Origin of the sequence: Providencia sp. PROV032, from assembly GCF_028484875.1 — a bacterium.
GTDB classification, from domain to species: Bacteria; Pseudomonadota; Gammaproteobacteria; order Enterobacterales; family Enterobacteriaceae; genus Providencia; species Providencia rettgeri_E.
Map to the genome: position 1 here is coordinate 115,344 of NZ_JAMPSX010000005.1, position 57,671 is coordinate 173,014.

Genomic DNA, 57,671 nt, shown 5'->3' on the forward strand with positions numbered 1-57,671 from the left:
GCCAACTTGCTAAAACTTGTTCACGTTGTTGGGTAAATTGGTTTATTTCAACGCGGCTTGGCAACGATTGTAATGCTAAGTGATGGAGTTCATTACGCATCGTGACATACGCTTGAGTTAAAGCATTCGCCTCATCTTCAGGCATGAAACCATATTGCGCCATTAGTTCGAAAATACGCACATTATCAGACCAACGTGTTAACACATTGTTTTCTGAAGCGAAACGCAACACTAAGTATTGCGCGATAAATTCAATATCAGTGATCCCACCTGGATCAGCTTTTAAGTCGAACACATTGGCTTGATGGCTTCCTAAGTGCTGATGCATTTTTAACCGCATATCGCGCACTTGCTGCTGCAGAGTTTGAGGTTCTCTTGGCATACACAAAGTTTCGTGGCGAGTGTGTATAAATTTCCGTTGTAAATCCTCATCACCAAACACCATTCGGGCTCGAATTAGCGCCTGATGTTCCCATGTCCAAGCATCGTTTTTTTGGTAGTCATCAAATGATTGTATTGTACTGACTAACATTCCTGACTCACCGGAAGGCCTAAGTCGCGCATCAACTTCATACAACACACCAGAAGGGGTTCGAGTACTAAACAAATGGATAATGCGCTGAGCGACACGCAAATAAAATTGGCGAGCATCAATGGAACGTTCGCCATTGGTGACGACATCTAAAGGACAATCGAAGAGAAAAACGAGGTCTAAATCCGAACTATAACCCAATTCCCAGCCACCTAGCTTTCCATAACCTAACACCGCAAAACCATATTGTTTTTTATCATTTAGTTCTAGATGTGAGGGCTCTCCGTAGCGTTTTGCCATTTTTTGCCACGCTTGGTGTACCACTGCATCAATAATCGCTTCAGCAAGGTAAGTCAGATGGTCACTGACCTTCATTACAGGTAAAACCCCCGAAATGTCTTCGGCGGCGATGCGCAACAATTGGGCTTGTTTAAATTGACGTAAGGCTTCAAGTTGCTGCTCTTCGTCATCTTCAGGAACCCGCATTAAATATTGGCGCAGTTCACCGCGGTAAGCCGTTAGTGGTAGCGGCTGGTATAATGATTGAGGGTCGAGCAATTCATCTAATAACAATGGGTGGCGAGCTAGCTGCTCCGCTATCATAGGTGACGCTGCACACAAGCGAATAACGTGAGTTAAAACCTCGTCAAATTCGAGCATTAACTCGAGATAAGTTGTACGGCTAACAATGCTCAATAACAGGGGGGTGATACGCTCAATGACTTGGCCTGCATCATCACGTTCACCGACTTTTGCCAATAATTTAGGCATTAATTCATCAAGAACATCTCGCCCCCGAGGGCCAATGGTGCGTTTATTAAGATCATGACGGAACATCACTATGCCGTGAATAATGCGTTGGGCAATATCTTCATTTTTAGAGGGTAAGTAAGTGGCTAATTCTTCTTTCGATAATTCACTTTGCCATAGCGTGATATAAATTTCATCGAATGCATCAGTGTTCTCACTATCATCTTCCTTGCCTATTTGCTCAGTGAATATTTGATGCACCGCGGCCATTTTCTGGCTCAAAACCAGATAAAATGCGGGCCAATCCGCAAAGCTCATTCCCCACGCTAAGCGCGTTTGGTTTAAACTATCGTCAGGGAGTGTTTGTGTCTGTTGGTCATCGATACTTTGCAGTAAATTTTCGACTCTACGCAAGAAAAGGTAGCCATCTTGCAGGATATTCACTTGTTCTTCCGTTAATAATGCAAGTTCTCGGATCCCTTGTAATGTTGAAAATAAGGATTGCGACTGTAAAACAGGTTCTCGCCCCCCTCGAATTAACTGAAAAACCTGTGAAACAAATTCAACTTCACGAATACCTCCAGCCCCTAATTTGATATTATTTACCAAACCACGACGCCGGACTTCCCGCTCAATCATATTTTTCATGTTGCGCAAAGATTGGATCACGCTAAAGTCGATATAGCGACGATAAACGAAAGGACGCAAAAGCTGTCGCAAACACGCCTCATAATGCAGGCTATCAGCCCCCATAATGCGAGCTTTCACCATCGCATAACGTTCCCAATCACGCCCTTGTTCTTGGTAATAGTCTTCAAGTGCGGAAAAACTAAAAACTAACGGCCCGCTATCACCAAATGGCCGTAAGCGCATATCAACCCGGTAAACAAAACCATTCTCTGTCACTTGATCAAGTACACGGATCAACTTTTGCCCTAAACGCGTAAAAAATTGCGCATTATCTAACTCTTTTCGGCCACCTTGGGTAACCCCGTTTTCTGGATAAACAAAAATTAGGTCAATATCTGATGAAAAATTAAGCTCTCTGCCCCCTAACTTTCCCATCCCTAAAACCAATAGCGGCTGCGGTTTTCCTTCTGCATTACAAGGGGTTCCCCATGACTGACTATATTCTTGATACAACCAATCTCGCGCCGCAACAACCAAGGTCTCCGCCAATATACTGAGCTGATAAATCGTTTCTTTTTGCGTGCTTATTTCTAACACTTGCATCCATGCACAGCGCACTAACATATGGTGGCGAAAGATGCGCAATACTCGCATCAAATGTTCTTCATTGTTAACTAACGACAAACTTTGTGATAACCATGATGCATAACTTTTCCATTCATCAGCTTTCGGTGGCTGAGAACGAATTTCAAGTAAAAACTGTGGGTGTGCGAGTACTTGCTTGAGTGCAAAATCGCTGAAAGACAGCACCTGAATTTCTTGTTCACTTAACGGCAATAACTCGTGAGCCTGCTCCGTAATTCGGTTTAAAACACGTTCACCTTGGCTTTGCAATACGTCAGGAAAAGCATGCATATTATCAATACCTTAATGGGCTTCTTGATAGGTTAAAGCACTTAACCATTGGATAAAGGCTAATTTACATTTTAACCACTGGCTGCTATAGCAAAAATCCTCTGCACTCATGGATTCATCAGCAATGTTTGTGCGTAATTGTTCTAGCGGAGTATCATGAATAAAATGAGGCGCTGAATTTTGGTAATGCACTAAAAATGCCTGAACAAAACGTAAAAACTCACTGAAACCTTGGCGCGCATTACTTCCATTTTCTAACCAGTAAGCTTCATGCTGCTGGCAAAGTAATTGCATATGCATTAATGACTTTTCTAAGGGCAGCTCTTCGTAGTCAAACAGCGAGTCTGGACAAGTTAATGGCTCTTTTGGCAGCGATAGCAAGGAATATCCACGTGCAGCTTTGCTAAGTGATGACAAATGTAATCCGTCGATATCTGCAAATTTCTTCGCTAAATTGAGTACATCAGCAATAAAGCCTTTTTTTAGTTCTAGTTCAAACTCTTGAATAGGCAAATTCTTTGCGCCAGAGGAAATTTCACCTTGGTCAAAAACCACTTCTATTTCGCTATCTTCAAAAGTCACTAACCATTTTTCACGGGTAAAATTGGTGCTAAAGAGGATATTTAATTCAGACTGAAGCTGTGAAACATCAGTGCCTTCTGGCCAAATTTCAGCAGGTAATGCGGCTAAATCAAGCTCAGGTGAATCAATGTCAACATTATATTCAGGCCGTTGGTGTAAGCCGCCTATCGCCTGCCCAGCCGTTTTCATTGTCATTTCATAACGACCATCACAACCGCGGATACGTAAGCCCATATCCCACTGACGTAACTGCTTATTTGCCGTATCAAAGTAGATATTGGTTAACTTCGTTGGTTCGCTGTACTGGTGAGACAATGTTGATAGACACTGTCGTACAGCCTCTATTGCCGAGTGCTTAGCAGCAAGTTTGAGTTCAACCTCTACGTGGCTCATACATATCCTTATTTAATTATTTCACTCCACTCATATTACCCCAATCGAGCTAAGCTGAGAAAAGAAACTGCATAGGAATCAAAAATTCTACCTGTCATATTTCTTTCAGTGAGTTATATTGAAAATAGAGTGAAAATAAGGGTAATTTAGACAGTTAGGATAGTTCTCATTCTCCTTTTGGGTGTGAATACATCTGCGTTTAGGGTTTGCACCCTTACACTTTACTCATTAGTATTCAAATAATATAAAACTCATTCACCATCAAAAGACTGTAAATACCATGCGAAAAATTCCATTATTATTAATTTCAATCATGGGGCTAGGCCTTTCCTTAAATTCATATGCAGCAGAAAAACGTTATGTTTCGGATGATTTATCCACATACGTTCATAGTGGACCAGGCACAAAATATCGTATTGTAGGTACGCTCAATGCCGGGGAAGCGGTTGAACTGCTTTCCACAGATAACAAATTTGCACAAGTTCGCGATGAAAAGGGTAGAACGGTCTGGTTACCTGTAGATCAACTCAGTAATACACCCAGTATGAAAACCCGCATTCCAGAACTTGAAGCGGAAAATCAAAAACTACGTCAGCAACTCGATAATATTGACAACACTTGGAATACACGAACCGCAGATATGCAGCAAAAAGTCGCTGATAATGACAATATTGTCAGCCAGCTGAAAGCTGAGAATGAAAAATTAAAAAACGAGCTAATTAAATCAGGTAAAAAGCTGGAAATTGCTGAAGTCAACTTAGATGATCGCCGTCGTGAATTGATTTTACAATGGTTTATGTATGGTGGTGGCGTTGCCGGTGTTGGCTTAATTTTAGGTTTGATTTTACCGCACATCATTCCACGTCGTAAAAAGCGTAATGATGGTTGGATGTAATTGAGGCCATTCACATGAAAGTCTATCTCGTGGGGGGGGCTGTACGTGACCAACTTCTTGGGCTACCTATTTCAGATAGGGACTATGTGGTGGTTGGCACAACACCCGAGGCAATGCTATCGCAAGGTTTTCAACAAGTTGGAAAGGATTTTCCTGTATTCCTACATCCAAAGACCCATGAAGAATACGCTTTAGCCCGCACAGAACGTAAAACTGGTGCCGGCTATACTGGCTTTAGCTGCTATAGCGCTCCCGATGTTACTATTGAAGATGATTTGCTACGTCGCGATCTAACAATTAACGCGATAGCACAAAGTGGATCAGGTGAAATTATTGACCCATTCCAAGGCGTAAACGATCTCAATAACCGTATTTTACGTCATGTGTCTGACGCATTTTCTGAAGATCCTTTACGGGTCTTACGGGTTGCGCGATTTGCTGCTCGCTACTTTGAACAAGGTTTTACGATTGCGCCTGAAACATTGGCATTAATGCAAAAAATGGCCACAACAGGGGAATTATCTCACCTCACCGCCGAACGCATTTGGACAGAAACCGAAAAAGCGCTGAAATCAAATTCTCCACAGGTGTATTTTGATGTTTTACGCCAATGTGGTGCTTTAGCTGTACTTTTTCCTGAAGTTGATGCGTTATTTGGTGTTCCTGCCCCTGAAAAATGGCACCCTGAAATTGATACCGGTGTCCATACTTTAATGGTAATGAAAATGATTGCCGAGCTATCTAATAATGTAGATATTCGCTTTGCGGCCTTATGCCATGATTTAGGCAAAGCGCTAACACCACTGGATATTTGGCCGAGCCATCCAAACCACGGTGAAGCAGGTATTCCATTAATAGAAACTCTCTGCGCAAGATTAAAAGTACCAACTACGGCTCGTGACTTAGCCCGTCTAGCTGCGCGTTACCATGATAAAATACATATTATCAATAAATTACCAGCTAATGAGCTCATTGCGATTTTTGATGGGCTTGATAGCTGGCGTAAACCAGAACGTATTGAGCAACTCAGTTTAATCAGCGAGGCGGATGCAAGAGGTCGATTAGGCCTTGAACAGCAAGCCTATCCACAGGGACAGTACTTCAGGCAAGCTTTTTCTATAGCACAATCCGTTGAGGTCAAACCCATTATTGAGCAAGGTTTTCAAGGCCCTGAGATCCGGCAAGAACTTACGCGGCAACGTATTGAAGCCGTTGCTAGTTGGCAACAACAAATGTTCTAATGGTCATAACGCTGGCGGCTAAACACCGCCAGTCATCATTTAAGCGCTTTTCACGCCTCTTTCGATAATAACCCCAACTTGTTTGGCTCGCGCCACAGCTCCCGGCTTAGCCACCTTAATTCGAACCCATGGGCTAGCAAATTGAGTCATCAGTAGTTGTGCGACTTCTTCAGCAACACGCTCTACTAACCCAAACTTGTTATTCCCAACATGAGCAAGGATAGCCTGACTAACTTTGGCATAATCTAAGCAATATTCTACATTATCGCTCATAGACGCGCGTTTGTTATTCCATCCCATTTCGATATCGAGCACCAGTTTCTGTTCAATATCTTGTTCCCAGTCATATACACCGATCGTGGTGATGACTGATAATTGCTCAATAAATACGATATCCATCACGTCATTTTCTCATTTATGTACTGAATTGATACCACTTCAGCAAAAATATGCGTATTATCCAAGACTGAAGTGAATTTATGGCCTTAACCGTTTTTGGAGTTAGCTATGAGTGCAACCGCGCTTGGCATGATAATCTTCGCCTATCTTTGTGGCTCAGTTTCGAGTGCGATACTGATCTGCCGTTTGGCGAGACTACCCGACCCCCGTCAACACGGCTCTGGTAACCCTGGTGCAACTAACGTATTACGTGTAGGCGGTAAAGCCGCCGCTGCTGGGGTACTCATTTGTGACGTATTAAAAGGGATGATACCCGTTTGGCTTGCTTATTATTTAAATGTGCAGCCATTCTATCTTGGCTTTGTTGCAATTGCAGCCTGTCTTGGGCATATATATCCTATTTTCTTTCGTTTCAAAGGCGGGAAAGGGGTAGCAACTGCATTTGGTTCAATTGCCGCTATTGGTTGGGATCTTTCTGGTTTAGTCGCAGGGACATGGTTACTGACAGTATTGCTTAGTGGTTATTCATCACTCGGCGCAATTGTCAGCGCCTTACTCGCTCCCTTTTATGTTTGGTGGTTTAAACCTGAATTCACCTTCCCTGTTGCCATGTTGTCTTGTTTAGTGTTAGTCCGCCATCATGGCAATATACAACGCCTTTGGCGCGGCCAAGAAAGCCGTATTTGGCAAAAGCTGAAAAATAAAAAACAAAAAACCAATAAAGAAATAGCCCAAGAAGCCAAAGAGCAAGAACAGGATGACTGATCGTTATCTTTAATTTCCCCTAAGAAGAGCTGATTTCAGCTCTTTTTTTATGCTATTTGCCTTGTTTAAAGTTTCCCAAAAAATCCTATCGATAACAACAGCGTGATATCCCTACTTAAAACTGTACTGGTAGCAATTTGTGCTGCATTACATTTTTGCCATAACTAGCGCACACTTTTAAATAAAAGTTAAATTATTGCAAAATTATTACTAAGGAATATTTAAAAGCTGTCGACTATATAAAAGGAAAACTAAACAATAATAATGGTATTATAATGAGCAGAACCCCTTATATCACTCAAAATGAATATGTATTAGATGAAAATATCACATTGATGACAACTAGCGATCTGCAAGGAAACATTGTTCATGCTAATGATTTCTTTGTCCAAGTTAGTGGTTATGAATTAGATGAATTATTAACACGTCCACACAATATTATCCGCCATCCAGATATGCCCAAAGAAGCTTTTGCCGACATGTGGGCAACTCTTAAAAAAGGAGAACCTTGGACTGGTATTGTCAAAAATCGTCGGAAAAATGGTGACCATTACTGGGTTCGAGCCAATATCACCCCAGTGGAACGCAAAGGGGTTATTACGGGCTATATGTCCATTCGAACTCGTGCAACACGCCAAGAAATTGCGACAGTAGAACCGCTCTATAGCGCAATGAATGAAAATAGAAGTAAACAAAAGATTTTTAAGGGAATTGTACTTTCTAAAAAAATACCGTTTCACTTTTCAACATATTCAACACGTTCACGTATCCGACTCGTCATGAGCCTGTTATTTGTCCTCTGGCTCATCATGGCAAGCACTGTTTTGCAACCAACCGCATCCCTTTTAATCATGAGCATCTGCACATTTATCACATTACTGGTCGGTAATATGATATTTGAAAAAATGCTCGCCACACCATTGGAAAATATTACCCAACAAGCGCTTAGTATTGCACGAGGGAATCGACATAGCGTTAACCATATGCAACGCACAGATGAAATTGGCTTAGTATTACGCGCTATAGGGCAACTTGGACTCGTCTGCCGTTGGCTAATCAAAGATGTCTCCGAGCAAGTTGATAACGTTCGCAAAGGCAGTGAATCTTTAGTCTCCGATTGCGGTGAATTAGAAACGCATACTCAGCAAACTGTCGGTTATATGCAACAAACCGTTGCGACCATGAACCAAATGGCTGTTTCTGTAAAAATGAATGCCGATAATACAATCCAAGTTGATCAGCTTTCTAATACCACTAGCGAAACCGCGGTAAATGGCGGTGCCATGATGGAAGCGGTTGTCGATACCATGAATGAAATTGTCAGTAGTACCAGCAAAATCCATTCCATCACGGATGTGATTAAAGACATCGCATTTCAAACTAATATACTCGCGTTAAATGCTGCTGTAGAAGCCGCACGTGCGGGTGAGCAAGGTAAAGGCTTTGCCGTTGTTGCAAATGAGGTTCGCAGCCTAGCAAGCCGCAGTGCAAGCGCAGTGAATGATATTCGCGAATTAATTAATGATTGTGAGAAAAAAGTCAATTCAGGGAAAAATCAAGTGCATACGGCAGGGGACACCATGAAGGAGATTGTCGACCAAATACAAAATGTCACGCAATTGATTACCCATATTAGCCAAGCGACTTCTGAGCAAGCGGCTGGGATCGCCGATATTACCCAAGCGGTGAGTGAGCTCGAAACCATCACGCAACAAAGCACATTACTGGTAGAGCAAAGCACAGAGACATCAAATATGGTAAAAGCACGTTCAAGCCGACTTGAAGATGCTATCGTTGTTTTACATTAATATTGAGTTGAAAAGCAAAAGGGCTGTCATCCAGCCCTTTTTATCAAACAACATAAACTTATCAACAGTATTATTTTTCTAACGGTGGTAATTCGGCCAGTGGCCAGCGCGGACGAACTGTCACGCCAAGCCCTGTCGTTGACCCACCTTTAAGACGAATAAGCCCCGCTAAAGCAATCATCGCACCGTTATCTGTACAAAACTCAGGGCGCGCATAAAAAACCTCACCGCCACGCTGTTTGAGAACGTCTTCCATTTTTGCTCTAAGTGCGCGGTTAGCACTAACGCCCCCCGCCATCACCAAGCGTTTAAACCCTGTTTGTTCTAAAGCGCGTTTGCATTTAATGGCCAACGTATCTACCACGGCATCTTCAAAGGCTCTCGCAATATCAGCTCGGGTTTGGTCGTCATCCGCATTTTCACGAATGGTATTTGCTGCAAAGGTTTTTAACCCTGAGAAGCTAAAATCAAGCCCTGGCCTGTCTGTCATTGGTCGAGGAAACACAAAACGGCCCGCAGTCCCCTGCTGTGCCATGCGAGATAACACAGGGCCGCCAGGGTAGTCTAAACCTAATAATTTCGCTGTTTTATCAAACGCTTCACCTGCTGCGTCATCGATGGATTCACCAAGTAGCTCATACTCACCAATCCCCGTCACACTGATAAGCTGGGTATGTCCACCAGAAACCAGTAATGCAACGAAAGGAAATTCAGGGCTTTTCTCTTCTAGCATTGGAGCCAATAAATGGCCTTCCATGTGATGAACAGCCACAGCAGGAACATTCCACGCAAAAGCTAACGAACGCCCGACCGTTGCACCGACCATTAAAGCCCCCACCAAACCGGGGCCCGCAGTATAAGCGACGGCGTCGATATCTTGACTTGTCAAATTAGCTTCTTTCAGCGCGGCTTGAATTAACGGCACTGTTTTACGAATATGATCACGCGAGGCCAATTCAGGCACGACACCACCGTAGTCTGCATGAACTTTAATTTGGCTGTATAATTGATTGGCTAATAAGCCTCGCTCATCATCATAGATTGCGATACCCGTCTCATCGCAAGAGGTTTCGATACCTAAAACACGCATTGCACTACCCTTGTTTGTTGCATAACCACAAGTCTATCACTATTTTCGTGCAATCGCGTAATTAATGTTGGCAAAAGGCTGACTTTCCTGACTGTATAGTCTATAATCAGTCCCCTGTAATAAAAAATTTCGTGTGGCTAACTCTCATTATTATCTGGTTTTGTTTGCTTTTTCATCAAATGAACTGCAAATCAGGTAATCTTGTGTGATTCAATTTTATACGGCACTTTACAAACCCGTACTCATTGAAGTAAAATTCCGCACCATTTTAAATGAAGGCTGGTGAATCAGTACCAGCAACAAACCGATTTCTATTGAGGTGAGAGGCACATGCCGGTAATTAAAGTACGTGAAAACGAGCCATTCGACGTTGCACTGCGTCGTTTCAAACGTTCCTGTGAAAAAGCAGGTGTTTTAGCTGAAGTTCGTCGTCGTGAATTCTATGAAAAACCAACGACTGAACGCAAACGCGCTAAAGCATCAGCTGTAAAGCGTCACGCTAAGAAACTGGCTCGCGAAAACGCACGCCGTACTCGTCTGTACTAGTTGTTTGCAGTGAAAACTGCATTCATGACAGACGATAGCTAATACAAAATTTTAGTTTCTCTCGTAGTCACTCAGTTTTTGTAGTAGTAAATAGCTAAGCAGTTAAAGGCCGTGCTTTCCTCAAGGAAGCGCGGCTTATTATCGTTCATCAACAGGCGAAAAAGAGGCTTATGGCTGGACGAATTCCGCGTTCATTTATCAATGATTTGTTAGCAAGAACCGATATCATTGATTTAGTCGATGCAAAAGTCCCGTTAAAAAAACAGGGTAAAAACCATCACGCTTGTTGTCCGTTCCATAATGAAAAAACACCCTCTTTTACCGTAAACGGTGAAAGACAGTTTTATTACTGTTTTGGTTGTGGTGCTCATGGCAATGCTATCGATTTTTTGATGAATTATGACAAACTCGATTTTGTCGAAGCTATTGAAGAATTATCTGCACTGCATGGCCTTGATGTCCCTTATGAAAAAGGAACGGGTTCAAGCCAAATAGAACTTCATCAACGGCAAAATTTGTATCAGTTGATGGAAAAAATTAATCAATTTTACTGTGCTGCCTTAAGTCATTCTTCGGCTAATAAAGCGAAAGATTATTTAAGCCAACGTGGTTTAAGCGCTGAAATTATTGAGCATTTTTCGATTGGTTTCGCCCCTGCGGGCTGGGACAATTTACTCAAAAAATTCGCTGTAAACCCAGAAAGTCGCAAACAGCTTGATGATGCAGGCATGTTGGTGACAAATGATAATGGCCGAATCTATGACCGCTTTAGAGAGCGTGTTATGTTCCCAATTCGGGATAGACGCGGTCGTGTAATTGCCTTCGGTGGCCGAGTATTAGGGGATGCCCTTCCCAAATACTTAAACTCTCCCGAAACTGATATTTTCCATAAAGGCCGTCAATTATTTGGCCTCTATGAAGCAACACAAAATAGTAGTGAATTAGCGAAATTACTCGTAGTTGAAGGCTATATGGACGTTGTTGCTCTCGCTCAGTATGACATCCGCTATGCGGTTGCCTCACTTGGCACATCAACAACCTCAGAACACATTCAGCTACTTTATCGTTCAACAGATACAGTTATTTGTTGTTATGATGGCGACCGCGCAGGCCGAGAAGCGGCTTGGCGGGCACTGGAAACAGCACTTCCCTATCTAACGGATGGTCGCCAATTGCGCTTTATGTTTTTACCCGATGGTGAAGACCCGGATTCATTAGTGCGTAAAGAAGGCAAAGAGACTTTTGAGCAACGCATGAAAGATGCTCAAACCCTTTCCTCCTTTTTATTTGATTCACTTGTTCCTCAGGTGGATTTAAAAACGCAAGAAGGGAAAGCAAAATTTAGTAAATTAGCTATCCCTTTGATTAAACAAATACCTGGTGAAACATTGCGCCTTTATATGGCTCAAGAGCTAGGAAATTTTATTGGTATACCGGATATTTCTCAAGTTCTTGCTATGATTGATAGAGAGAATACAGAACAAGTTAACTATCAGGCGCCCAAATTAAAACCAACCACAATGCGAATACTTATCGCACTGTTGGTACAGAATCCGAACTTTTCGGAACTTGTTCCCTCATTAGAGGGGATCGCCCATATTCAAATGCCGGGGCTTTCTCTATTTCAGGAACTGGTTGATGTTTGCCGTTCTACCCCCGGAATGTCGACTGGGCAGTTGCTAGAGCGTTATCGTGATAATAAATTTTCGAAACAGCTTGAAAAACTCGCAACATGGAACGATATAGAAATAGAGGAGATAGCGGAAAATACCTTTATAGATGCGTTAAACCATCTATTTAATAGCGCACTCGACGAACGTTTTGACTATTTGATAGCAAAAGAACGAACTGAAGGGCTGACCCCAGAAGAGCGCGAAGAAGTCCGCTTAATCACTCTTTCAAGAGTGAAAACATAATCTAACCCAAAACAGAATTAGTATTTTAAACGGCTTAAGTGCCGATAAACACAAGGCAAATGCCTGTAAATGCTACGAGAATAAAGGGCGTAGCGAATAATAAATATTCCCTTTGTATGTTCTTGTTGGCCGAATGTTTCGCCGACCGACACCAATTTAAATACTCAGAAGTGTGGATACCGTCTTATGGAGCAAAACCCGCAGTCGCAGCTTAAGCTACTCGTAACCAAGGGTAAAGAGCAAGGTTACTTAACCTATGCCGAGGTCAATGACCATCTGCCGGAAGATATCGTCGATTCAGACCAAATTGAAGATATCATTCAGATGATTAATGACATGGGCATCCAGGTCATGGAAGAAGCACCTGATGCCGATGATTTAATTTTGGCTGAAAATACTTCCGATACTGATGAAGATGCAGCAGAAGCCGCTGCACAAGTGCTGTCCAGTGTTGAAAGTGAAATCGGCCGCACGACCGACCCTGTCCGCATGTATATGCGTGAAATGGGCACCGTCGAGCTTCTCACACGAGAAGGCGAAATCGACATTGCAAAACGTATCGAGGATGGTATTAATCAGGTTCAGTGCTCTGTTGCTGAATATCCTGAAGCTATTACCTATCTCCTTGAGCAATATGACCGTGTTGAAGCAGGAGAAAGCCGTTTATCTGATTTAATCACCGGCTTTGTTGACCCTAACGCGGAAGAAGATCTCGCACCAACAGCAACTCACGTTGGCTCTGAATTACCACAAGCAGAGCTTGATAAAGACGATGACGAAGACGAAGAAGATGAAGACGCCGATGACAGCGATGACGATAACAGCATCGATCCTGAATTAGCGCGTCAAAAATTCTCTGATCTCCGTGAGCAATATGAAAAAACGCGTCAACATATTAAACAATATGGTCGTAGTGATGCGAAAACGGCTGCCGCTATTGAGCAGCTTTCCGAAGTATTTAAAGAGTTCCGTTTAGTTCCTAAGCAATTTGACTATTTGGTCAATAACATGCGTGAAATGATGGACAGAGTTCGCTTACAAGAGCGTACCATCATGAAACTGTGTGTTGAACAATGTAAGATGCCGAAGAAAAACTTCATTACTTTATTTAGTGGTAATGAGACCAGCGAAACTTGGTTAACTGCTGCAAAAGCAATGAACAAGCCTTGGTCAGAAAAACTACTTGAAGTTGAAGAAGAAATTCTACGTTGCCTGCAAAGACTGCGTCAAATTGAAGAAGAAACGGGTCTGACAATTGAACAAGTTAAAGATATCAACCGTCGTATGTCTATCGGTGAAGCAAAAGCACGCCGTGCGAAGAAAGAGATGGTTGAAGCAAACTTACGTCTGGTTATTTCTATCGCTAAGAAATACACCAACCGTGGCTTGCAGTTCCTTGACCTGATCCAAGAAGGTAATATCGGCCTGATGAAAGCCGTTGATAAGTTTGAATATCGCCGTGGTTATAAGTTCTCAACTTATGCAACTTGGTGGATCCGTCAGGCTATCACGCGTTCAATTGCTGACCAAGCACGTACTATTCGTATCCCGGTTCACATGATTGAAACTATCAATAAACTGAACCGTATCTCTCGCCAAATGCTGCAAGAAATGGGCCGTGAGCCATCGCCAGAAGAACTGGCAGAACGCATGCTAATGCCGGAAGATAAAATTCGTAAAGTCCTGAAGATTGCTAAAGAACCAATCTCTATGGAAACCCCTATCGGTGATGATGAAGATTCACATTTAGGTGATTTTATTGAAGATACGACTTTAGAGCTGCCTTTAGACTCTGCAACGTCAGAAAGCTTACGCTCAGCGACTCACGAGGTGTTAGCTGGCTTAACCGCTCGTGAAGCTAAAGTGTTACGTATGCGTTTTGGTATCGACATGAATACTGACCACACCCTTGAGGAAGTCGGTAAGCAGTTTGATGTTACCCGTGAACGTATCCGTCAGATCGAAGCGAAAGCGTTACGTAAATTACGTCACCCAAGCCGCTCAGAAGTTCTGCGCAGTTTCCTTGACGAATAATTAGTTGATTTATATCTAAAAACACCTGCTCCGGCAGGTGTTTTTTTATGACCACTAAAACCATGAAAAGCTACATAACCCATGTTTCATGCAAATAAACCCAAACACACTTTTCTGCTTCGACCCTGATACATGCAGCAGAAATTCTTAACGACTCAATACCGTTTATTTGCTGTTTTTCTTGATATTGAACCCAGCAATAACCATTGTCTTCGCGCAATGGAATCAGATTAATACACTCTGTAGAAAATGATGTTCTAGCCCCGACATTCTGACTGAATAGCTGAGTCACTTCATTTAACCCAATACAATGGCCCTGAGTTGTAACCATTTTGAAGTGCTCATCGAAACTGGCTAATAGAGGAGCCAAACTTTTATCACCATTTCTCCCCATAAAAACATTCTCAATTAAGACATGTACGTCCACAACGCTTTGCAGCGCTCTTTCCATTGTTTCACTCATTTATTTTTCCTTGATCACTGAAATTAATGAAAGTAACCCGAGTATTGATGCGATAAGAAACGTATATTGATAGCGTAATAAATCACTCGAAAAAGTCGTTAGGCTAAATATAGAAATAAATATGACGGCGCCAACACTAAATGCGACTTGTCGATTAATATTCCACAATACGCTCCCTTGAAGTAAATCTTTGCCTTTGAAGTCCATCAGCGAGCTAATTTGTGCAGTATTGGCGCTCAATCCACCACCCATCCCCATCAATAAATAAGCGATTATTAATAAATAGAGCTGACTTGAAGATGAAACCCAATAAAGCAGAAAAATACCAAGGTTATGTAATGTAATACCAATAATAAATAATTGTTTTTTCCCTATCTGCAAATAAAGGCGTCCACCAGTTAGCATTGATATCACCGCTCCCAATGCATATAGCACCATGAATAACCCTGTTTGTGCCGCACTGAATCCCATGTTCTCTTGTAGATTAAAAATATTGAGTAAATTAACCCCTGTAAAAATACCGGGAACAGCATAGTAAACAATAAAAGCGTTACGCAGATTGGCGTTTTTCAATAACTGAAAATTTAAAATAGGTTCTCGACATTTTTTGGCATATTTAAGATAAATAACAAATACGAGAGCTGAAGTAGCAAAACTCACCAAAGCCAATAATAAATTGTGATAGTCATTATAAAAAGAGAATGATAATAATAAGCTTAATAAACTTAAACTTACCATTATTAGCCCCAAAATATCTGGCTTTTCTCTTATTGTTTTCCCATCATTTTTTATCCAAACCCAGGCAAGTACGGCCGTTAGCAATGAAAAAGGTAAATTAGCATAAAAAACCCAATGCCAAGATAAAGAATCAATAATTAAACCACCAATGGCAGGTGAGAATGCAGGCGCAATTAACGCGACTGTCATAATCAATGTTGATATACGCTGACGATCATTATTTGGAAATAATGCAAAAACGAGTGCCTGACCTACAGGAATTAATAACCCTCCCGCAGCTCCTTGGATAAAACGCCAAAAAATTAAACTATAAATTGAATCACTGCTCCCACTGAACCAAGCTGCAACAGAAAAAAGCAACATGGAATAGCAAAGTAGCTTTTGATTACCTAGCCTGCCTGCTAGCCATAAACTGATGGGCATCACCAGCACTAAACCTAAAATATAGCCATTGGCAACCCAAGCAACTTGAGATTGGCTCGCTGAAAATGACGATGCAATATCAGGTAATGCTATCGCCGACATAAAAATATTAATACAATCAATAAAGAAACCGAGTAAAAATACTGTGGCAATTTTGTATCGATAAGTCATGGACTTCCTCCGGCGGCAAAGAATAGATTTAAGTACTTTCTTTGTCGATATAAGGGAGGTAACATGATTGTTTAATAAAAAAGAACAATTGCCACCATTATGCAAAAAAACCTCAAAAAGATTATCAGCTTTCTACAAGTTGTTGACTCCGGTTCATTCACGAAAGCCGCAGATATTTTAGGGCTAAGCCGCTCTATGGTTAGTGTGGATATCAAACAATTAGAAACTCAGCTCAATGTGAGCTTGCTGACACGAAATACGCGGAATATTGCATTAACAGAAGTGGGAAAACATTTCTATGACGACTTTAAACGTATTCAAAGTCAAATAGATGAAGCTTTCGAAAAAAGCCAAAATTTAGGCACTAATATTGTAGGTTTGCTGCGCTTTTCATCAACGAGTGAGTTTGGCCAACGTTTTATTTTACCACTACTACCTGAATTTTGCCGCCTTTATCCTAAGCTAAGGTTACAGTATTCATTTAACTCATCCTTAGATGACCTTATCACAGAGAAACTCGATTTATCTATTCGGTTAGGTAATTTAAAAAATTCATCCCATAAAATGAAAAAACTGGGTGAATATGAAATTTACTTAGTTGCCACCCCTGAATTTCTAAAAAAACACCCAATCAAACAACTCACTGATTTAGCAAATGTTCCATGGATTAACCATGCGTTATTAAACTGGCAAGATCCGCAATATTTTTTACAGAACGCAAAAAATGAAAAATATTACTTACCTCTAATTAAAAACCAATACGAGTCTAATTCTGCCGCCGTTATTCACCATATGGTGTTAGCCTCATTAGGTATTGCAATATGCCCAGCTTGGATGGTTGATGATGACTTGCGGTATGAACGCTTAGTTCATGTATTACCTGAATACCGTTTGCCGAAACAAAATATTCAATTACTTTACCCAAGTACTTTTGTTTTACCGGCTAAGACCCGTGCTTTTATTGATTACTTAGCAGATAAATTAGCGGTAAAGAAATAAAGATAGGTCGGTTCAATGTTTCTAAAATAGAGATTTCTAATCTACCACAGTATAATAGCCATTTTCCTAATCGGAAATGGCTATTATGCCCTCCATGGCATAATAGTTTGCTTTATTTCTTAGATGCTAAATAATCTTGTAGAGTGCCTTCCGGTTTTTTCTTACAAAACTCAACAATCAGAGGGACTTCAGCAACACTTTGCTCTGTTAGTGAAACATAATCTCCACCTTTAAATTGCGTTTCTTGGTTTGTTACCCATAACGCAATAGGTGCCCAGCTTTGAGGATCTAAATTAATAAATTGCTGACAAGTCATATTCTCAGGTGTAACCGTATTTTTGTCTGCTGCCATTGAGTTAAATGAAATTGTAGATACAGCAAATAATACGCTAGATATAATAACCTTTCTCATTTTGAACTCCATTGGAAATTTTAAATATAGGATTATGTAGCCATCTATTATTAGCATATTATTTATATAAATTATATATTCTAATTTTGATGATTAATTTCATACTGAGTTAAACATTTTAATAATGAACATTAAAAATAATCAGCTATAAATAAAAACAAAATAAGACCATCAATAAATGATTTATTTTATGTGAAATCCACTTATAAAAGTGCCTATAAATATTTAGTTATACTATTTTCACCTCCATCTCTACAATGTCTTTTATTGGCTCATTTATACAAAAGAAATACGGACCAGTTAGATATAAAAATTATATCTAACTGATTAAAAATTTTAATTTTAAATGAGTATCTACGATAATAAAATATGATTTACCATCTTGATACTTATACTTCAAAAAACGCAGGATGACTCTGTTTATAAACTCACCCAAAACACGCCAGTTTCTCGGATCTCTGTAAATTGATTTTGGAATTCGACTAAGTTTTGTTCTGGATTTAATGCGCTAAATCGTTCTGGATGCATAAATTTAGCCATAGCTTCAATGGCAAATATATTCATCGGATTGTTGTAAAAATTATGGTAAATCGCCATAACGCGCTTTTCTTTAACTGCCGTTAATGATGAGATCCCTTGTCTATCCATTAATACTGATAACTGCTTCTGCACGTTAGCTTTATTTGCATTATATCCTAAGCTTACTGCGAGCGAGCGACGATTAAAGTTGTGCCAATCGGCGCCTGTCAGTAAATAATATTCTGGGTTTAATGTAATAATATTCTCAATGGAACTTTCAGCCCCTTTTGCAGGAAAGCTATCTGCAACTAGATTATTTCCACCTGCCAGGGCCGCTAAAGAACCGTAACCTGAACGACCATAAAGTTGACAACAATTATCCGTAAATAACCCTGCATTCGCTTCAATCAAGACAGTTGGAAATGGCTGAGATAATTGGCTTTCAATCGCATCTAATTTTTCGTGGTACAGCTTTGCAAATCGTTCCGCTCTTTCTTGTGTTCCTAATAACTCACCTAATAATAAAATACTTTTTGGCGTGTTTTTCGCGATATCCATTCGAAAATCAATAAAAATGACTTGGATACCAGCTGCTTCAAGTTGCGGTAAAATTTGGCTATCACGCATCGCGCCATAATTAGCCTTATGCATAATTACCACATCAGGCATTAGCTCGATCAGTTTTTCAACTTGGAGGCCGGCTTCACGAGTTTTCTTTAACGTTGGAATTTGGCCTAATTCAGGCAACATACTGAAATAAGCTTGTTTTAAATCTGGTGCGTACTGTGTAAGTGAATCACTCCAACCCGCAATACTGGATATCCCTCTTTTACCCGCAGCAATATCCACGGACAAAATATCACGGCTATCCACCAGAAATAACTTTTCAACGGGAAGATTAACGGTGACTTCACGGCCTTGTAAGTCAGTGATCACCGTCGGCGTTTTTGCCTGTGCCCAAAGACTTAATATGCACAATAATCCTGTGAGAAATAATTTCATGGAAAATCTTTTACCTTAAATTTAAAGAGGTTGCTATGAATAAAGCCACTGTGAAGTGGCTTATTTTTGACTAAAACATCCAACTAGAACGTCACACTGTAATTCAGAGCAAAGGTTCGACCACGGCCTTTATAATCGTACAGGTTTGCAGCACCGTATTTAGGGCTATATAAGCTTTGTGCTCGTTGCCCCCAAATTGTGGAGTAATTTTTATCCAGTAAGTTTTCAACTGCAAAACTGACTTTACCCACTGGCAACATATAACTTCCTAATAAATCAACGGTATTATAGCCATCAAGTTTCTTACCAGCCGCATCCGTTAAATTGAACGTTTGTTGGCTTTGTAAGCGTAGTGCCCAATCATTCGGTTCCCAACCAATATAAGCATTCACTTTTGACGGGCTCGCGAAGTCAACACTCCATTTTTCCCAGCTACCATCCACTTTAGTTTCTGATTTTTGTAGATTGAAATTACTTCCTACACTCCAATCTGAATCAGCAAAGAAGTAATCCACCGCGCCTTCAACCCCATAAATACGGCGTTTATCGGTTTTCATATAGATGCTCATGTCATCTTTATTAATGCCGTAGCTTCTATCAGATAATGAATAATAGGTAGCAACTTGCGTGCGCAGGTTTTCCCCTGTATAGCGCCATCCTAACTCAAAGGAATTAACCTTGATTCCTTTTACCTTGGTATCATTAATGTTAACGCTTTTATTTAGATGATAGTGGCCATTGGCATCTGGAGTCTTCGCATAGTCACCAGTTCCGTAATACTTAGCAATATCAGGAATTTCAAAACCTTGAGAGAAATTAAACCATGTTTGTTGCTCTTCGGTTAGGTTAACCAGCAGCCCTGCGTTAAACAGTAAGTTGTTGTAATCCGTTTTCCCACCCGGTACTGCATCGGCTGATTTACCTTTGCCGTTAGCAATGGCTTCTTGCTGTGCATAACCAATAAAATCATCCACTTTATTTTCTGTGTACTGATAACGCACACCACCGCTTAATGTGAACATTGGCGTAATGTCATAACTACTTTGTAAAAATGTCGCCATATTCGTCGTGGTATAGCTTGGATAGCGGCCAATTTGGAAAGCTTTAGTTAAGTCCATCCCCCCGGATTCTTTCGCTTTATCTAAATCAAAAAACATTTGGTTCGCGCGAAATTGCTCATGCTCTGCATCCACACCATAAGTTAACGTTAATTCATCGATAGGTTGGCTATTGAACGTCAGCTTGGTTCCATAAAAATTGGTTTTTTGATCCGATGAGCTGATACTTGTAACATCTTTGCCAGTCAGAGTTGGGAAGGGATAAAACTTTTGTGATTCATCACGATAATAAACCTGTGCAACAAAATCCTGCCCAAATACATCTGCATTTGAATATTGTAAATTGAGCAAATTACGCTCAGTTCCCGGCAAACGGTCAGAACTTAATTTACTGCTGTTATAAGCTTCACCTTGCCCTTTAACCGCGGAAAAATTTTTTCCTAAATAGAGGCCGTGTTTACCATCAGACTCACTTTTATAATGCTGATAAACAGCTTGAACCTGTTGTTTTTCATCGATTTTGATAGTGCCTGACGCCATCACATCCAAGCGATCAGAAAATTGTAACCCTGTTTGGGTATTATCGATATTAATCGCATTACCTTTACCATCATACCAACCACCATAGCGTTGATAAGCAACAGAAACACGTCCGTGAGCGTTCTCGTTACCACCACTTACTGCTGCGGCAATATTTTCATCGTGATCCTTACCATTGTTAAAGCCTGTTTTTCCACCTAATTGCAGGGAAACTTGTTTTTCTTCTTGGCCTTTTTTCGTCACAATATTAATCAAGCCGCCGCTGCTACCGCCACCATACATCGCCGTAGCACCTGAAATAACTTCGATATGGTTAATATTAAAAGGATCGATGGAATCTAATTGGCGACTATCACTACGAGAAGAGTTAAGGCGTACCCCATCCACCATAACAATCATTGAACGGCCACGCATATTCATGCCATAGTTTGTCCGCCCTTGGCCGCTGACACTCATTCCTGGAATAAGCTGCGCTAAAATATCTTTTAACTCTTTTCCACCTTCAGCTTGCTGTTCAATTTCAGCATTATCAATCACCCATGTGGTTTGTGCCATTTCTGAAACTGATTTATACCCACGCGTAGCGGATACGGTTATGGATTCTTCTTTTTTATCAGCGGCAAATACGGAGAGAGAAAAAAAGGGTAGAAAGCAAGGGGAGATAATAAATAAATGCTTTATTTTCATTAAATTAAACCTTTACATTATTAAAATCGCTGTTATTGATTATAAAAATAAATCACAATATATAATTAAATTACTGTTTATTATTTTATCAAATAATTATTAACAACAGTAACTAAGAATCAAGATAAATATAAGAATTATTATTATTAACATCAAGAAATGAAAGGTTATTCAGTACTAATCACGCATCCTTGCGCAAAGTTTTCCTATTAATTACTTCACACTAACGACAGCGATATAATTCAATTTCCCACGATTTTGCCGAAAATGACGGAACATACGCAAAAATTGGGGGCGATTTTCTTTTTTCAGTGCATTACGGACAATCTTTAGTGCACCGAAAACGCCCTCATCGTAAATCAGCCCTTTTGGGGATAATAATGTCATTGGCCCGGTGTGAGAGAGCACTTGCTGGAAACCCGCTTGTTGAAATAATTCCACCCATTGTGTCTCAGGTAATGGCTGCGCTTTGACATTAATCGCCCGCTGCATTTGAGAAACCACATTTTGTACCGCTTGGGCATCCTTAAATGCAATATCGTGGGTTAATAGACAGCCCCCCGGTTTTAGTACTCGATAATACTCCTGCAATAACTTCGCTTTCGCTTTATCACCGTACATGGTCAGCATGGCTTCATTAATGACCACATCAAAGCTGTTATCTTCAAATGGTAATTTTGATGCATCCGCCATTTGGATTGTTACTAAATCGGTTAATCCTTTATTCGCCACATTTTTTTGTGCCTGAGCGAGCGCCTGCTTATCCATATCAATACCCGTAATATGGCAATGAAATTGGGAGGCTATTTCAATGGCGGTGGTTCCCATATTACAGGCTACTTCAAGGACTTGGCTGTTCTTATGTAACCCTGATTGGCTAAGTAGCCACTCAGTAGCTTCTTTTCCCCCTGGGCGTAGACGTTTTTTCCCCAAGCGCGCTAAAAATTTGTGCCCGGCTTCATGGCTGGTAAATGATTGGTCCATTCGCACCTCCAAGCTAGTGTGTACAAGCCGTTTCAGGCTCACGTAACATAACTAACAACATTTTTGCGGGCTCTAGCGCATCTACCGCATGAGGAATATTAGCGGGCATTCTGACGATTTCCCCCGGTTTAGCCATCACAGGCTTTCCTTCGATGGTGAGTTGTAAACTCCCTTCAACAACCATTACAATAGCGTCAAAAGGGGCGCTGTGTTCAGATAGCGCTTGGCCTTTATCAAAAGCAAATAAGGTGATATTTCCCCCGCCATTCTTCGCTAATACACGGCTAGCAATCCCCTGTTCAGTATAATTAATTAACTGGTTGATAATCAGCGCTTCTGCGGGTGTAATCGTGTTACTGCTTACTGTGTTATTGCTCATCGTTTAATATTCCTTAATTCAATCGTTTTCATTCAGTTATCTAAATAGCGGAATAACCCCTTGGGTCTGCCGGCCTTGATAATCCATTGGCGTAATTGCAACGGGTAATTGGTACAGCTGTGACAGGTTTTTTTCCGTTAAAATGTGTTCAGTTTCACCAAATAAACAGCCACTGCCGTTAAATAACAACAGTGAATAATCAGCGATATGCAGCGCATGTTGCGGGTAATGACTCGTAAACAAGATAGTCATTCCGCGGTGTATGGCTAAGTCACGTAATACGCTGAGCACACTGTCTTGGTTGGCGAGATCCAATGCGGATGTCGGTTCGTCAAGGATCAGGATTTCTGGTTCACTGGCTAATGCTCTCGCAATCATGACCATCTGTTTTTCTCCGCCACTGAGGCAGTTAAAAGGCTGGTCCGCAAACTTGCTTATGCCTAAGTACGCTAAGCACTGCTCTACAATTTGGTGATCTTTTTCATTAGGTGAGGCATACCAAGGCAAATGACGAATACGCCCGAGACTCACCATTGTGCGAACAGAGTAATGAAACAGTGAACCACTAAGCTGTGGAACATAAGCCACCGGTGCATTCAATAAAATATTGCCCGTTGCCCCTTTTTGTAAGCCGAGTAAGAGCTTTAATAAGGTTGTTTTACCACGGCCATTTGGCCCTAAAATCGCACCAATACTGCCTTTTGGTTGCCGAAAACTTAAGTTGGTAAATAACTGGCGTTGGGCAATGTTGAAATTAAGGTGTTCAACTTGGATCATAAATCGGCCACCTTTTTATTTAATGTGTGGATAAGTAACGCAAAAATGGGGGCGCCGATCAGGGCGGTGATCACACTCAATGGAATTTCTGCATTGGTCATACTGCGTGCGAAAGTGTCGACAGCCACCATATAAATCCCACCAATGACGGCACTGGCAGGCAGTAATATTCGGTGGTCATGCCCTACTATTAATCGTGCAATATGGGGAACAATTAGCCCTACCCAGCCAATAGTGCCGGATACCGCTACTGTCGCACTGGTGATCAAAGTAACGCTGAGTAACACCGCCCAACGGGTTCTATTGATTTTCATCCCTAAGGCTTGTGCATTTTCTTCCCCAAGGGACAGCACATTAATACGAAAACGCAGCGCAGAAATAACCAAAACACAGACCAGCACAACCGGAAAAATAATATTGAGCTTGAGGTAAGAGGCGCTAGCAAAACTGCCCATAAGCCAAAAAACAATGGTTTGTAACGTGTTGTTTGGGTCTGCAAAATAGGTAATTAACGAAATTAATGCAGCAAAAAAAGCATTAATAATGACTCCAGCAAGGATCAACATTAATAGCTGGCTACCTTGGCGATTCAAACCCAATAAGAAAACCAGCACGATAGCCAACAACCCACCGATGAAAGCGAATGAAATGGTGATAACTAAAGAGGAAAATAATAAAATGGCTAAAGCCCCGCCGAGTGCGGCGCCTGATGAAACACCAATAATTTGTGGCCCAACTAATGGGTTACGGAAAAGACCCTGCAAAGCCGCCCCCGCAACGGCTAACCCCGCCCCTGCTGTACCGGCTATCAGAACACGGGGTAAACGTACATTCAGCACAACATTTTGTTCTGTACGACTATAGTTCCCCACCATTTCGTTACCAAAAATAGTGTCATAGAGAATATGCCAAACCGCAGAAAACGAAACTGGGTAGCGGCCACAGCTGAGTGCCAAAACAAAAGTCAACAATAGGCAAATAGCGAAAACAAGCCAAAGATATTGGGGCCTACGCATGCGGTTTCCCCATTAAAGAAAGATAGTGTTGGCTGTTTTTGTTCATTTCCATTTGTAATATGTCGTCTATTTGCTCATCCGAAACGTCATAACCATAAAGTTGCTGATATCGCAGGCGAATTTCTTCCCTCAATGGCATTTTCATCGTTTCTGGGTGAAAAATCATCGATAACCATTGCCAGTAGAGTGGGGTTTCTTGGTTTGGTGCATCCCAGATAAAACCACCAATGGGAAGCTTATACACACGCTGGTTTTTCACTGCAGTGACTTCACTTAACATAGGGTTACGATAAACGTCAGCTGGCGATAACCCCTCTTCGAAATTACCCAACAGAATAATGTCAGGATCCCAAACCAGAATTTGCTCAATATTAAGGGTTCTTGGCCCAGTTAGGTCACGATTTAAACTCACCCCTCCCGCCAGAGCAAAATCCGCATTGTTGTGCGATGTTGAACCAAACGTTTGAATGCTTTGATTAAAATGTGAAAGATATAAAACTCGTGGCTGTTCAGATTCAGGAATTTTAGCGGTGGTTGCCGAGAGCGTATCGACAACTTGTTGACGCCACTGGATCATTTTTTGTGCTTTATCATTATGGCCAAGTGTTTGCCCCATTAAACGGATCCACTCTTGCGTATAGCTTTCTTGCCCATAATCGAGTGTTGCGACTGTCAACCCCGCATCTCGCATTGGTGAGATAATGTCATCCCCTCGGTGTCCCCATTGCCATACCAGATCGGGCTCGACATTAAGTAACGCTTCAATATTTGGCGTAAAATTATTCCCCACAACATTTGAATTCACCTGTAAAACTGGCGAAAACATTTGGCTTAGCATGCCATCCCGAGCGGCAACCTTTGCAAAAGGGTGCATTCCGACTAATTTTTCACTGCTTTCATCCATACCAACTAACATCGAAGCGGCAGGGATCGGGATCACGACAATACGTTTTGCAGGGGCTGACAAATGAATTTCATCACCCGACATATCTCTGAAATCAACGGCTTGTGATGCACTTGCGTTGGTCATCCCACCAATAGTTAGAAAAACAGCGGCGAGTCTAAAAGCATTATTTATCATAGGGTTATTCAGCTCTCTGCTAATATCTCAATTGATAATGTGTATGATTATCATTTATACTTAGGCCATTCTAAGACGACGTAAGAGGATGACCTATGACATTTGTCAAAAACGTTTTCCCCCATACACAATCGCTCAATGCCCTAAAATCGTGCTTGCTATTTAATGGGGTGGAAGATGAAAAACTGGCATTGCTGCTGGAAAATTGTGGCCATATTCGCTTTAAAAGCGGTGAAGTTCTGAATCATGAAGGGGAGCCATTCAAACATTGCCCCCTAATGATAAGCGGGCAAATCGAGGTGTACCGCCACACTTATCTGGGCGAGGAAAAAATTTTCGGTTTATTTTGCACAGGGGAAATCGTTGCCATCGCCGCGGTTTTTATGCCGCACAATCGCTATCCGATGAGTTTACGAGCGAAAACCGACGGTGAAGCCTTGCTACTCGATAAACGCGATATTTTACGACTATGCCATGCTTGCCCACAGATTATGGAAAAATTACTCATGCGTTTTAGTAGCAAACTGTATGAAAACATTAACCATATCGATTGGCTAACCTCAAGCTCTGCTGAACAACGATTAGCCGCTTATATCCTTGATTTAAAACACAAGCAATTGACTTCAAATATTATTTTGCCTTTATCACGAGGCCAGCTCGCGGCTAAATTAGGCATACGTTACGAAACACTCAGCCGGTTGGTTTCTGGCTGGCGGCAAAAAGGGTTTATTGATATCGAAAAAGACACTGTGCATATCCATAATGAAAACTACTTAACGCAATTATCTATTTCTGCACAGCGTCCATTTTAGGCATAACGCATTAACCAAGATTAATGCGTTTATTTATTATTAGAAATTATAGGTTACGCCACCATTCACATTAAACCCCATACCGGGGAATAAGGTACTGTCTTTTGCGGTGACAGTTTGGTTAGCAACCGATGTTGTCGCATAACGTTCATCCGTTAAATTATCCATCGACAAATACACAGACCACTGTTCTGTTGGCTTATAACTGCCTTTAAGTCCCAGTACGGCATAATGTTTACGCTTTTGAATATCAAGGTTGTTTTGGTGGTCAACTGCCATATCGGTTGGCGCCCAATGAATATTCGGTCCAACACTCCAGTCCCCAATTTCATATAACACCTCGGCAGCGACAATATTGCGTGGAATACCCGCGATATAGTTGCCATTATATTCTCCGCCCATAAAGCGAAAATCGTTATAAGTCCAAGAAACTCGGTAATTAATATCTCCCGGCCCTGCGCCAACGCGTCCCGCAAGCCCTGCTTCTAAGCCTTGATGGCGCGTTTTCGCGGCATAATTAAACACGCCCACAACAGTCCCCGCACTGTCATAAGTGGTGATATACTCATCTTTAATTTGGCTACGATACAGCGCTAAGTTCCATTTCAACCCATCCGTGACATCCCCTTCCCCTCCAATTTCATAAGTGATGGCTTTTTGTGGTGAAAGTTTCGTCAATTTTCCATTACTGGAGTTAATAATTTCCCAAAATGTCGCTGGTTCTTCACTCGCACTGATATTGGCAAAGTAGCGCTGACTTTCTGTTGGGCGCCAAATAACACCCGCTTTTGGTGTCCAAAATGTCCAACTTTGGTCTAACGACAAATGGCTTTGCCGTTTTTCCACATCACGGCGTGCATGCGTGCCTTTGACATCTAAATTAACTGTCACGGTTGGCGTAATATGTAAATCCACCCCAACACTGCCGTAGAGGTTTTCAGCTCGGCCATCATATTTGCCTATTTTTGTTTTGTCTGCGGGTGTCCCTTTACGATTTTGCATTAATTCGGTTTGTAGGGTCATCTGATCCCAAGCAAGTGCCGTGCGGTAAGTAACGGGTTCAGTCTCAATATTGTAGGTAAATTGCAGTCCTTCACTGTGGCTGCGACTAAAGCGGTAGTATGCGGGGGTGGTAAAATTATCATGGGTACGAATGTGCCAAACTCCTGCGCCAATCGCTTGGTTATCCACTTGCCAGTCAGAGCGGTTAGCCACTCGCAATTGCTCAACATTACGGTGTGGGTCACGCAACCATACCATCGGGTACACATCCGTTGGGTTATTATTTAGTACCTCTTCAGAAACTGGCCCCGCAACGTCAAAGCGAAAGTCTGTCCAGCTCAACCAAGTTCGGTTTTCAAAGTTATCGGTCACATAGCCAAAGTTGCTGCGTAACGTTTTACGTTGGGAAGCGGAGTGCTTGCGATAACCATCAAAATGGTCATAAGTGAAATTAACACGGCCATCAAATACCCCATCGTCAGAAACACCGCCGAAAGCAGTTTGTAACCCTTCACGCCCATGGGAGCCATACTCATAGCGTAGGCGGCCTTGTTCATTTCTGCCTGTGTAAGAAAGCACATCGAGCTCACCACCGAGGCTGTTGCTTTGTGGGTTTAGGCTATTTGCACCACGGCGCACACTCACCATCCGCGCATCACGCATTTCTAAGGTACTGATATGAAAACTGCCATCTGCATCCGTTGCAGGTAAACCATCTTGGAGCAGCAACACACCACGGGCAAGCGGTGCACTTTGCACGCCTGAGCCACGAATATTCAAACGTGGCTGGTCAATTCCCCCAAAGAAATTTTGGATAACCAACCCTGGCTGGTAATCAAGAGCATCTTGTAAAGTCGCAAGGCGAGTCTCTTTTTCGATAACCACTAAATTTGTTCCGCCTGCCACTTTTTCGAGTTTATCTTTTTCTTGCTGTTCACTCGGTACCAAGCGGCTTTGCCCTGTTGAAGACGTGACGATCAGTTTATCTGCTGTTACTGCTGGTGCAGCGAACCCAATTGGTGTCGCCAAAGATCCGATGCCTAAAGTGAGTGCAATACAATGCGCCAATTGGTGCCGTTTTAAACGATAAGACATATATTCACCCCAATAATAGTAATGGTTATCATTTTCATTTGAGGGGTTTAAAATAGAGGATGGGAATTGATATCCCTATGACATTTGTCAAAAATGCCTAGAGTGAACTTCGTTTTCAGGCTAATCACACATGTAATTAGCCAAGTGGCACTTTAATTTACTGTGGGTATCAAAGGATTAATAACCCATTTTATTTCATAGTAGTGTATTCGCAGTCCAAATACGACTACACACTTTTTCTAATAACGCTTTGTTATGGCTAAAAATAACCATTGTTAGTGGTCGCTCTTCGGATAATTTCACTAACAACTGCCAAATCTCTTTTTGCAAATTAGCGTCTAATTGTGCGGTGACCTCATCGGCAATTAAAATTTTTGTTCGCGGGTCAAGGGCTCGCAGTAACGCAATTCGGGCGAGTTCACCACCGGATAACTCACTAGGTCGCCTTTCTAACCAAGTAGGTTTAATTGAAAACTGATCCAGCCAATCTGCATCCGGTTGCCATGCATCAGATAAGCTCGCCCCTACGGTACGGTATGGATTAAAACTTTTTTCAGGGTGCTGAGGGACTAATTGAACAGGACAATAACCCTGCTGAGGTAACGGTTTCCCTTCAAACAAAATGGTTCCTTGGGTTGCATGTTGCCACTGAGCGAGTACTCGGCCTAACGTAGTTTTACCAAAACCACTGGGGGCAGAGATCCCAAGGCGTTCACCGCTAGTCAGTGACATGCTAAAGCCATCCCACAGCCGTCGGCCACCTTGTTCAATGCATAAATTATTTACTTGGAAAATAGGTTCAGTGATACTCATTTACTTGCCATAAATTGGTGTTCAGGTAATGCATTCCACAGCGATTGCAGCCATTTACCACCACCGCCTTGTTGCAGTTTTTGGCTACTTAACACGTCTTCCAGTTCGCCGTTACGTAACAAAGCGATGCGGTCAGCAAAACGCACGGCCATGGACAAATCATGGGTGACCCATAAAACACCTCGGCCATCGTGGCAGAGCGATTTAATGTTTTCGAGTAGCTGCATGGCATGGTCATCATCCAGCCATGATGAAATTTCATCCGCTAAAATATATTGCGCGCGCGAGAGTGTCGCACTACTGGCGAGTACCCGTTTAGCCATTCCACCGGATAACTGGTTTGGGTAGCTATCTACCAATGAGCCTTGCAGATTATATTGCTGTAAATGCCGTGCGACATCGTGCATTTTAATATGCTGCCCACTTAACACAGCGGCACGTTCTAATTGTGGGCCGATACGAATTAACGGATTAAGCGCATTAACCCCTTGAGGGATATAACATAATGCGTTTCCACGATGCTGAGCTTTGTTTTGTTCAGTCAGCTTTTTACCATTAAGGTGAATACCGCCACGACAGCGCATATTATGGGGAAGTAACCCCAAAACACTCTGTAATAACAAGCTCTTACCTTCTCCGCTCCCACCTACCAATGCAACCATCTCACCGGGCTGAATATCCAATGAAATCCCTTGCAGTAACGGCGACCAACGTTTACGCCCTAACCAACGAAATTGCGCGACATCCACGGTGAGATTATCAAGACTCAACATACGGCCCCCTTCAACCATAACTGTTGTAAGGCTTTGGCGAATTGGTCAAATAATAACACTAACCCAACTAAAGCAACGCCAGGGAAGACCACCAGCCACCACGCTCCTGTGCTGAGATAACGCAATGCATCAGACAATAAAATGCCCAGTGAGGGCTCATGGGGCGATAAACCAAAACCTAAAAAACTTAATGCTGCGCTGTGTAATACTGCGTGGGGAAACATTAATAACGTCCCGACCATCCATTGCGGCAAAATCATGGGTAAATAGTGATAGCGCCAGCGATAAAATGCACTGTTACCAATACGTTGAGATAACATAATGTAATCTGACTGGCTAACTCGTTGTAACTCCGAACGTAAAATTAAGGCGAGTTTTGGCCAATGCGTTAGTGCAACCGCCCAAATAACCCCCATTTTTCCGCCTCCCAACGTGAAACAAATCAATACCAGCAATAAAAGATGGGGTAATGCCAACATGGCATCAATAATACCACGTACCATATAGTCCATGGCTTTGCTTATTGAAGATAATCCGGCCATAACAAGCGCAATAAAACCACTGGTAATGGCCGCCATAAGGCCGATTTGCAAGCTGGTTGCCACACCTTGAAAAGTTCTGGCAAATAAATCACGCCCTAAATTATCTGTCCCAAATAGATGTGCCCACGACGGTGGCAATCGCCTATCGAGTAAATTCATTTCAATATCATTGAGGGAGAGACCAAACGCATAGATACTGACGATGACCAATAAAAGCAATGAGAAAGCTAACTTAAGCAAAGCACGATTCGGGTTATATGTCATGACGACCTCATCACTCCCTTATTCACTTTTTTTAGCAAGCTGTCGGCTATCGTATTGCTAAAAAATATTAGCGCAGCACATAACATCACGATCCCCATCAACAAGGGAATATCTCCACGTAACCCTGCATCAATCGTCGCCTGACCTAAGCCTGGATAGGCAAATACTTTTTCTGCTAATAATGCCCCACTCAATAATTCACCAATAGAAGCAAACTGCAAACAAATTGCGGGGGTGATGGCATGCTTTAGGACATGAAAGCCTATCATCGACCAGCCTTTATCTCCTTGAGCTTGTGCATAATGAATAAATTCACTGCTCATCACCTCAACCACTTTGGCACGTGTATGCAATGCGATATTGCCGACGCCTAACATACCCAACGCAATGACAGGTAAAACCAGATGATGAAGTTTTTGTGAAAATGTTGCCGTTTGCTCATCCAAGCCTATCGGCCAAGCACAGCATATCGGCGCCCACTGTAATGTCACCGCAAACAGAGACAACAACAGTAAACCCACCCAAAAAACAGGAATTGAAGCAAGTAAATAGCATAACGTTGAAATAAGTTTGTCTGGCCAGCGGTTTAAATAACGCCCCGCGACCAAACCCAACGCAAAACCAACAACGCCAGAGAACAGCCAAGAGCTAATAAGTAGGGCTAAAGAAGGCACAAGGCGGTCAGCAATCACTTGAATTACTGGGGTGTTATAGAGCATGGAATAGCCCAAATCCCCCTGTAAGACTTGTGAAAACCAGCGCCAGAACTGAACCCACAGTGGCTGATCAAGCCCCCATCGAGCAGCAATGAGCGCATATTGCTCAGGGGGTACGTGCAGTAAGTCATTGCCGATATAGGCTTTTATTGGGTCGATAGGCGAGTAACTCAGCAGGATAAAAATTCCTGCTGCCGTTACGGTTAATAAACAAATAAATCGCAATAAAAGCCCAAGTGCGGTTCGCATTACTGACAGGTCCACGCCCATTCATCGACATTATTTAACACTGACCAAGAGCCGTGAATTTCAGGGGCACTGGTGCCTAAATCAACACAATTATTCAGTAAATAAATATGTTGCAGGTTCATCAACCAAGCCCATGGGGCATCACCTTTAATACCCACCCCCGTGTTACCGTTCCAATCCACTTGTTGCCATAACGGGATCGCTGCGTCTTGGTCAGCTTGCGCTAACGCTTTTTCAATCAATTGATCGACTTCAGCATTTTTATAATAACCCGGGTTGTAAAAGCCAACACCCGCAGCCTTGCTGCTGTAATTATGGACAATCTCCATCGGATCTAAGCTTCCCCAACCAAACAGTGTTGGATTCGCATGCATATTGAGTTCAACGGTTTCCCAGCTCCCCGATTTTAAATCCATTTCGATACCAATGGGTTTTAAACTTGAACGGATTGCCTGAGCAAGGTCTCGACGTGTGGTATCACCACTGGCATACCATAAGGTTAGCTTAGCCACTTTACCGTCTTTTTCCCTTAAGCCATCTTTGTTTAGCTTCCACCCTGCCTCTTCTAAAATGGATTTCGCTTTCTCGAGATCGCCATCTTTAAAAGCGGAGTCTGGGTTATTCCATGGCAGCCCTGCAACACCGGTATAAGCCGGCACTGCAAAGCCCTCCAACACGGATCCCGCCAATAGTTTACGGTCAAGTGCATAGTTAATGGCTTTGCGGACAGCAACATCTGAAGTGATGTCGTTACCAATAGGGTTACCTTGAGCATCTTTCTCACCCGCAGGTGGAATTGGGAAAGAGATACCGCGATTTTCCACACTATAGCGCTCAACCAATTTCATGTTTTTCACATTATTAGCATTCGCTGCTACCGCAGCGGGAATACGGACGATTTCCAGTTGATTGCTTTGTGCCGCAGCAAAGGCCGCATCTTCATCAAGGAAAACAAAGACCATTTTACCAAAATCATTTTTTGGCCCTGCATAATATGGATTTTGCTCAACAATCAGTTGCTGCCCCGGTTGGAATGCGACTAAACGGTAAGGGCCTGCACCAATCGGGTTATGTGCGTAGGTTTTCGCATCATATTTATCGGCACAAACAATTCCTAACGAGCCTAATACATTCACAAAAGTACTTTGTGGGGAAGATAACGTGATTTTTACGGTGAGAGGGTCGATTTCCTCTGCTTTGGTAAAGTTGCCCATGTCCACCTTGCCGCCACTGGCTGCGGCATTGTTATAGGTAAAAACCACATCTTTAGCGGTTAATGGTGAGCCATCGGAAAACTTTAAGCCTTTTTTCAGTTTGAGCGTCCATTGTTTACCATCGGCATTATGTTCATAGCTTTCAAGCATATAGCTATGCCATGAAAGATCCGCTTTTTGTTTCAGTAATGGGCTATGCAACAGTAAATAACTACCGTGGCTCCACCCAAGCATTGGATCAAAACCTTCAGTGGGCTCTGAGCCAATGGCTAAACGTAAGGTTTGTGACTGAACGGGTTCTACCGCTTGTGCTTGCAGTGTAAGCCCCATCAGGCACACGGCTGCAACGATATTTTTAATCATACATCCCTCTATAGACAGGTTTTATTTTTTATTTCAAATCATCAATGTCGTTATTGTCATTGATGCCGCTATCGGTGAGATATTCACTATGTGTAAGGTAGCAAATATGAGTTATATTAAATTTAACGTCCTGATTGCTAGGCGCTATATCAAGAGAACCTCGAATTTAATCAAGAAACGGTAAAAATTGAGCCCCTGTTTGACCTGCCTTAACAATTACCCATCAATTTCTTTGTCAAATTCAATCGGGTTAGAGTGCAAGGACAAATTGGTAATAAAATTCGGGTCGTTCGACTGCCTTGATTGCAACCGAAATTGAGAAGGCGTCATATTATATTTTCGCTTAAAGACATCACAAAAATAAGCATTGCTTCCAAAACCGCAACGGTGACTAATTTGAAAAACAGAATAATTTGAAAAGGTTAAAAAATTCAGCGCCATTCCCATTCGCACATCGAGTAGTAATTGGCGAAAAGACACCCCTTCGCGGCTCAAATGACGGCGTAAAGTGGATGGCGTGGTAAATAACGCTTTCGCGACATCCTCTAAGTGCCATTTTTTTTGCGGTTCTTGAGTGATCAAATGGGTAATCGCTTGATTTTTCGGCTCATCATAATTGAAGCGAAAAAGATTTAGAATATCAATACCATCTTGATATATCGCCATTAAAATAAAATATAGGCTCTGTCTCATTAGCAATGCTTCTTGGGACTCACTCTGTTTTTTTAATGGTAAGCATTGTTTTAATAAACTAAAGTTATCTCTCACGGTTTCTGGGGGAGACACATGGTAAATGGGTTGGTGGCTAGTCAGAGGTGCACCCGACTTCATTAAGGTCTTCAGTAATAAAAATACCGGTTGTAATTCATCTGCCGACATCGACAATGTGTGCAATTCAAGCGGCTGCTTCACGGTATTACACACAATATTGCAAGAAACTTGACTATATTTAGGAATAATTAAGGTGACATCGCTTTCAATTTCAATGGATTGACCGTTGATCACAACATTTCCTTTCGCGCCCGTCAGCATGGCTATCATCGCATTTTCAATATAAAACGCTTTTAACACCATTTGGCTTTCCGAAAGAAAGAATTTATATTCCATAATCTCTATAAACTGCCGTTAATGTCAGAATGACTTCCCAAGAAAAGGGATTGTTGAATCGATATAAAGTCACGTCGTAAAACATCTCAACCCCATATCAGTGCGGCTGAGAATATAGTCCTGTTACGCTGAAATCGCAATATAGATATACGCTCATTTTTTACTGTTATTTTGATGGTTGTTATATTTTCTAAATAAAATGCTGTTTAATTGAAAGGCAATTTTCGATATAAGGTGTAGAATCGCGCGGCAGACACATGCAGCCGATAACGCTGCATAATAATAATGATTTTGGTATTCACTCACACCCTACCCTACTTGCATTAGCTTTTACATCATAAGTACCCAATTTTTGTTAGGGGTATAGCTAAACATGTTCGCGTATTTTTAGTTGACTAAGTTGCAGGAGAAAGTATGTCTGATTTTTCAGGATCAGGCTGGTTAGCTGAAATCTTTTTACGATATGAACTAAAACATGGCGTCACCCGCTTAACGGATAAACAACATATCGGCCCTTTAATGGTTCAGCGGTCATTCTACCCCGAGCAAGGCATTGCACACACGTATTTACTTCATCCACCCGGTGGCGTTGTCGGGGGGGATAAACTTCTTATCAATATTGATGTTCAACCACATGCCCATGCGTTATTGACCACGCCTGGAGCAACAAAATTTTATCGCAGTGCGGGCGGTGTTGCGCGGCAAGTACAAACCTTAACGGTGGCACCTAATGGGTTCTTAGAATGGTTGCCTCAAGAAAACATTTTTTTCCCTGAGGCGCAAGTTCACATAGAGACCCATGTGCGGATCACCAGTTCATCAAAATTTATCGGCTGGGAAATCCAGTGTTTAGGCCGCCCTGTATTAAACGAACAATTCGACAACGGCAATATTCGGGGCCGATTGCAGTTTTATATTGATGACAAGCTCACCTTGGCAGAATCTATCTTTATCGACGGTTCTCAAAAACAATCGGCCGTCATGCGTGAGTTTCCCATGTTCGGCTCTTTATATATCTACCCCGCCAGCGATGAATTGAAAGCTGAACTTCAAGATAGCTTAGCCTGTTTTTTCTCTACCGATGTTAGGCCGCTTGAGTATGGGCTAACTGATGTGGACGGTATTTTAGTTTTGCGGCTATTAGGCTCTCAAACCGAGCCAATAATGGCCTGTTTTGCCCATATTTGGCAGGCAACAAGACAATACTGGTTAGGTTATTGTCCTGAGCCACCGCGTATTTGGGCTACGTAAACGTTTTTTAGGAGCAAAAAATGGAATTAACCCCAAGAGAAAAAGACAAATTATTACTTTTTACGGCAGGTCTCGTCGCAGAAAGACGCTTAGCGCGTGGATTAAAGCTCAATTACCCTGAGGCCGTCGCGCTAATCAGTTGTGCGATTATGGAAGGCGCCCGTGATGGTAAAACGGTTGCCCAGTTAATGAGCGAAGGTCGAACCGTGTTAACAGCAGAGCAGGTCATGGAGGGGGTGCCAGAAATGATCAAAGACATCCAAGTGGAATGTACATTTCCTGATGGCACAAAGTTGGTTTCTATCCACGACCCAATTGTATAGGTGGCAACATGATCCCCGGTGAAATTAAAGTCAATCAAGATTTAGGTGACATCGAACTCAATGCAGGTCGAGAAACCCAAATAATCCTCGTTGCAAATACAGGCGACCGCCCGATACAAATTGGCTCTCACTACCATTTTTACGAAGCAAACGAAGCGCTAAAATTTGCACGTGAAGGCACGCTTGGGTTTCGTTTAAACATCCCAGCGGGAATGGCTGTTCGTTTTGAGCCCGGACAGAGTCGCACTGTTGAGTTAGTCGCATTTAGCGGTAAAAGAGAAATTTACGGTTTCCATGGCAAGATCATGGGAAAATTAGAGAGTGAGAAATAATCATGAAAACCATCTCACGGCAAGCCTATGCGGATATGTTTGGCCCAACAACGGGTGACCGCCTACGCTTAGCAGACACAGAATTATTTTTAGAAATTGAAAAAGATTTTACGACTTATGGTGAAGAGGTCAAATTTGGTGGCGGTAAGGTCATTCGTGACGGTATGGGACAAAGCCAAGTAACCAGCGACCAATGCGTTGATGTGATAATCACCAACGCCATTATTCTCGACCATTGGGGCATTGTTAAAGCCGATATTGGCATTAAAAATGGCCGCATTGCGGGGATTGGTAAAGCCGGCAACCCTGATGTGCAACCGAATGTTGATATCGTGATTGGCCCCGGTACTGAAGTGGTTGCAGGCGAAGGTAAAATTATCACCGCGGGTGGTGTTGATACCCATATTCACTTTATTTGCCCACAACAAGCTGAAGAAGGCTTAGTGTCTGGCGTCACCACCTTTATTGGTGGCGGAACCGGCCCTGTCGCAGGCACCAATGCCACGACCGTCACGCCGGGGATTTGGAATATGTACCGCATGTTACAAGCCGTGGACGAGCTGCCGATTAATGTCGGTTTGTTTGGCAAAGGCTGCGTGAGTAAACCCGAGGCTATCCGCGAACAAATTGAAGCGGGAGCTATCGGATTGAAAATCCACGAAGACTGGGGTGCGACCCCGATGGCCATCCATAACTGCTTGAATGTGGCTGATGAAATGGATGTCCAAGTCGCTATCCACTCCGATACATTAAACGAAGGTGGCTTTTATGAAGAAACTGTAAAAGCTATCGCGGGGCGTGTCATTCACGTATTCCATACGGAAGGTGCTGGTGGCGGCCATGCCCCTGATGTGATCAAATCGGTGGGCGAGCCCAATATTCTGCCTGCGTCAACTAACCCAACCATGCCATACACCATTAATACCGTTGATGAGCATTTGGATATGTTGATGGTTTGCCACCACTTAGACCCATCTATTCCTGAAGATGTGGCTTTTGCTGAGTCCCGTATTCGCCGTGAAACCATCGCCGCTGAAGATATTTTGCATGATATGGGCGCCATTTCAGTCATGTCTTCGGACTCACAAGCCATGGGGCGTGTTGGTGAAGTGATTACTCGTACTTGGCAATGCGCTCATAAAATGAAATTACAGCGCGGAACTTTAGAAGGCGATACACCAGAAAACGACAATAACCGCATCAAACGTTACGTGGCGAAATACACCATTAACCCCGCTATCGCCCACGGTATTGCCCATGAGGTTGGGTCAATTGGAAAAGGAAAACTCGCGGATATCGTCTTGTGGGATCCCGCCTTTTTTGGCATTAAGCCTGCCTTGATCATGAAAGGCGGCATGGTCGCTTATGCCCCTATGGGAGATATCAACGCGGCTATCCCAACGCCTCAACCTGTGCACTACCGCCCAATGTTTGGCACATTAGGTAAAGCCAAATACCAAACGTCGATGATTTTTATGTCGAAAGCGGGTATTGATGCCGGCGTGCCTGAAAAACTCGGTTTACAGAGCAAAATTGGTCGTGTGGAAGGCTGCCGAAATATTAGTAAGGCATCCATGATCCACAATAGTTATGTGCCACATATTGAGCTGGATCCGCAGACTTACATCGTAAAAGCCGATGGTATTCCATTAGTTTGTGAACCTGCGATTGAGCTGCCAATGGCACAGCGTTACTTTTTATTCTGACCCCCGACGAAAGAGCCAGAACATGAAAAAATTCATTAAAATTATAGATAGCCACCAAGCATCGCACACCGAGTTATCCTTGTGTTTAACTATGGATGAGCGCACAAAGAGCCGCTTAAAAGTCACCTTAAGCGACGGTCAAGAAGCAGGGTTGTTTCTGCCACGTGGTACCGTGCTTAAAGAAGGCGATATTTTAGCCACTGAAGAGGGTGAGTTAGTCACCATCGAAGCGGCAAAAGAGCAAGTATCAACCGTTTATAGCGATGACCCACTGCTGTTAGCGCGTGTTTGTTATCACTTAGGTAACCGTCACGTTCCACTGCAAATCGAAGCCGGCTGGTGTCGTTACTTCCATGACCATGTCTTAGATGATATGGCACGAGGGCTTGGCGCGATCGTCAGTGTGGGTTTGGAAAAATACCAACCAGAACCGGGGGCTTATGGTGGTTCATCCGGTGGGCATCACCACCATCATCACGATCACGATGACCATCATCACCATTAATTATATTTGGGAAGTTTATCCATGTTAGCGGATTTGCGTTTATATCAATTAGTCAGCCCGTCTTTGCCTGTTGGGTCATTTACCTATTCCCAAGGCTTAGAGTGGGCCATTGAAAAAGGCTGGGTAACCACGCCTGAAACGCTAGCAAGCTGGTTAACAGCGCAAATGACCCATGCGATTGCGACATTGGAACTCCCTGTTTTACGGCAAATTCACGCCCACTTATTAAGTGCCGATATGGAAAAAGTTGCCTATTGGTGTGAATTTATCATTGCCAGCCGTGAAACCAAGGAACTGCGGTTAGAGGAGCGCCAACGTGGTATTGCTTTTGCCCGCTTGCTGCCTCAACTGGGTATTGAGCTTGATACAACCACATTGACCTGCGTTAAACAAACGCAGCTTATGGCGTTTGCCCTTGCCGCAGTCAATTGGAATATTGATATCGACAAACTCTGTAACGCCTATGCATGGGGCTGGCTGGAAAACACCGTGATGTCGGGTGTTAAACTCATTCCACTCGGCCAAAGTGCGGGGCAACATATTTTGTTCACCCTAACCGAGCGCATTCCTACCATTGTCTCGCAATCGGCCACATGGCCTTTAGAAGATATTGGCAGTTTTACACCTGCACAAATTATTGCCAGTAGTCGGCATGAAACCCAATACACACGACTTTTTCGTTCATGAGAAAATGCTATGCAAGAATATAATCAACCCTTAAGAATTGGTGTCGGTGGGCCGGTCGGCTCAGGAAAAACGGCATTATTAGAAGTGTTATGTAAAGCGATGCGCGATACTTACCAAATTGCTGTTGTCACCAATGATATTTACACCCAAGAAGATGCCAAAATTTTAACCCGTGCCGAAGCATTAGATGCAGACCGCATTATTGGTGTTGAAACTGGCGGCTGCCCTCACACGGCTATTCGTGAAGATGCATCAATGAACTTAGCGGCAGTTGAAGAGCTCGCCATGCGCCATAAAAACCTCGATATCGTATTCGTGGAAAGCGGTGGCGATAATCTCAGTGCGACATTTAGCCCAGAACTGGCTGACTTAACCATTTATGTAATTGATGTCGCTGAAGGGGAAAAAATTCCACGTAAAGGCGGCCCGGGTATTACCCATTCCGATTTACTGGTGATTAACAAAATTGACCTTGCACCCTATGTCGGGGCTTCATTAGAAGTGATGGAAGCCGATACCGCAAGAATGCGCCCAGTCAAACCCTATGTTTTCACTAACTTGAAGAAACAAGTCGGCTTAGAAACCATTATCGAGTTTATTATCGATAAAGGCATGTTAAGGCGTTAATAAATTTGAGCGCCCTATAGGTTTTATCTATAGGGCATTTTCAATTAACAAATACGTGGCAAAGGCTCGCTGTGAGGTAAATCTAATAACCTTGATGTCCCGAAGATCCCAACTAATCTGACTTGTTTCTGTTCGGTGACACAACCAATCGTAGTCGCATCTTTCCCTAATGGGTGCTGGTGTAGTGCAGCAAGCACCGCATTTTCCGCTTCAGGTTTCACCACAATCACTAATTTGCCTTCATTGGCAAAGTTTAACGGCTCTAAACCTAATAGTTCGCACACGCCCCTAACTGCTGAAGAGACAGGTAAATCCCCCTCATTTATCGCTATCCCGCAGCCACTTGCCTGCGCAAACTCATGTAAAATAGCCGTCACGCCCCCTCGGGTCGCATCACGTAAAGCACGAACGCCATCAATTTCACGTAACGGAGCGATTAAAGGTGTTAATACCGCACAATCACTGCAAAGCTCTGCTTCTAATCCGAGTTGTTCACGCAGGTTTAAGATAGTCGCGCCGTGGTCACCCAACGTACCGCTAACAATCACTTTATCCCCCGCTTGAATGTGCTGAGCCCCCCACTGAATATGGGGCGGGATCACGCCAATACCCGCGGTATTGATAAAGATTTTGTCTGCCGCACCGCGCTGTACCACTTTGGTATCGCCAGTCACAATGGCCACACCTGCCGCGGCTGCTGTTGCAGCCATCGATTCCACAATTGAAGTCAGTTCAGAAAGTGGAAAACCTTCTTCCAAAATAAAGCCACAAGAAAGATACTTAGGTATCGCGCCACTGACTGCGACGTCATTCACTGTGCCGCATACCGCCAGTTTGCCAATATTACCGCCCGGGAAAAAAATTGGGTCGATGACATAACTGTCGGTACTGAATGCTAAGCGGTCGCCCAATGCGGTCATTTCAGCCAGTGCTAGCCGAGCTTGGTCTTCCCGCTCATTCAACGCTGGGTTAGCAAATGCTTGCAAGAACAACTGTTCAATCAATTGCTGCATGGCCTGCCCACCACTACCATGTGCCATCGTCACCACATGATCACTCATTTATACCTCCCGACGATATTGGTAATAAGCTGCACAGGCGCCTTCAGAAGAAACCATTAGTGCACCAAAAGCGGTTTGTGGCGTACAACGGCGCCCAAACAACGTACATTCGTTAGGTTTACAGCGCCCGGTTAACACCTCTCCACAACGTGCTTGCGGGTCATCAGCCACTTTATGGGGTTGTACCTGAAAACGTCTCTCTGCATCAAAAAACTGATAATCTTCAGTTAATTGAACCCCTGAACCTGCTATTTCCCCCAGCCCGCGCCATTCACTGGTTTGTTTAAGTTCAAAAACTTCCTCTAACGCCTTCAGTGCCAATACGTTACCGTTATCGGCCACAACACGTTTATATTGGTTTTCTACCTCACAACGGCCATCGGCGATTTGGTCAACTAACATGGCTAATGACTGCAAGATATCTAGGGGTTCGAACCCTGTGACCACCAAGGGTTTATGAAAGTCTTCGGTAATAAATTGGTAGGGATGCGCCCCGATCACCATACTCACGTGTCCCGGTGCTAAAAAGCCGTCAATGCGGACATCCGGCTGTTCTAGTAAGCTTTTTAACGTTGGGATAATGGTAATGTGTTGGCAAAACACCGTGAAATTATTTAACTGGCGGCGTTTCGCTTGCTGCAACGTAATTGCCGTGCTTGGCATGGTGGTTTCAAAGCCTAAACCAAAGAAAACCACTTGTCTTTCAGGGTTCTGTTCCGCTAACGAAAGAGCATCAAGGGGGGAATAGACAATACGCACATCCGCCCCATTGCGTTTGGCGTCGAGTAAAGAGCCCTTTTCCCCCGGCACACGCATTGCATCGCCATAAGTACAAAAGATAACCTCTGGACGCTGTGCAATTTCGATACAGCCATCAATGCGTCCCATTGGTAATACGCAAACAGGGCAACCGGGCCCATGAACAAATTCAATTTCGGCGGGTAATAGCTGGTCAATACCAAATTTAAAAATCGCGTGAGTGTGGCCACCACAGACTTCCATGAGTTGTAATGGGCGCCGTTTCGCTTGGGGTATTTCATTCACCCGTTGATGAATACGCGCTAATAGCGCTTTTGCAAGAACAGGGTCGCGAAATTCATCGACGTACTGCATCTGTTGCTCCTGCATTTAAACCACTAAAATCGCTAACTTCGTGGTCTAGCTGACTCATCGCGGTCAACGCATCCAAGGTGGATTGCGCTTCTTCTTCATTGATGATGCTCATGGCAAACCCGACGTGTACCAATACCCATTGCCCTAATAAATCAGCGGTTTCCCCCTCACAAATTAAGCCAATATTCACATCGCGTTTTACACCACAAACATCCACTTGAGCGAGTTGGTGAATGTCTTCACCAACGGCAACTATTTTGCCCGGAATACCTAAGCACATAGCTGTGTCTCCAACCATGCCAGCCAAGCATCCATCCCTTCACCGCATGTCGCAGACACTTGGATAACTTGGATATTGGGATTCACCTGTTTGGCATTGGCGATACAAGCATCAACATCAAAATGTAGATAAGGCAATAAATCAATTTTATTCAGCAACATGATATCTGCTGCCGCAAACATATGCGGGTATTTGAGGGGTTTATCTTCCCCTTCCGTGACCGACAGCACCGCCACTTTATGGCGCTCGCCCAAATCAAAGCTAGCAGGGCACACAAGATTCCCCACATTTTCAATAAATAACAAGCTGTTATCTGCTAACTCTAAACGTGCTGTTGCATCGTGCACCATTTGTGCATCTAGGTGACAGCCTTTTCCTGTATTCACTTGAATCGCAGGCACACCCGTTTCGCGGATCCGCTGTGCATCATTGGTGGTTTGTTGGTCACCTTCAATCACTGCGCAATTGATTTTGTCACGCAGCCTTAACAGCGTTTCCGTTAATAAGGTGGTTTTTCCCGAACCCGGGCTAGAAACGAGATTTAGCGCTAAAATATTCTTCTGGTTAAAATCGTTACGGTTATGCTCTGCCAGATGGTTATTTTTATCTAACACATCCATCTCAATTTGTAGCATGCGTTTTTGGCTGATCCCTGGTGCATGGGTACCTGCTTCACCGTGGCCATAATCAAGGTCATGGTGCTCTCCAGCCGGTTTAAAACTTGCCTCAGCGGTTTGGTAAATATGTTTGTGCTTATGTTTGTGTTTATGCTTTTTAGACTTGCTTTCAGCAGGTGCGGGCTCATATTGGTGATAATGGTTGTGGACATCACCTTGATGATAGTAATGGTGATGAATAATCACGGTTTGCCCATGAGGTTCATGATCATGATGATGGTCGTGATCATGGCCGTGATGATGGTCATGGTCGTGATGATGATCGTGACCGTGATGGTGGTCGTGAGCATGGTCGTGATGGTCATCACCCTCGATTTTGCGCTCTCCCGATGCACATCCACAAGTACTGCACATAAGTTTCACTCCCAACAGCTAAATTGTTAAATTAGGTTAATACATAATCCATAGGGTCTGGTTGATACACCTCAAGCTCACCTCAAAAAGCTATTCCACTTCCAACTCTTTGATGCGTAAACTCTCCCCACTTTCCACTTTCAGGTTCAACCCCTGACAGCATGGACAAACTGATTGATGGCTGTCTATTTCCACTATTTCACTGCAATCCCAACACCATGCTTGTGCGGGCTGGTAAATAATGTGAAGCTGGCAGCCTTCTGCAACCGTACCACGGCAAACGACGTCAAAACTGAAGCGAAAGGCACTCTCTTCGACACAAGAGAGCGCACCGATTTCAAGCCAAACAGCAGTGACTCGGTTAACTGCATTTTTTTTCGCCTGCTGCTCAATAATTTCTATCGTACTTTGGCATAACGAAACCTCATGCATCCTGCCCCCTTAAGTGGCGGGTAAACAATGCTCTGCGTTCAGGTGCTTGAGGAATATTTGGGTCACTCACTGGAAGCGATAACAAAATTCGCTGACAATCATCCGCCAAATGAATACCTTGCTCCGGTGTCATTTTCTTTTCTAATGGCGACATTAATGAACACGCGAAATATTGGGTCAAGCCGTCTAATTCACCCACGGTATACGTCATTTCACCATAGGGGAGGATTAACCCAACCTTGTCACCGACCACGCGGTGAAGCCAATATTGCTCAGGCCCCGGTAGAATAATCGCACTGAGCATCCATGGCGTGATCACCGCGCCAACCCATTGCCCTTCAAACAGGGCAAACTCACTGGCGTGCACAGGCATCGTTGGATGCAAAAATGACAAATCATGCATCGATTGTTCAGCAACTCGCGTAAATGCGGCCTCAACTAGAGGCCGAGGGTTAGTGTCATAACCTAAGATGTCATCAGGCATGCAAACTCTCTTCTTTCGCTATGATTTCCAAGCCTTCGCTTCGCAAAACCTCAATAACCTTTTGTAACGCAGGTTCTAAAGCGGCCTGCCCGGTTGCCGTCAAGCCGATATGCGGCTCGAGGGACTCAGGTACAACGCCAACTAATGTTAGCCGCTGTGGGAATTCATCGGTTAAATGCAAAGCGGATAGCACATCTGATAAACCGAGTTGATGCGGGGAGATTTTACGCGTAAACAATGCAGGAACTTCGTCATCGCGCAAGACTAAAATCGAGCCAGCCTGCTGGCTCGATAACACAACATCAGCAATGATCAAATGGTCTCTATCTGCCATCGGGCCAATCAATTCCATTCCCGCCGTTCCACCATCTAGCACTTCCACGCATTCAGGCAGGTGATAGCGCTGCTCTAAAGCCTCTACGATGCGTACCCCAACGCCTTCATCGCTCAGCAAAATATTGCCAACACCCAAGACTAAAATACGCATTACAGCACCTTAACCTTAGTGACTTCACCACCTTCAGGATCAACAATGTGCACTGCACAAGACATACAAGGGTCAAATGAGTGAATGGTTCGCACCACTTCAAGGGGTTTAGCGGGGTCAGCTATAGGGGTTCCTACCAATGCTTGCTCATAAGGGCCTGGTTCATCATTAAAATTACGCGGACCTGAGTTCCAAGTGGATGGCACTACCGCTTGATAATTTTCAATTTTACCGTCTTTGATCACTACCCAGTGCGACAATAAACCGCGAGGAACTTCCCCAAAACCTACCCCTTTAATCGTGGCATTTTCAGGGAAATGTGGTTTCACAAAGGTGGTGTAATCGCCTTTTCCTATGTTATCGACCAGCGCTTGCCATTGAATAGACAGAGTTTCATTCAGCACACAGCAACGAACGCTACGACCAATAATTCGACCCAATGTGGAATGCAGTTGATCCACACTAATCGTATTGCCCGTCAGTGTTTGGTACAGATTTACCACATCATTAAAGTGTTTTTCTGTCGGCTCATGTTTGGCGGCTAATTTACATAACAAGTCAGCAAGCGGCCCTACTTCAACGGTTTTATCATAAAAAGTTGGGGCTTTTACCCATGAATATTTACCGTCATCATCCCAGCCGGTGTAATCTGGGTTGGTGGTGCCTTCCCACGGAGCCTGTGGCTCATTTTCTTTGTACCATGCATGTTTGCTACTTTCTTTGATGCCGTTGATCAAATACTCATCCATATGGCTCGTAATGGGGCGATAAGTACTAAAATCGCTGTTTTCCAAATAGCCACCCGGTAAGAGGAAACTTCCGTTTTTACCGTCCATTGGCATTTCAGGCATACACATGTAATGTTTCGCGCCTTGACCGACTTCGAGCCATTCAGGGTAGCCCGCGGCAATCACTGCTGCGTCAATCTTATACACTTGCTCAATAAAATCCCCTAAACGGTCAATAAAGGATTTCACATACATCAAACGTTCAAGATTCAGAACCCCGACACCATCAAGGTTGATAGGGTTTGCCACACCACCAACTGCAAGGTTTTGAATATGAGGTGTTTTTCCCCCTAATAACGCTACAATGCGGTTAGCATCTCGTTGACATTCGAGGGCTTGCAAATAGTGAGCGACGGCAATTAAGTTCACCTCCGGCGACAATTTCATCGCTGGGTGCCCCCAATACCCATTGGCAAAAATACCCAATTGCCCACTGGCAACCAATTTTTTAATTTTATCTTGAACTCGCGTGAATTCTTCTGGGCTATTCAATGGCCACGTCGAAACGCCTTTCAAGATTTCTGCTGCTTTATTTGGGTCTGCATTCAGTGCAGAGGTGATATCCACCCAATCTAATGCAGATAATTGATAAAAATGGACTATGTGGTCTTGAATGGTGTGCGCGGCTAAAATCATATTACGGATATACTGCGCATTCACTGGCACATCAATATTTAAAGCACTTTCAATAGTGCGTACCGACACAATACCGTGCACTGTGGTACAAACCCCACAAATGCGCTGCATAATCATCCAGGCATCACGGGGGTCTTTCCCTTTGACTATCTCTTCCATACCACGCCACATCGTGCCTGAAGCCCAAGCCTTGGTGACTTTTCCATCTTCAATTTCACAATCAATGCGTAAGTGACCTTCGATACGAGTGACTGGGTCTATTGTTATACGTTGGCTCATGCTTTACCTCGGGCCTCTGAATGGCTCATCGTTGTTTTTTTCAATGCTGGAATAACAGGTAATAAGCGGATCAATAAGATATAAGCGCATACCTCTATTGCCACAAAACCTATTGAAATTAAAAGCTCTTCTGTTGTTGGGAAGTAGTCGTATCCGCCCCCAGGGTTAAATGCAACGAGGGAATAGTTCATCCGCCACATAGCCGCACCAATCAATATGCTTAAACCACTTATATATAACCACCGAGAATCATTTCTCAGTGATGGCATACGGAAAATAACCAATGGGAAAACCATTAATGCGGTTTCTATCCAGAACATCATGGCGTAGAAATCGGTATTGAAGATATGGTGCAACTTGCCCCGATAAATTAGTTCACCGAAACGGCAGACCAAGAACAGCACTAACAATACCTGCAAGATCCGAGTGATACGAACAAACAGTGGCCGTTCATCAGCGCCTTGCCCCCGCAACGCGGCTTGGAGCAATGACCCTTCGAAAATCACGATGGAAAAGCCCATAATGAATGCAGTCAGTAATGAGAGTAGTGGCAGCATTTCATAACTTTGCCAAATAGGATGGACTTTATGCCCTGCTGAAATCATCAATGAACCCATTGATGATTGGTGCATCATTGGCAGTAATGCGCCAAGAGCAATAATAAAGAACATCACTTTATTCAGACGTTTTAACGAAACCTTCCAACCAAAGCGCTCACACAGTGCGGGGGCAAACTCTAATGCCATCACCCCGATATAAATCGTCATACACACTGCGGTTTCGAACAGCACCGAATTGGTGTTAAAGAAACCGGGGATGTAAAAGTAAGGCAAGTTCCAGTAGCGGCCTACGTCAATAGTGATGGACAAACCACCGAGAGAGTAACCGAACAAGCTGGCTAATAATGCGGGGCGCACTAACGGATGATATTCACCGCGGTTAAATACGTACACCGCCCAAGCCAGTGCCCAACCGCCACAAGCAAAACCGGTACCAATTAGTAAGTCAAAAGCAATCCAAATCCCCCAAGGATAGCCACCATTTAGGTCAGAAACTGAGCCCAAACCGAAGACCAAGCGTTTAACAATCAAGATGACACAAATCAGCACCAATGGCCCAAAGACCATGATTGGCCAACTGACTAAACGCCCGCCTAGCGGCTGCTCTTTATGATGCGTCGTCATTTGAGTCATCTCCTTCGTGTTTATCATTTTTGGTATTGCGGTACACCAAGAAACTCAACCCTGCCAACGCTGCAAGCGGCAATACCATCCCTTTATAAAGTGTGTGCTGCACATATTCAGAACGCGCCCCTGTGGACAACTGTTCTAACTCAGGTAGCCCAAGATTTTGATATGGCACACCAGAAAGAACAATAACTTGCGTGCCACCACCTTCGAGCTCGCCATACACATGAGATTCGTATTTCGGCACTTTAATCACATTCGGGTCATTACTGTGCAAAGTTTGACGTGGATAACCGTACTCATCACCGACTTTGAGTGTTAGACGCTTTTTCGCTTCTGCGAGTAATTCTTCCCGCGTCCCAAAAATGACTGCGCCCGTTGGGCACACTTCGACACAACCCGGCAAACCACCCTTGTCTAAGCGTTCGACACCTTTTTGGTTACATAACTCGCATTTATGAATTGCACCAAATTTGTCATCGTAGGCATATTTCGGGATATTAAATGGACACGCCACCATGCAATAGCGGCAACCGGTACATACGCTAGCATCGTAATGAACAATGCCGGTTTTTGGGTCTTTTTTCAGCGCTTGTACTGGGCAAACCGACACACAATTAGGGTCAACACAGTGCATACATTGCTTTTTAATGTAGGCATAGCCATCTTTTTCTTGGTCTTTATGAACACCTGTTCCACTACTCCAAACCTGAATAATATTGTTGGTATAAGGGGTGAGTTTGTCATTATTTGACCAAGTTTGTTCCCCAGCCGGGTTACGTTTTGGGTGGTTAATATCTTGGCATTTTGTCACGCACGCCTGGCAACCAATACACAGGGTCGAGTCGTACAGCATCCCCAAAGAGTTAGGGATCGGTGGGCGGTTTTCTGGCCCCGCCAAACTAGGTGAACTTCCCGCAAGTAATGCTCCCCCAGCGGAGAGTTTAAGAAAATTTCGTCTATTCACGGTTATTCTCCCCGTGAGTCAGTATCTTGTTGGCGTTTTTGACGGCCTAGCTCACGTACCGCCATCACGCTGACTCCAGCCACTAACCCGACAACACCACCGATTAGCCCCACAGCCGTAGATGAAATTTGGCCACCTTCGCGGTTATTGACATCCGGTTTATCCGCCCGTGGTGTTGGGTTTTCCACACTCGCCAGCTGATGGATCGCTTTGTGAAAGCCCACATTTTCTTCATTACAACCATAACAAGGGTGACCAATTGCCACAGGCCAGACACCGCCGACATCGCAGAATTGCAATGTTGAGCAGTTCCCGTAAGTTTCAGGCCCCTTACAACCTAAATGGTATAAACACCAACCTTCACGATGACCATCATCACCGAACTCTTTTGCGAAGCGGCCCGCATCAAAATGAGGACGACGCTCACAATGTTCATGAATTAAACGACCGTACGCGAACATTGGGCGATTTTTACTATCCAGTTTTGGTGGGCGATTAAACGTAATTAAGTGCGCGACTGTCGCAAGGAAGTTATGTGGATTAGGTGGGCAACCAGGAATATTGATAACTGTTTTGTCTTTAATGACTTGATCTAAACCCACGGCTCCTGTTGGGTTATCACCTGCAGCAGCGACGCCCCCCCACGAAGCACAAGAACCAATCGCAATCACGGCCGCAGCGTTTTCAGCCACTTCACGAATATGTTCAACAATCGGTTTACCTGCAACCATGCAGTAAATACCACCATCTTTCAATGGGATAGATCCATCAACAACTAAAACATATTTCCCTTTATACTTCTCCATCGCATTATGTTTATTTTGTTCAACTTGCTCACCAAAGGCGGCAGACAGTACCTCGTGGTATTCCAATGAAATGGTATCGAGAATTAAATTCTCCAAGGTCGGGTGGGTAGAACACAGTAAAGATTCCGTACACCCCGTACACTCTTGGGCACCAATCCAAATGACCGGTGGTCGTGCTGGGTCACTAATAGATTCAGCAATTTGGGCGGCAGCCTTCCCACTTAACCCCATTGTTGCTGCCAGTGCTGTACATAACTTCATAAAATCACGGCGATTAATACCATGAGAAGAAATAATAGAGTTATCTCCTATCATTCTTTTTTCCTATTATTATGGGTGGCTTAGAACCTATTCATTAGGCAAATTCTGTTTATTATCTTAAGGTTATAGATACTACAAAGCCCTGTGTACAAATGATGCACACACCTTTGGCTTGTATTTGTCTATTTAAAAAGTAAACAAAACCAAGTCTAATGAAATAAATTCTTATTTAATTAACCTGATGCATAAATATAAAATAGGATCCTATTCCTACCGCTCCTAAATCATTTGATCTTCATCAAGAGGCAATAAGAAATTTTCTTTTTTTTATATATTTGCTAGAAAAATCGATTCAGTAAACGGTATTTAAAAATGAGGAAAAATATAAATAAACCAATTTTATTTTCAATAATGCGTTATATATCACATTACCACAAATAAAAAATACATTTATTTTCATTGCGATACCTTGATTTGTAATTTCAATTTAATTAATTAAGCGAAATATGAGTATTAATAACAATCAATATATTAATATAGTAAATAACATGCTGAATAAGAATCAATATCAACGAAGTAATATAGGACATTAAAATAATAAACTGTAAAAAGATAGTTAGATATACAACCGTGTTAATATAATATTATTCGTCAATATCAATATTAGGTCTTAACAACGCAGAAGCAATAGTAACTTGTCCGAGTGATAATCCACCATCTCCCATGGGAAATTGTTTTGCATATAACACATCGAACTCAGGTAGATTATTTACGATTAGCTCTCTCAACAATTGGTTATGGATCACGCCACCTGACAAAACAATTAGCTTAGTACCATATTGCTTCGCGGATTTTCTTGCGAGCTCAGTAAAACCTTGCGCTAATGCCACATGAAAGGCATGTGCCCGTTGTGGTTTAGGCGCACAGTACGCCATCCACTGTTGCCAAAATGTATGTAAATCCAATTGTTGCCCCACTAATGGCATAGTGACCGGATGTACGCTCACGGGTGATTTCATGGCAATCGCTTCCAGTTGGCAAGCCGCCTCCCCTTCCCAACGAGTTTGTGCTGTGCAAATACCTAACGCTGCAGCAACTGCATCAAAAAGCCGCCCAGAGGATGAAGCCGTTGGGCTATTTATCCCTTTTTCAATTGCCTTTTGTAACCCCTGCCAAGGAAATGACATTAAATAAGCGGCGCACTCTTGCTCTTGCCACTGGGGAACAAATTGCAAACAATGTGCGAGGAGATTACGCCATGGTTGCCGAGAAGCTAGCTCTCCGCCCGGCAGTGCAACTGGGGGCAAACCGCCCAGATATTGACTGGATTTATAATCCACCAATAAGCATTCACCTCCCCATAGGCGGTGGTCAGCGCCATACCCTAATCCATCGAGAGCTAACCCGATGACTTTGCTCCCGTTTAGCGGCAAACCATGTTCAGCCATTACCGCAGCAATATGTGCATGATGATGCTGCACTTTTATCAATGGGATCCGTAATTGCTGTGATAACGCCTCGCCATAGCGCGTACTTACATAATTCGGATGCATATCAGAGACTATAGCGGTTGGCCTAAAACGATAAATAGATTCAAATAATGTAATAGCAGACTGATATTGCTCAAAAATATCCATGTCATCAAGGTCGCCTAGGTGTTGACTCATGACTGCACTTTTATCTCGCAATAAACAAAAGGTATTTTTAAGATCTGCTCCTAAAGCCAGTATTGATGGGGAATGCTCAAATCCTTTAGGCAAGTCAATCGCATCAGGGACATAGCCCCGTGCACGGCGGAGCATTTCCGCTTGTCCATCATGATAACGCACCAATGAGTCATCCACGCGTTGGACAATATCGCGGTTATGAGTGAGCCAAACATCCGCGATATTCACTAAATCAGCCAATGCAGCTTGCTCGCTCAACACAGGGGGCTTCCCTGATGCATTTCCTGACGTCATCACTAATGGGCGATTAACTTGTGCCATCAATAGGTGTTGCAATGGGTTAGAAGGCAACATAACACCGATTTCCGCTAGATTTGGCGCAATATATTGGCTTAATACAGGATTTTTCCAATTTTTAATCAATACAATCGGAGCGGCAGGGCTTTTTAATAATGCACGTAAGCCATCACTCAGCGGCATATTGTGCTGCTCTAACCAATTCAGTGATGGGATCATCACCGCCAGTGGCTTAGTTGGGCGGCATTTACGAACACGCAAAGCCTCTACCGCCTCATCACTGCTTGCATCACAAGCAAGATGAAAACCGCCAATCCCTTTAATAGCAACAATTTTTCCTGCCAATAATTGCTGAGCTGCCAAGAGTAATGCGTTCTCATTATTTGCAATCGTTTTTCCTGATGGGTCGCACAATTTAATTTCAGGGCCACACACCGCACAGGCATTAGGTTGTGCGTGAAAACGCCTATCTGCGGGAGATTGATATTCTTCTAAGCAATCAGAACACAACGGAAAATCAGCCATTGCAGTATTGGGTCTGTCATAAGGCATACGACGAATAATCGTGAAACGCGGGCCGCAATGCGTGCAGTTTGTGAACGGGTAATGAAAACGTCGATTAGATGGGGTAAAAAGCTCTTGTTGGCATGCATCACAAGTGGCAGCATCTGGGATGACTTGGGTGTCCATTTTGCCTTCACCACTACGGCGGATCGTAAATGCAATTGGTAATGTATCCCATTGAAAAGGTTGTGATTCAATACTTTCTATAAGGGCTAACGGCGGGCAGTGTTGGTACAATAACTGAATAAATTCAGTAGGTTCTGAACCAGTACATAAGCGAACCAGCACGCCTTCGCCATCATTACAGACATCACCTAAAAGTTGGTATTGATGTGCTAATTGCCAAACATAGGGGCGAAACCCCACACCTTGCACTTTCCCCTTGATGCGTAACTGTATGCCACCTTTCACTGAAATCCCCTCTTACCACTATGAGGCTATTTTCACGCTAAAACATAAAAAAAACTTCACTTAAGATCAAAAAAAGTCGAGGAAGTGCCGTTGACAGGCCCAACTTTCACTCATTAATTATGCTAAATAAGATTAAATATCAATAGAATACTAATAATTTATATACAATATCACACCAATATTAACTTATAGACCGAGCTGATTATCTTCTAAATGATTTTTCGCTATTCGTTTTGGCACTTTACTCAATCAGTTCAATGAGTATTCCACCCATCAAAAGTTTCTCATATGAAACCAAACTCCTTCATAACCTCGACACACACCACACTTTGAAACGAATATTTTACATATAGTCAACATTCGATTGACTAATAATCATCCATACAATTAATCTGGTTTTAAATAAAAAACAATGTTTCGCATATGAAACAAAATGTTACAACACATTCAAAAGGAGAAAACCATGAGCTGGGTTGCTGTCTGCGATGTCTCACAAGTTCAAGAAGAATTTCCTTTTTCAGCCAAAGTGGATGATGTCGAAATTGGGATTTTCTTAGTTGAAGACCAATATTATGCTTTAGAAGATGTTTGTCCACATGCCTATGCCCTGTTAAGCCAAGGATTTGTTGAAGATGGCAAAGTTGAATGCCCATTACATGAGGCCATTTTCGATATCAAAACGGGTAAATGTTTACGCGAACCAGGAGGGCGAGATCTCCGAACCTACCAAACACGCATTCACGACAACCAAATCGAAATCAGTTTGATTGAGGAGTAAAAATGGAACCTATTCAGAATATTAATCCGTATTTACCAGCAAATAACCAAATCATCCCAGCACGCGAAGGCGGTAAAGGCAGTATTCAAGCGCCAGGAAGTGCGCCGAATATCGTTTGGCAAACACGTTCACGCGTCCCTGATGAGTATGAAAGCAAACTCATTTTTGCACTCGAAACGCTATTCGCAGCAGACACTGGATCCCTTGATGAATTAGTTCAGTCATTAAACCAGCAACAAATATATGACCGACAAGGTCACCCTTGGTCTTCTAGTAGTTTCCGAGAATTTCTTCTCGTCAACGGTTACTAACACATTGTCACTAATAAGAAAATAAAACTCAGACACCTTTGATAAACGGAAGCAAATCATGACAACCAATGCACAACCTCAAAACTATCAAGAATATTTAGATGTTGGGTTACGTGGACAATGGTACCCCGTATTATCCAGCTGGGAAGTCAGCAATAACCCTATTGGTATCACGCGCCTTGAAGAACAAATCGTGCTGTGGCGCGATGATAAAGGCCAAATTCATGCTTTAGAAGATAGATGTCCCCATCGCGGAGCCCGTTTATCAATGGGTTGGAATCTAGGTGAACGTATTGCCTGTTGGTACCACGGCGTCGAAGTCGGTGGTGATGGTGTCGTTAAAGATGTTCCAGCGGTCAGCCAATGCCCTCTTGAAGGTCAAAAATGTTTAAAAACCTATCCCGTTCAAGAAATTCATGGCGCTATCTTCCTCTATTTTGCGGTAGTTGACGGTGAAACACCTCCAGCCCTTGAGTTTCCTGAAGAGTTAGCTGATGACGAAAACCACAGCAATTTCCTGTGTACCGCGTCTTGGAAATGCAATTACCAATATGCACTCGAAAACGTGATGGACCCAATGCATGGTACCTATCTCCATTCATCATCACACTCAATGGCAGAAGGTGATAAACAATCAGAAATGATCCTAGAAGCAACAAAAAATGGGTTTATTTTCCGTAAAAATGACCAAATTGGCGTCAACTTCGATTGGGTTGAATTTGCGAGCACTGGCGCAAATTGGATGCGTTTATCCATCCCGTATCAAAAACGTTTTGGACCCGGTGGGCATTTTTGGATTATCGGCATGGTCGTTCCTGAAGACCGTCATCACACTCGTGTTTTCTTTTGGCGAATTCGCAAAGTAAAAGACTGGCAACGTGATTTATGGCGCTTTATGTATCGCAATCGCCTAGAAGGGCTACATTGGGATGTCCTAGAACAAGATCGCCTCATTTTGGAAAACCTCACACCAAATGCACGCGATAAAGAGTTTCTTTATCAACACGATGTGGGGTTATCACGCCTACGTCGCATTATGCAACGTGAAGCGAAAAAGCAATTTGACCTAATACACAGTAAGGAAGCTGAAAATGCGTGATTTACTGGCAGGAAAACGCATCGTGATCACCGGAGCCGCAAGGGGGCTTGGCTTTAGCTTTGCCCAAGCCGCAGCACAACAAGGCGCTCAAGTTGTCTTGTGTGACATCCTAGCGCAACGATTACAAGAAAGTGTCGAGTCTCTACAACAACAAGGCTTTGAGGCAGAAGGTGTTTCTCTCGACTTAGCGGATCCTGACTCAATCACTCATACATTCGACAGTATTGGTCAACAAGGTGCAATTGATGGGCTGATTAATAATGCGGCCTTAGCAACTGGAGTGGGTGGAAAGCTGCTCGACGAATATGACTTGGCGCTGTGGGATAAGGTGATGACCGTCAATGTCAGAGGAACCTGGTTGGTCACCAAAGCCGCGCTTCCCTTTTTAAAACAGAGTTCCCGCGGGAAAATTATCAATATTGCCTCTGACACCGCACTATGGGGTGCTCCCAAGCTGATGGCCTATGTCGCCAGTAAAGGGGCCATCATCAGTATGACCCGCTCAATGGCGCGTGAGCTCGGCGTTCACCGTATTTGCGTCAACGCAATTGCCCCCGGACTCACAAAAGTCGAAGCGACGGAATATGTGCCCGCAGAACGCCACCAGCTATATGAAAATGGTCGAGCGCTCCAAGGAGAACAGATGCCTGAAGACGTTACAGGAACCGCTTTGTATTTGCTTTCTCCTATGGCCGATTTTGTCACAGGACAGCTAATCCCAGTTAATGGTGGCTTTATTTTTAACTAATTTCGCCATTCAGTCGGTTAAGAGGTGAGGATCATGAATTCAACATGTAAATATCTGGTACCCGGTTTGGAAAAAGGGCTACAGCTTCTTCTGCTACTTGCACAGCAGCACCGTGAGCTCACATTTGCAGAAATCCTCCGCTTAGTCGATATGCCCAAAGCAACGGCTTACCGTGCGATCCAAACCTTGGTGCATTTGGATTTCCTTGTTCAACACCCACGAACTGGGGCATTTTCGTTAGGCCGTAAAGTCCTCAGTCTTGGTCTTGGCTATATTGCCTCACTCGATTTAACTCAATTAGGCCAGCCGATTATCGAACAATTGAGAGACCGCAGCCAATGTAACAGCCATTTAGTTATCCGAGATGGTCGAGACATTATATACATCGCCAGAGTCAGTGGCGCAGAATCCAAAATTAACCATGTTAGCGTAGGGACACGTTTATCAGCGCACCGAACCTCACTAGGCCGCATGCTACTGAGCGGATTAACTCGCACTGAGTTCGATGCGCTTTACCCTGATGATGAACTGCCCGATAACGCAGGGTGTAAACAGGAATTCTGGCAAATGATCCAAGCCGATAAACTGCGTGGCTACGTGATTGGAGAATCATTTTACCGTCGGGGAATTTCCTCCATTGTTTACCCTGTTTATAACCAAGCAAATGGTGTCGAGGCGGTCATCAGCATCATGGTACCCATGAATAGCATACCTGCACAGGAGTGTCGGCGATTACAAAATGAAGTAAGCCATGCCGCGCAAAAATTGACTGAATTTATTGGTGGAATGAGCCAAGCAAAAGCCGTTTAGCATTAACTGATTATCTACCCTACATTTTTTAGGTTTATTGCCATAAGCCTCGGGTTCTTTCTGTCCAAAAAAGCCGTTGGCAATAACACCAATCGATAGAGGACTTTATAATGTCAGTGATTGGAATAGAAAAATTAGAATTTGGTGTCGAAGACATCCCTAGCTGCCAAAAATTTTTACACGACTTTGGCCTACAAGTTACCAAAAGTGACCCCTCGTTATTTTCGACGCTTTCTGGGGCAAAAATACAGCTTTTCACCCAGCAAGAACCATCTCTCCCCCCCGCTTTCGAAACAGGTTCAACCCTGCGTCGGATCACATGGGGGACAGAAAATACGGCAGAACTCAATAAAATCATCGAGAACATTCAAGGCTGTGATGGTTTTAAACTCACGTCTGATGGTGCTGAGTGCCGTGATCCAAACGGCATGGCGGTCGCGTTTACCGTCACCAAACAAAAAGACGTTGACGTTGAAGTCTCACCAATCAACCAATGGGGCGACATTCGGCGCATTGATAAACCAAGCCCTGTTTATGAAAAAGCTACACCGATTAACGTAGGGCACGTCGTCTTTTTTGTTGATGACTTACCATCGACAGAAGCGTTTTACTGCCAAAAGCTCGGTTTTCAAGTCTCTGATCGTTATATTGACCGCGCCGTTTTTTTACGCGCCCAAGTTAATGGCTGCCATCACAATTTATTTTTACTTAAATTACCGCACCGTGGCCGTGGCCTAAACCACGTAGCCTTCACTGTACGAGATATCCATGAAGTCATTGGCGGCGGCTTAGCGATGAACCGCCAGCAATGGAGCACCTTTATTGGACCGGGTCGCCACCCTATTTCATCTGCCTATTTTTGGTACGTTAATAGCCCAACTGGTGGTGCTTTCGAATATTACACCAATGATGATTTCCTGACAGACAAATGGCAGCCCCGCGAGCTGGAACATTCTCTGGTTTCATTCACTGAGTGGGCGGTTGAAGGCGGTCTAGACTATGAAACACGTCGTCAAGTAAAACCGGTGAAGGAGTAAGCTAATGAACT

Annotated in this window: 56 protein-coding genes (2 of these 56 cut by a window edge); 23 read left to right on the forward strand and 33 right to left on the reverse strand. The window is 43.3% G+C overall.

Going from position 1 to position 57,671, the window contains the following annotated elements; genetic code table 11:
• Nucleotides 1-2,827: the 5' portion of a bifunctional [glutamate--ammonia ligase]-adenylyl-L-tyrosine phosphorylase/[glutamate--ammonia-ligase] adenylyltransferase gene (gene glnE / locus PSF42_RS05515; RefSeq protein ID WP_272679600.1), read on the reverse strand. It extends 20 nt beyond the left edge of the window; the window shows 2,827 of its 2,847 coding nt (coding positions 1-2,827); its start codon is at nucleotides 2,825-2,827; its stop codon lies off the left edge, out of view.
• A 12-nt stretch (nucleotides 2,828-2,839) separates the two neighbouring features.
• Nucleotides 2,840-3,802, reverse strand: a complete 963-nt coding sequence (locus PSF42_RS05520; protein ID WP_272679601.1) for a CYTH domain-containing protein — start codon at nucleotides 3,800-3,802, stop codon at nucleotides 2,840-2,842.
• Between the two features lie 280 nt (nucleotides 3,803-4,082).
• On the opposite strand from PSF42_RS05520, the gene PSF42_RS05525 reads away from it, so the two are divergent.
• Nucleotides 4,083-4,697 carry a TIGR04211 family SH3 domain-containing protein gene (locus tag PSF42_RS05525; protein WP_125890344.1) on the forward strand — a complete coding sequence of 205 codons (615 nt, stop codon included), beginning with the start codon at nucleotides 4,083-4,085 and terminating at the stop codon, nucleotides 4,695-4,697.
• Between the two features lie 14 nt (nucleotides 4,698-4,711).
• Nucleotides 4,712-5,938, forward strand: coding sequence for a multifunctional CCA addition/repair protein (locus PSF42_RS05530; RefSeq protein ID WP_272679602.1), 1,227 nt, complete (start codon nucleotides 4,712-4,714; stop codon nucleotides 5,936-5,938).
• Between the two features lie 39 nt (nucleotides 5,939-5,977).
• Here PSF42_RS05530 and folB read toward each other — a convergent pair whose 3' ends face one another.
• Nucleotides 5,978-6,337 (reverse strand): bifunctional dihydroneopterin aldolase/7,8-dihydroneopterin epimerase, encoded by a 360-nt coding sequence (gene folB, locus PSF42_RS05535; protein WP_125890716.1) that lies wholly within the window; start codon nucleotides 6,335-6,337, stop codon nucleotides 5,978-5,980.
• Between the two features lie 108 nt (nucleotides 6,338-6,445).
• Here folB and plsY point away from each other — a divergent pair, with 108 nt between their 5' ends.
• Nucleotides 6,446-7,102 (forward strand): glycerol-3-phosphate 1-O-acyltransferase PlsY, encoded by a 657-nt coding sequence (gene plsY / locus PSF42_RS05540; protein ID WP_125890346.1) that lies wholly within the window; start codon nucleotides 6,446-6,448, stop codon nucleotides 7,100-7,102.
• Between the two features lie 275 nt (nucleotides 7,103-7,377).
• Nucleotides 7,378-8,910, forward strand: a complete 1,533-nt coding sequence (locus PSF42_RS05545; protein ID WP_213913064.1) for a methyl-accepting chemotaxis protein — start codon at nucleotides 7,378-7,380, stop codon at nucleotides 8,908-8,910.
• 70 nt (nucleotides 8,911-8,980) lie between these two features.
• Here the strand turns inward: PSF42_RS05545 and tsaD are convergent, their stop codons facing one another.
• Nucleotides 8,981-10,000, reverse strand: coding sequence for a tRNA (adenosine(37)-N6)-threonylcarbamoyltransferase complex transferase subunit TsaD (gene tsaD / locus PSF42_RS05550; RefSeq protein WP_102137846.1), 1,020 nt, complete (start codon nucleotides 9,998-10,000; stop codon nucleotides 8,981-8,983).
• Nucleotides 10,001-10,330: 330 nt separating this feature from the next.
• Here tsaD and rpsU point away from each other — a divergent pair, with 330 nt between their 5' ends.
• From rpsU to rpoD, 3 genes are all read left to right on the forward strand, one after another.
• The gene (gene rpsU / locus PSF42_RS05555; RefSeq protein ID WP_001144069.1) at nucleotides 10,331-10,546 is read left to right on the forward strand and encodes a 30S ribosomal protein S21; all 216 of its coding nucleotides are present in this window, start codon (nucleotides 10,331-10,333) and stop codon (nucleotides 10,544-10,546) included.
• A gap of 170 nt (nucleotides 10,547-10,716) precedes the next feature.
• Entirely contained in the window at nucleotides 10,717-12,462 is a 1,746-nt protein-coding gene (gene dnaG / locus PSF42_RS05560) for a DNA primase (RefSeq protein ID WP_213913065.1), read from the forward strand.
• A gap of 105 nt (nucleotides 12,463-12,567) precedes the next feature.
• The gene (gene rpoD, locus PSF42_RS05565; RefSeq protein ID WP_272679647.1) at nucleotides 12,568-14,496 is read left to right on the forward strand and encodes an RNA polymerase sigma factor RpoD; all 1,929 of its coding nucleotides are present in this window, start codon (nucleotides 12,568-12,570) and stop codon (nucleotides 14,494-14,496) included.
• Between the two features lie 70 nt (nucleotides 14,497-14,566).
• On the opposite strand, the gene PSF42_RS05570 is transcribed toward rpoD, so the two are convergent.
• Together PSF42_RS05570 and PSF42_RS05575 are read right to left on the reverse strand one after the other, a co-directional pair.
• A complete protein-coding gene (locus tag PSF42_RS05570; RefSeq protein WP_125890350.1) occupies nucleotides 14,567-14,959 on the reverse strand; it encodes a hypothetical protein in 393 nt (130 codons plus the stop codon).
• Nucleotides 14,960-16,291 carry an MFS transporter gene (locus tag PSF42_RS05575; protein ID WP_125890351.1) on the reverse strand — a complete coding sequence of 444 codons (1,332 nt, stop codon included), beginning with the start codon at nucleotides 16,289-16,291 and terminating at the stop codon, nucleotides 14,960-14,962.
• Between the two features lie 99 nt (nucleotides 16,292-16,390).
• Between PSF42_RS05575 and PSF42_RS05580 the strand changes: the two genes are divergently transcribed.
• Complete coding sequence (locus tag PSF42_RS05580; protein ID WP_125890352.1) at nucleotides 16,391-17,290, forward strand: LysR family transcriptional regulator; 900 nt, start codon at nucleotides 16,391-16,393, stop codon at nucleotides 17,288-17,290.
• A 112-nt stretch (nucleotides 17,291-17,402) separates the two neighbouring features.
• Here the strand turns inward: PSF42_RS05580 and PSF42_RS05585 are convergent, their stop codons facing one another.
• From PSF42_RS05585 to PSF42_RS05620, 8 genes are all read right to left on the reverse strand, one after another.
• Entirely contained in the window at nucleotides 17,403-17,702 is a 300-nt protein-coding gene (locus tag PSF42_RS05585) for an HdeA/HdeB family chaperone (protein ID WP_272679603.1), read from the reverse strand.
• 420 nt (nucleotides 17,703-18,122) lie between these two features.
• Nucleotides 18,123-19,223, reverse strand: a complete 1,101-nt coding sequence (locus PSF42_RS05590; protein WP_272679604.1) for an ABC transporter substrate-binding protein — start codon at nucleotides 19,221-19,223, stop codon at nucleotides 18,123-18,125.
• An 83-nt stretch (nucleotides 19,224-19,306) separates the two neighbouring features.
• Nucleotides 19,307-21,508 (reverse strand): TonB-dependent siderophore receptor, encoded by a 2,202-nt coding sequence (locus PSF42_RS05595; RefSeq protein WP_272679605.1) that lies wholly within the window; start codon nucleotides 21,506-21,508, stop codon nucleotides 19,307-19,309.
• Nucleotides 21,509-21,721: 213 nt separating this feature from the next.
• A complete protein-coding gene (locus tag PSF42_RS05600) occupies nucleotides 21,722-22,492 on the reverse strand; it encodes a class I SAM-dependent methyltransferase (RefSeq protein ID WP_272679606.1) in 771 nt (256 codons plus the stop codon).
• 13 nt (nucleotides 22,493-22,505) lie between these two features.
• Nucleotides 22,506-22,871, reverse strand: a complete 366-nt coding sequence (locus tag PSF42_RS05605) for a cupin domain-containing protein (RefSeq protein WP_102137856.1) — start codon at nucleotides 22,869-22,871, stop codon at nucleotides 22,506-22,508.
• A 36-nt stretch (nucleotides 22,872-22,907) separates the two neighbouring features.
• A complete protein-coding gene (locus PSF42_RS05610) occupies nucleotides 22,908-23,648 on the reverse strand; it encodes an ABC transporter ATP-binding protein (RefSeq protein ID WP_213913072.1) in 741 nt (246 codons plus the stop codon).
• Nucleotides 23,645-24,664 (reverse strand): FecCD family ABC transporter permease, encoded by a 1,020-nt coding sequence (locus PSF42_RS05615; RefSeq protein ID WP_272679607.1) that lies wholly within the window; start codon nucleotides 24,662-24,664, stop codon nucleotides 23,645-23,647. The genes PSF42_RS05610 and PSF42_RS05615 overlap by 4 nt, the downstream gene beginning before the upstream one ends.
• On the reverse strand, nucleotides 24,657-25,745 hold the full coding sequence (locus PSF42_RS05620) for an ABC transporter substrate-binding protein (protein ID WP_272679608.1): 1,089 nt from the start codon (nucleotides 25,743-25,745) through the stop codon (nucleotides 24,657-24,659). Before PSF42_RS05620 ends, PSF42_RS05615 begins: the two co-directional genes overlap by 8 nt.
• A gap of 95 nt (nucleotides 25,746-25,840) precedes the next feature.
• On the opposite strand from PSF42_RS05620, the gene PSF42_RS05625 reads away from it, so the two are divergent.
• Nucleotides 25,841-26,557 (forward strand): Crp/Fnr family transcriptional regulator, encoded by a 717-nt coding sequence (locus tag PSF42_RS05625; RefSeq protein ID WP_125890361.1) that lies wholly within the window; start codon nucleotides 25,841-25,843, stop codon nucleotides 26,555-26,557.
• Between the two features lie 39 nt (nucleotides 26,558-26,596).
• On the opposite strand, the gene PSF42_RS05630 is transcribed toward PSF42_RS05625, so the two are convergent.
• The 7 genes from PSF42_RS05630 to PSF42_RS05660 form a co-directional block, all read right to left on the reverse strand.
• Nucleotides 26,597-28,654: a TonB-dependent receptor family protein gene (locus tag PSF42_RS05630; RefSeq protein ID WP_125890362.1), complete on the reverse strand. Its 2,058-nt coding sequence runs from the start codon at nucleotides 28,652-28,654 to the stop codon at nucleotides 26,597-26,599.
• 195 nt (nucleotides 28,655-28,849) lie between these two features.
• A complete protein-coding gene (locus tag PSF42_RS05635; RefSeq protein ID WP_272679648.1) occupies nucleotides 28,850-29,449 on the reverse strand; it encodes an ATP-binding cassette domain-containing protein in 600 nt (199 codons plus the stop codon).
• A gap of 14 nt (nucleotides 29,450-29,463) precedes the next feature.
• A complete protein-coding gene (locus PSF42_RS05640; protein WP_125890364.1) occupies nucleotides 29,464-30,240 on the reverse strand; it encodes an ATP-binding cassette domain-containing protein in 777 nt (258 codons plus the stop codon).
• On the reverse strand, nucleotides 30,234-31,046 hold the full coding sequence (locus PSF42_RS05645; RefSeq protein ID WP_125890365.1) for an ABC transporter permease: 813 nt from the start codon (nucleotides 31,044-31,046) through the stop codon (nucleotides 30,234-30,236). Before PSF42_RS05645 ends, PSF42_RS05640 begins: the two co-directional genes overlap by 7 nt.
• Nucleotides 31,043-32,011 carry an ABC transporter permease gene (locus PSF42_RS05650; RefSeq protein ID WP_125890366.1) on the reverse strand — a complete coding sequence of 323 codons (969 nt, stop codon included), beginning with the start codon at nucleotides 32,009-32,011 and terminating at the stop codon, nucleotides 31,043-31,045. Before PSF42_RS05650 ends, PSF42_RS05645 begins: the two co-directional genes overlap by 4 nt.
• Nucleotides 32,011-33,555 carry an ABC transporter substrate-binding protein gene (locus tag PSF42_RS05655; protein ID WP_272679649.1) on the reverse strand — a complete coding sequence of 515 codons (1,545 nt, stop codon included), beginning with the start codon at nucleotides 33,553-33,555 and terminating at the stop codon, nucleotides 32,011-32,013. The genes PSF42_RS05650 and PSF42_RS05655 overlap by 1 nt, the downstream gene beginning before the upstream one ends.
• 249 nt (nucleotides 33,556-33,804) lie before the next feature.
• Nucleotides 33,805-34,695, reverse strand: a complete 891-nt coding sequence (locus PSF42_RS05660; protein ID WP_125890368.1) for an AraC family transcriptional regulator — start codon at nucleotides 34,693-34,695, stop codon at nucleotides 33,805-33,807.
• 414 nt (nucleotides 34,696-35,109) lie between these two features.
• Here PSF42_RS05660 and PSF42_RS05665 point away from each other — a divergent pair, with 414 nt between their 5' ends.
• The 7 genes from PSF42_RS05665 to ureG are packed head-to-tail and all read left to right on the forward strand — an operon-like array spanning nucleotide 35,110 to nucleotide 40,126.
• Entirely contained in the window at nucleotides 35,110-35,946 is an 837-nt protein-coding gene (locus PSF42_RS05665; RefSeq protein ID WP_272679609.1) for an urease accessory protein UreD, read from the forward strand.
• 20 nt (nucleotides 35,947-35,966) lie between these two features.
• Nucleotides 35,967-36,269, forward strand: coding sequence for an urease subunit gamma (locus PSF42_RS05670; protein ID WP_004908484.1), 303 nt, complete (start codon nucleotides 35,967-35,969; stop codon nucleotides 36,267-36,269).
• A gap of 8 nt (nucleotides 36,270-36,277) precedes the next feature.
• Nucleotides 36,278-36,601, forward strand: a complete 324-nt coding sequence (locus PSF42_RS05675) for an urease subunit beta (protein ID WP_125890370.1) — start codon at nucleotides 36,278-36,280, stop codon at nucleotides 36,599-36,601.
• A 2-nt stretch (nucleotides 36,602-36,603) separates the two neighbouring features.
• Nucleotides 36,604-38,307 (forward strand): urease subunit alpha, encoded by a 1,704-nt coding sequence (ureC, locus tag PSF42_RS05680; RefSeq protein WP_102137871.1) that lies wholly within the window; start codon nucleotides 36,604-36,606, stop codon nucleotides 38,305-38,307.
• A 22-nt stretch (nucleotides 38,308-38,329) separates the two neighbouring features.
• On the forward strand, nucleotides 38,330-38,812 hold the full coding sequence (gene ureE, locus PSF42_RS05685; RefSeq protein WP_248466994.1) for an urease accessory protein UreE: 483 nt from the start codon (nucleotides 38,330-38,332) through the stop codon (nucleotides 38,810-38,812).
• 21 nt (nucleotides 38,813-38,833) lie between these two features.
• Nucleotides 38,834-39,499 (forward strand): urease accessory protein UreF, encoded by a 666-nt coding sequence (locus PSF42_RS05690; RefSeq protein WP_272679610.1) that lies wholly within the window; start codon nucleotides 38,834-38,836, stop codon nucleotides 39,497-39,499.
• 9 nt (nucleotides 39,500-39,508) lie between these two features.
• A complete protein-coding gene (gene ureG, locus PSF42_RS05695) occupies nucleotides 39,509-40,126 on the forward strand; it encodes an urease accessory protein UreG (RefSeq protein ID WP_125890373.1) in 618 nt (205 codons plus the stop codon).
• Between the two features lie 44 nt (nucleotides 40,127-40,170).
• On the opposite strand, the gene hypE is transcribed toward ureG, so the two are convergent.
• The 12 genes from hypE to hypF form a co-directional block, all read right to left on the reverse strand.
• A complete protein-coding gene (hypE, locus tag PSF42_RS05700; protein ID WP_125890374.1) occupies nucleotides 40,171-41,187 on the reverse strand; it encodes a hydrogenase expression/formation protein HypE in 1,017 nt (338 codons plus the stop codon).
• Nucleotides 41,188-42,300, reverse strand: a complete 1,113-nt coding sequence (gene hypD / locus PSF42_RS05705) for a hydrogenase formation protein HypD (RefSeq protein ID WP_272679611.1) — start codon at nucleotides 42,298-42,300, stop codon at nucleotides 41,188-41,190. It lies immediately after the preceding gene.
• Nucleotides 42,284-42,580, reverse strand: a complete 297-nt coding sequence (gene hybG / locus PSF42_RS05710; RefSeq protein WP_125890717.1) for a hydrogenase maturation factor HybG — start codon at nucleotides 42,578-42,580, stop codon at nucleotides 42,284-42,286. The genes hypD and hybG overlap by 17 nt, the downstream gene beginning before the upstream one ends.
• A complete protein-coding gene (gene hypB, locus PSF42_RS05715) occupies nucleotides 42,571-43,611 on the reverse strand; it encodes a hydrogenase nickel incorporation protein HypB (RefSeq protein ID WP_272679612.1) in 1,041 nt (346 codons plus the stop codon). Before hypB ends, hybG begins: the two co-directional genes overlap by 10 nt.
• Nucleotides 43,612-43,701: 90 nt before the next feature.
• Entirely contained in the window at nucleotides 43,702-44,043 is a 342-nt protein-coding gene (gene hypA, locus PSF42_RS05720) for a hydrogenase maturation nickel metallochaperone HypA (protein ID WP_102137877.1), read from the reverse strand.
• Nucleotides 44,036-44,527: a hydrogenase-2 assembly chaperone gene (gene hybE / locus PSF42_RS05725; RefSeq protein ID WP_125890378.1), complete on the reverse strand. Its 492-nt coding sequence runs from the start codon at nucleotides 44,525-44,527 to the stop codon at nucleotides 44,036-44,038. The genes hypA and hybE overlap by 8 nt, the downstream gene beginning before the upstream one ends.
• Nucleotides 44,520-45,014 (reverse strand): HyaD/HybD family hydrogenase maturation endopeptidase, encoded by a 495-nt coding sequence (locus PSF42_RS05730; RefSeq protein WP_125890379.1) that lies wholly within the window; start codon nucleotides 45,012-45,014, stop codon nucleotides 44,520-44,522. Before PSF42_RS05730 ends, hybE begins: the two co-directional genes overlap by 8 nt.
• The gene (gene hybC / locus PSF42_RS05735; protein ID WP_125890380.1) at nucleotides 45,014-46,717 is read right to left on the reverse strand and encodes a hydrogenase 2 large subunit; all 1,704 of its coding nucleotides are present in this window, start codon (nucleotides 46,715-46,717) and stop codon (nucleotides 45,014-45,016) included. The genes PSF42_RS05730 and hybC overlap by 1 nt, the downstream gene beginning before the upstream one ends.
• The gene (gene hybB / locus PSF42_RS05740; protein ID WP_125890381.1) at nucleotides 46,714-47,901 is read right to left on the reverse strand and encodes a Ni/Fe-hydrogenase cytochrome b subunit; all 1,188 of its coding nucleotides are present in this window, start codon (nucleotides 47,899-47,901) and stop codon (nucleotides 46,714-46,716) included. Before hybB ends, hybC begins: the two co-directional genes overlap by 4 nt.
• Nucleotides 47,885-48,871, reverse strand: coding sequence for a hydrogenase 2 operon protein HybA (gene hybA, locus PSF42_RS05745; RefSeq protein ID WP_272679613.1), 987 nt, complete (start codon nucleotides 48,869-48,871; stop codon nucleotides 47,885-47,887). The genes hybB and hybA overlap by 17 nt, the downstream gene beginning before the upstream one ends.
• Nucleotides 48,872-48,873: 2 nt before the next feature.
• A complete protein-coding gene (gene hybO, locus PSF42_RS05750; protein ID WP_125890382.1) occupies nucleotides 48,874-49,992 on the reverse strand; it encodes a hydrogenase 2 small subunit in 1,119 nt (372 codons plus the stop codon).
• A gap of 590 nt (nucleotides 49,993-50,582) precedes the next feature.
• Nucleotides 50,583-52,877, reverse strand: a complete 2,295-nt coding sequence (gene hypF, locus PSF42_RS05755; RefSeq protein WP_272679614.1) for a carbamoyltransferase HypF — start codon at nucleotides 52,875-52,877, stop codon at nucleotides 50,583-50,585.
• A gap of 463 nt (nucleotides 52,878-53,340) precedes the next feature.
• Between hypF and nirD the strand changes: the two genes are divergently transcribed.
• The 7 genes from nirD to PSF42_RS05790 form a co-directional block, all read left to right on the forward strand.
• On the forward strand, nucleotides 53,341-53,655 hold the full coding sequence (nirD, locus tag PSF42_RS05760) for a nitrite reductase small subunit NirD (RefSeq protein ID WP_248467005.1): 315 nt from the start codon (nucleotides 53,341-53,343) through the stop codon (nucleotides 53,653-53,655).
• A 2-nt stretch (nucleotides 53,656-53,657) separates the two neighbouring features.
• Nucleotides 53,658-53,966, forward strand: coding sequence for a recombinase-like helix-turn-helix domain-containing protein (locus tag PSF42_RS05765; protein WP_248467006.1), 309 nt, complete (start codon nucleotides 53,658-53,660; stop codon nucleotides 53,964-53,966).
• A 58-nt stretch (nucleotides 53,967-54,024) separates the two neighbouring features.
• Nucleotides 54,025-55,065: an aromatic ring-hydroxylating oxygenase subunit alpha gene (locus PSF42_RS05770; RefSeq protein ID WP_248467007.1), complete on the forward strand. Its 1,041-nt coding sequence runs from the start codon at nucleotides 54,025-54,027 to the stop codon at nucleotides 55,063-55,065.
• Nucleotides 55,058-55,813: an SDR family oxidoreductase gene (locus PSF42_RS05775; protein ID WP_272679615.1), complete on the forward strand. Its 756-nt coding sequence runs from the start codon at nucleotides 55,058-55,060 to the stop codon at nucleotides 55,811-55,813. Before PSF42_RS05770 ends, PSF42_RS05775 begins: the two co-directional genes overlap by 8 nt.
• A 33-nt stretch (nucleotides 55,814-55,846) precedes the next feature.
• On the forward strand, nucleotides 55,847-56,623 hold the full coding sequence (locus tag PSF42_RS05780; RefSeq protein ID WP_248467010.1) for an IclR family transcriptional regulator: 777 nt from the start codon (nucleotides 55,847-55,849) through the stop codon (nucleotides 56,621-56,623).
• A gap of 110 nt (nucleotides 56,624-56,733) precedes the next feature.
• Nucleotides 56,734-57,660 carry a VOC family protein gene (locus tag PSF42_RS05785; RefSeq protein ID WP_272679616.1) on the forward strand — a complete coding sequence of 309 codons (927 nt, stop codon included), beginning with the start codon at nucleotides 56,734-56,736 and terminating at the stop codon, nucleotides 57,658-57,660.
• 4 nt (nucleotides 57,661-57,664) lie between these two features.
• A protein-coding gene (locus PSF42_RS05790; protein ID WP_272679617.1) for an NAD(P)/FAD-dependent oxidoreductase crosses the window boundary here: on the forward strand, nucleotides 57,665-57,671 show its 5' portion. The gene runs 1,208 nt beyond the window's last position; 7 of the gene's 1,215 nt are visible here — the first part of the coding sequence; it begins with the start codon at nucleotides 57,665-57,667; its stop codon lies off the right edge, out of view.

Coding starts and splice junctions, on each gene's coding strand:
- plsY (WP_125890346.1), top strand. CDS start 6,446: ATGAGTGCAACCGCGCTTGGCATGATAATCTTCGCCTATCTTTGTGGC.
- PSF42_RS05570 (WP_125890350.1), bottom strand. CDS start 14,959: ATGAGTGAAACAATGGAAAGAGCGCTGCAAAGCGTTGTGGACGTACAT.
- PSF42_RS05655 (WP_272679649.1), bottom strand. CDS start 33,555: ATGGGGCTTACACTGCAAGCACAAGCGGTAGAACCCGTTCAGTCACAA.
- hybO (WP_125890382.1), bottom strand. CDS start 49,992: ATGATAGGAGATAACTCTATTATTTCTTCTCATGGTATTAATCGCCGT.
- PSF42_RS05575 (WP_125890351.1), bottom strand. CDS start 16,291: ATGACTTATCGATACAAAATTGCCACAGTATTTTTACTCGGTTTCTTT.
- ureC (WP_102137871.1), top strand. CDS start 36,604: ATGAAAACCATCTCACGGCAAGCCTATGCGGATATGTTTGGCCCAACA.
- hypD (WP_272679611.1), bottom strand. CDS start 42,300: ATGCAGTACGTCGATGAATTTCGCGACCCTGTTCTTGCAAAAGCGCTA.
- PSF42_RS05545 (WP_213913064.1), top strand. CDS start 7,378: ATGAGCAGAACCCCTTATATCACTCAAAATGAATATGTATTAGATGAA.
- PSF42_RS05730 (WP_125890379.1), bottom strand. CDS start 45,014: ATGCGTATTTTAGTCTTGGGTGTTGGCAATATTTTGCTGAGCGATGAA.
- hypE (WP_125890374.1), bottom strand. CDS start 41,187: ATGAGTGATCATGTGGTGACGATGGCACATGGTAGTGGTGGGCAGGCC.
- PSF42_RS05645 (WP_125890365.1), bottom strand. CDS start 31,046: ATGACATATAACCCGAATCGTGCTTTGCTTAAGTTAGCTTTCTCATTG.
- PSF42_RS05665 (WP_272679609.1), top strand. CDS start 35,110: ATGTCTGATTTTTCAGGATCAGGCTGGTTAGCTGAAATCTTTTTACGA.
- ureG (WP_125890373.1), top strand. CDS start 39,509: ATGCAAGAATATAATCAACCCTTAAGAATTGGTGTCGGTGGGCCGGTC.
- PSF42_RS05675 (WP_125890370.1), top strand. CDS start 36,278: ATGATCCCCGGTGAAATTAAAGTCAATCAAGATTTAGGTGACATCGAA.
- hybC (WP_125890380.1), bottom strand. CDS start 46,717: ATGAGCCAACGTATAACAATAGACCCAGTCACTCGTATCGAAGGTCAC.
- PSF42_RS05620 (WP_272679608.1), bottom strand. CDS start 25,745: ATGATAAATAATGCTTTTAGACTCGCCGCTGTTTTTCTAACTATTGGT.
- tsaD (WP_102137846.1), bottom strand. CDS start 10,000: ATGCGTGTTTTAGGTATCGAAACCTCTTGCGATGAGACGGGTATCGCA.
- PSF42_RS05600 (WP_272679606.1), bottom strand. CDS start 22,492: ATGGACCAATCATTTACCAGCCATGAAGCCGGGCACAAATTTTTAGCG.
- hybE (WP_125890378.1), bottom strand. CDS start 44,527: ATGCCTGATGACATCTTAGGTTATGACACTAACCCTCGGCCTCTAGTT.
- PSF42_RS05520 (WP_272679601.1), bottom strand. CDS start 3,802: ATGAGCCACGTAGAGGTTGAACTCAAACTTGCTGCTAAGCACTCGGCA.
- PSF42_RS05610 (WP_213913072.1), bottom strand. CDS start 23,648: ATGATCCAAGTTGAACACCTTAATTTCAACATTGCCCAACGCCAGTTA.
- hypB (WP_272679612.1), bottom strand. CDS start 43,611: ATGTGCAGTACTTGTGGATGTGCATCGGGAGAGCGCAAAATCGAGGGT.
- PSF42_RS05530 (WP_272679602.1), top strand. CDS start 4,712: ATGAAAGTCTATCTCGTGGGGGGGGCTGTACGTGACCAACTTCTTGGG.
- PSF42_RS05765 (WP_248467006.1), top strand. CDS start 53,658: ATGGAACCTATTCAGAATATTAATCCGTATTTACCAGCAAATAACCAA.
- PSF42_RS05640 (WP_125890364.1), bottom strand. CDS start 30,240: ATGTTGAGTCTTGATAATCTCACCGTGGATGTCGCGCAATTTCGTTGG.
- hybB (WP_125890381.1), bottom strand. CDS start 47,901: ATGACGACGCATCATAAAGAGCAGCCGCTAGGCGGGCGTTTAGTCAGT.
- PSF42_RS05650 (WP_125890366.1), bottom strand. CDS start 32,011: ATGCGAACCGCACTTGGGCTTTTATTGCGATTTATTTGTTTATTAACC.
- PSF42_RS05670 (WP_004908484.1), top strand. CDS start 35,967: ATGGAATTAACCCCAAGAGAAAAAGACAAATTATTACTTTTTACGGCA.
- ureE (WP_248466994.1), top strand. CDS start 38,330: ATGAAAAAATTCATTAAAATTATAGATAGCCACCAAGCATCGCACACC.
- PSF42_RS05660 (WP_125890368.1), bottom strand. CDS start 34,695: ATGGAATATAAATTCTTTCTTTCGGAAAGCCAAATGGTGTTAAAAGCG.
- PSF42_RS05590 (WP_272679604.1), bottom strand. CDS start 19,223: ATGAAATTATTTCTCACAGGATTATTGTGCATATTAAGTCTTTGGGCA.
- hybG (WP_125890717.1), bottom strand. CDS start 42,580: ATGTGCTTAGGTATTCCGGGCAAAATAGTTGCCGTTGGTGAAGACATT.
- PSF42_RS05595 (WP_272679605.1), bottom strand. CDS start 21,508: ATGAAAATAAAGCATTTATTTATTATCTCCCCTTGCTTTCTACCCTTT.
- hypA (WP_102137877.1), bottom strand. CDS start 44,043: ATGCATGAGGTTTCGTTATGCCAAAGTACGATAGAAATTATTGAGCAG.
- PSF42_RS05580 (WP_125890352.1), top strand. CDS start 16,391: ATGCAAAAAAACCTCAAAAAGATTATCAGCTTTCTACAAGTTGTTGAC.
- dnaG (WP_213913065.1), top strand. CDS start 10,717: ATGGCTGGACGAATTCCGCGTTCATTTATCAATGATTTGTTAGCAAGA.
- folB (WP_125890716.1), bottom strand. CDS start 6,337: ATGGATATCGTATTTATTGAGCAATTATCAGTCATCACCACGATCGGT.
- PSF42_RS05780 (WP_248467010.1), top strand. CDS start 55,847: ATGAATTCAACATGTAAATATCTGGTACCCGGTTTGGAAAAAGGGCTA.
- PSF42_RS05615 (WP_272679607.1), bottom strand. CDS start 24,664: ATGCGTAGGCCCCAATATCTTTGGCTTGTTTTCGCTATTTGCCTATTG.
- PSF42_RS05630 (WP_125890362.1), bottom strand. CDS start 28,654: ATGTCTTATCGTTTAAAACGGCACCAATTGGCGCATTGTATTGCACTC.
- rpsU (WP_001144069.1), top strand. CDS start 10,331: ATGCCGGTAATTAAAGTACGTGAAAACGAGCCATTCGACGTTGCACTG.
- nirD (WP_248467005.1), top strand. CDS start 53,341: ATGAGCTGGGTTGCTGTCTGCGATGTCTCACAAGTTCAAGAAGAATTT.
- PSF42_RS05785 (WP_272679616.1), top strand. CDS start 56,734: ATGTCAGTGATTGGAATAGAAAAATTAGAATTTGGTGTCGAAGACATC.
- PSF42_RS05770 (WP_248467007.1), top strand. CDS start 54,025: ATGACAACCAATGCACAACCTCAAAACTATCAAGAATATTTAGATGTT.
- PSF42_RS05525 (WP_125890344.1), top strand. CDS start 4,083: ATGCGAAAAATTCCATTATTATTAATTTCAATCATGGGGCTAGGCCTT.
- PSF42_RS05625 (WP_125890361.1), top strand. CDS start 25,841: ATGACATTTGTCAAAAACGTTTTCCCCCATACACAATCGCTCAATGCC.
- PSF42_RS05585 (WP_272679603.1), bottom strand. CDS start 17,702: ATGAGAAAGGTTATTATATCTAGCGTATTATTTGCTGTATCTACAATT.
- PSF42_RS05775 (WP_272679615.1), top strand. CDS start 55,058: ATGCGTGATTTACTGGCAGGAAAACGCATCGTGATCACCGGAGCCGCA.
- PSF42_RS05605 (WP_102137856.1), bottom strand. CDS start 22,871: ATGAGCAATAACACAGTAAGCAGTAACACGATTACACCCGCAGAAGCG.
- PSF42_RS05690 (WP_272679610.1), top strand. CDS start 38,834: ATGTTAGCGGATTTGCGTTTATATCAATTAGTCAGCCCGTCTTTGCCT.